Below are 57,671 nucleotides of genomic sequence, written 5' to 3'. Positions count from 1 at the left end.
TTTTTTGATGTTTTTCTTTTCCATCTCCTCGCGCTGTTCACGCATTGATTTCACGCCATCGCGCAGGTAATAAGTGAATGTCGCCCCAAACTCTGGGTTCTTGGCTTGGTATTCAAAATCACCCTGCGAATCGATGTGCATGCTGTCCGGTATGTACCACAAAGCATCACGCGATGGAAACAACAAGGCATCTTGTGCTAAGGCTTCTTCATTGATGCTTCGTAAGGGGCTGTAATCATCCAGAATATATATACCTCGACCGAAAGTACCACCCACCAAATCATTCTCGCGACGTTGAATCTTCACGTCTCTGAATGAAATGGTTGGCACATCACCGGTCAGTTCGACCCACGATTTACCGCCATTGACGGTGAAAAACAAACCGAACTCGGTACCTGCGAACAACAAGTCTTTGTTCACATGATCTTGAACCAGGCGCCACACCAAATGGTTGTTCGGTAAGTTGGATGTGATTGACTGCCACGTTTTACCACGATTGGTACTTTTTATCAGGTAAGGCTTATAATCACCGTACTTGTGGTTATCCAAAGCCGCATAAACGGTGTCTTTGTCATACAAGTCAGCTCGGATGTCGTTGATGTAAGCAGTGGCTGGTATGCCTCTGATGTCATCCAATTCATAGCGCTGCCACGTTTCACCGCCATCGGCAGTGACTTGAATCAGCCCATCGTCGGTACCGGCATAGATGATGTTTTCATCCAAAGGCGATTCGGCGATGTTAGCGATGGTATTGAAGTTTGACATGGCCAATAAATCAAAACCCGAATCAACTGACCAAGTGCGATCCATCACTGGCATGTGCATGCGGTTTTCATTCTTGGTCAAATCACCCGATATGGTGCGCCATGTGTTACCGCGGTCATCTGAACGCCAGATGCGTTGTGAAGCATGATACAGCCGTTTCGGGTCATGTGCAGATACCAAGATAGGTGCGTCCCAATTGTAACGTTCACCGGGTTCGCCGGGGCTGGCCTGTGGTTGGATTGAGACGTATTCATTGGTTTTGCGGTGGTAGCGGGCCAAGTTGCCCTCTTGTCTTTGGCCGTAAACGATATCAGGATTACCCGGCTCAGTGGCTGGTTGGTGCCCGTCCCAATCAAGAATTAAAAACCAGTCGTTGTTTTTGATACCGTGGCTGCGGTTGGTGCGTGAAGGGCCGCCTTGGGTTGAGTTATCTTGGGTGCCACCATAAACGTAATAGAACGGTTCTGAGTCATCCACTGCGATTTTATAATACTGGGTGATGGGCAGGTTGGCCATGTAGCGCCATTTTTTCATGTCATCCCTGGATTCATAAATACCGCCATCACTGCCGACCAACATGAAGTTAGGATCAGTTGGGTGGAAGGCCATGGCATGGTCATCAACGTGTTTGTTCTTGTTATTAAATAGTTTGAAGGTTTTACCCCCATCGTCGCTGTATTTGCTGTAATTACTCATCAAGTAAACGCGATCAAAGCGGTGTGGGTCGGCGAAAATTTCTTGGTAATAATGCGGTCCGGTTCCACTGCCCACTTCATCTGACATTTTCACCCAACTGGCGCCTTGGTTCGACGAACGATAAACTCCACCTTTGCGCTGGTTCAGCTCGATGGCTGCATAAACCACATCTGGCTGTTGCGGTGAAATGGCCAAGCCAATCTTGCCCAAGTCAGTTTTGGGCAAACCTTCGCTCAACTTACGCCAAGTCTCACCACCATCATCAGAAGTATGAATACCTGATCCAGGTCCGGTGCCTACATAGGTGGGTAAGGTTCGTTGTCTTTGCCAAGTGGCGGCATAGAGCTTATCTGGGTTGCGTGAATCAATGACCAATGAGGTCACGCCGGTCCATTCATCAATTTCCAGCACATTCGTCCAGTTTTTACCACCATCGGTGGTTTTGAATAAGCCGCGTTGACCGCCTTTTGACCACAACGGGCCTTGGGCTGAAACCCACACTGTGTTTGAATCTTCGGGATGAATGATGATGTCAGAAATGTGTTCGGTCTTTTTCAAACCCATGTTTTCCCAGGTCATACCACCATCTCTGGAGCGGTACACACCATCACCAAAACTCAAGTGACGTCCGCCGTTATTTTCACCAGTTCCGACCCAAATGATGTTTGAATTGCTGGGGTCAATGGTGACATCGCCGGTTGAGAACACGGCTTCATCATCAAAGATGGGCTGCCATGTGATGCCGCCGTTGTAAGTTTTCCATACGCCACCTGAGCCAACAGCCACATACCAGATGGATGGGTTGTTTGGATCAACTTCAATATCGGCGATGCGCCCTGACATGTAAGCCGGTCCGATGCTTCTGAGTTTCATGCCGGCAAATAATTCATCGGTCATGCGCTCGGATGAATCTTTTTTAGCTGCCTGCGACGGCGCAGTGATGAAGCCAATTAACATGGCAACCGTAGTGATGTACTTCATTTTTTTATCCCCTTTATTTGGTTAAATGATTGATCAACCAATTATTTTAAAGGGTCAGCGAAAAAAGACAAGCGAATTTAAATTCAGACAGCAGGAAGCCAATAAAGTGTTTCCTAACAATGATTTGTGTGGATATGATATTTTAAAACGTCGATAACCCTGTGGCTTCCATGATGCGGTATCGCCAATAGCGCAATCGGCCTTCATCGGCATAGTATTCATAGGGCCTACTGAAAAACTGATCGGGTCCATTTTTCCAGTACAGCTCAAAAAAAGCAGACGCATCTGCCATCGCTGGTATGCCTTTATCACCAAGCAACAGCACATTGGTTTCAAGATTCAAGTCATCTAAGTTGCGGCGGGTGAAATTGGCTGAGCCTAATAACAATTCAGCCCGTTCATTGGCTGATTGTTTCAACATCATTTTACTGTGGCATTGTTCGCCGTGGGTATCACACCAGCGCACTGGGATGCCTGCTTGGTTCAGTTCAGCAGCTACTTGACGATTGGGCATGCCATTTTTCTTTTTGCCAAAAGCATCTTCACTGGGATCGAGTAAAACACGCAAGTTGGCACCACGTTCATGCGCTTGGGTTAACGCTTTGATGATGCCACGATGGGATAAGTAAAACATCGCCAAATCAATGCGATCACCGTGCCCGCTTTGGTTCAATGTATTGATGACATAATCGCGAATTTTACTTTCGGTCAGCACTTGAATGGTGGTGTCAGATGGCATCATGACAGCGGTATCCTCAGCAGTTGCTAGTGGCTCGATACCTGTGGTTGAAAAATCCAAAACGGCCTGTTCAGTGGCCAGTAAGTCAGCCACGCTGGGGCCAGTAAACTCCAGCGCCACGTTACCATGGGCGCTGCTGGCATCATGTGGATTGCCTGAGGTCACCAAACCAATCAGCTTTTCATTGGAGTCCACCACCAACATCTTGCGGTGGTTGGCTTTGAAGTTGGCCAGTTTCAGCCAAGTTCGCAGTGTGACTTTATCAGTGCCCACTGGATTCGGTAACCAACCACCACGGCTCGAATTACCCAACCAATAACAACACAGGCGCCACAAGCCAGAATAGAGAAAATTTGAATCTCGCAGCCGATTCAAATCAGTCATTATCACTTCAACACCGGCATCAGCCAGCTGCTGTAAACGCGCTGATTCAATTCCACCGTAGATGTGATTGATGGGGTCAGTGATTAATACCACACGCAGATCAGGCAACTTCGCTTTGCGCTGCATCAATACGGTTGCGAGCTCGGCAGACAGCGGTCGCATGTTGGGGTCTGATTCAGAACCACCAGGGTCACCAGCGAAATCGTTGAATAAGAACATATCCAACACCACCATTCGCTCGGCTTGATTAATCAGACTCAGAATCCGATCAAAAATGCGCTGATCAGTCTGTCGCAAGCCATTTTGATCAACCCATGTGTAATCCGCCAGAAAACGTGCATCCACCACTGGCTGTGCAGGTGCTGCCGAGCTGATGCCTGCGGGCAATGGTTTGTGGCTGTGGTAGAGCATCAGGCTGATCCAAAGCAAAAGCAAGTACAGCAACAGCCAACGGACCAGATGTTTGAATGTGATTCTTTTCATTGCTTTGATTGTAGCCGAATTATGAACAGCTGATGAGTCCGTTTTTATCGTCTGATTAATGATGTTGAATAATTAAAGGTAAATCTCTAGCTCTTCCTGCCTAACTCATAGATGAGATACATCTGCCTCTGCCAAAGTCATGGTTTTATTGTAGAATAAAAAACAAACTACTAACGAGCCTAAATCATGTTAAAAATTCGCTTTGCCCTCATTTTATTGATCACCATTGGCTTGGTGCCGATACCTTCATTATTTGCCAAAACAGCGCACAAAGAAGCCATTTCAAAAGCAGTGTCCGGTCTTGAATTACGTGGTATCGGTCCGGCTTTTATGGGCGGACGCATTGCTGATATTGCGGTCAGTCCCACTGACCAAAGCACTTGGTATGTAGCGGTTGGTTCTGGTGGGTTGTGGAAAACCACCAACCGTGGCACCACATGGACACCTATTTTTGACAGCCAAAAGTCCTATTCGATTGGAACAGTGAGCATAGATCCAAACAATTCAGATGTGATTTGGGTCGGCACTGGCGAAAATGTCAGTGGCCGCCATGTGGCTTGGGGCGATGGTGTTTATAAATCCAAAGACGGTGGTCAGACTTGGCGACAAATGGGGCTGGAAAAGTCTGAACACATTGGCAGAATCTTAATTGATCCAAGAAACAGCGATGTGGTTTTTGTGGCTGCTGAAGGGCCACTGTGGTCTGCCGGTGGCGAGCGTGGCTTATACAAAACCGAAGACGGTGGCGAAACATGGAGCTTGGTTCTTGAAATAAATAAAAATACGGGTGTGACTGACATTGAGTTTGATCCTTCAAATCCCGATGTCATGTATGCTGCCGCTTACCAACGGCGCAGAATGACTTGGTCATTCTTGGCTGGTGGGCCTGATTCTGGCATTTACAAATCCACCGACAATGGTGTTACTTGGAGCCAAGTAACAACTGGATTACCGAAAGGCGATGTGGGCAAAATCGGCCTTGCGGTGACACCAGCTGACCCAGATTTAGTCTATGCCACCATAGAGGCAAACGACCAAGAAAAAGGCTTATACCGTTCATTGAATAAAGGTGAAAGTTGGGAAAAACGTAACAGCTACACATCTGGTGGCACCGGGCCTCATTACTACCAAGAGATTGAGGTATCACCCCAAGACCCTGATCTGATTTATCAATTAGATGTTTTCTACCATGTTTCACGCGACGGTGGCAAAACCTTTAATTACCTAGGCACAGGTCGTGAAAAACACAGCGACAACCATGCCTTATGGATCAACCCAAAGGATGGTCGTCATTTGATTTCTGGTACCGATGGCGGTTTGTATGAATCATTTGATGAGGGCAGTACTTGGCGGCATTTCCCTAATTTACCCATCGCCCAGTTCTATAAACTCGATGTGGACAATGCAGAACCCTTTTATAACATAGTTGGCGGTACCCAAGACTTGGGTTCATTACACGGTCCCTCAAGAACCATGAATACCGAAGGGGTGCGTAATCAAGATTGGTATGTACCTTTGGGAGCTGATGGTTCCGATGCCGTTTTTGATCCAAAAGACCCCAACATCGCCTACCTACAAATTCAACAAGGCACCTTGCACCGCGTTGACAGACGCACCAATGAGGTCATATTCATCCAGCCCCAGCCCGAAACCGGTGAAATACCAGAGCGCTGGAATTGGGACAGCCCGATTGAAGTCAGCCCGCATAACAACCAACGCATTTATTTTGGCTCACAACGCGTTTGGCAAAGCGATGACCAAGGCAATTCCTGGACACCAATAAGTGGTGACTTAACCACCAACACCAACCGTTACCAGTTAGAGACCATGGACAAAAGGGTCTGGAGTGTGGACTCGCTGTATGACAACGGCGCCATGTCGAAATATGCCACCCTAACCGCTATTGATGAATCCCCCCAAGAACAAGGCTTAATTTATACCGGTTCTGATGATGGTTTGATACACGTCAGTGAAGACGGTGGAAAAAGCTGGAAAGCCAGTGAGTTACCAAAAATACCAAAGCGCGCTTTCATCAATGACGTAGAAGCATCAAAACACGATACAGATGAGGTTTTTGCAGTCGCCGATGCACATAAATTCGGTGATTTCAAACCCTACCTTTTCATGAGTGACAACCGCGGACGCAGCTGGCGCTCAATTGCCGGTGATTTACCTGAAGACACCATCGTTTGGGTCATTAAGCAAGACCACATTGATGAAAACCTGTTATTCATAGGCACTGAATTCGGTATTTACTTTTCGCCCAACAAAGGCGATAACTGGATTAAATTAGCGGCTGGTGTACCCACCATCTCTTTCCGTGACATCGAAATACAAACACGCGACAGTGATTTGGTAGGGGCCACCTTTGGCCGTGGCTTTTATGTGCTTGATGACTATTCACCATTGCGGCATTTAAGCCAGGCCCTCAAAGACCAAGCCAATGTCCTGTTCCCGGTCAGAGACGCATGGTGGTATGTACCCAATGTACCGATGCAGGCCAAAGGCATGCCTGGACAAGGCACCACCAGTTTTGCAGCTGAAAATCCACCTTTTGGCGCTGTTTTCACTTACTACCTCAATGAAATACCACAAACAGCCAAATCCCAGCGTCAGGATACCGAAAAAGCCTTGAGAAAAGACAATGCCGATGTACCATTCCCAGGCTGGCAAGAGCTGGCAGAGGAAGCCAAAGAAAATAAACCACAGGTGTTGTTTTTGGTCAGTGATGCCGAAGGCCAAGCCGTGCGCTGGCTCAAAGGATCCAGTAAAAAAGGCCTACACCGAATTAACTGGGATTTGAAGCTTCCCGCACCCAACCCAATCAACTTTTCTCAACCTGCTTTCAAGCCACCTTGGGTTGGCGATCCAGAGGGCCCATTGGCGGCACCTGGTAATTACAACGTTCAGCTTTTTATCGCACACGATGGCAAACTGGAGTCGCAGGGTGAAGCACAAGCGTTCATGGTCAAACCTGTGGCCAACAATATAGCAACTGCTGACTACATGGCCGCGACAGCATTCCAAGCGAAAACCAGCGAGTTGTCGCGACAAGCCTCAAGCGCGGGCAGAAAACTGGGAGAAGCTGGCAACCGCATCAAGCACATGAAAGCCGCACTGCTAGAGACCCCCAAAGCCAGCAAGGAGTTGTTTGCTGATTTACAACAATTAGAACAAGGACTGGCTGAATTACGCCAGCAGTTAAATGGTGATCCAGTTCGACAGGGCCTGGATGAGAGCACCTCACCTGCCATCCGCTCTAGGATTGGTTATGTGGCTTATGGCCATTGGGGCACCACGCAAAAACCAACGCAAACCCAACAAAAAAACATCGCTATTGCTGAGTCAGGATTGCAACAATTCCGAATTGATTTATCAAGTTATTTGAAGAAACTTGAGGCCGTTGAAGCTGCCATGGAAGCAGCTGCCGCGCCCTATACGCCCGGCAGAAAATTAGAATAACACCTCCCATCAGTGAGCCACATGGATGTGGCCGTATTTCATTGGCTGGGGCATATTTTAATATTTCACCTGGGTGAAGTGATATAGGGATGGCAAGAGCAATGTAAATTTCGTCATATTGGTGAAATAAGCTTGCTCGATTGATGCTGAATGAACTTATACTGATTCATATGTTCTCACATATGATCAACGATTGTTTTTGTGCAACCTTCATGGCACAAAACAAATAATATATTATTGAAATTGGATTTACCATTATTGGTACCAATAAGTAAATCCTATGAAAAAGGAATACATATGAGAAAACCCATCATTTCAGCATACTTGCTGGCCCAACTTTTGTTAACTGCCCAAGCCCAAGATTACCAACAGTTTGAAGACCAAAAACTCAAAGCATCTGATGCTCGGTTTTTCAGTTACTTCGGTGTGAGCATGGACATTGAGCATGAAATTTCAGTCATCGGCGCCATGTACCACACCCACAGTGGTGAAACCGACGCCGGTGCTGCTTATGTTTTCGAGAAAAATGCTGAAAACGTGTGGCAAGAGACAGCATTCTTAACAGCCAGTGATGCGGCTGGCAGTGATACTTTTGGGCGCAGCACAGCTATATCTGGCAACACCATTTTAATCGGTTCATCATTTGGTCAAACCACCATCAACGAAAATCACGGCAAAGCTTATGTTTTCGAAAAAATTAATGACAACTGGATTGAAACTCAAATAATTGACTACACGGGTGATCAGCTTTTTCCTATGTTTGGTCAAGTGGTTGATATGAATGATCAGTTTTTGATCATCGCTGCGCCCAGTGAAAATAATGATTTCGGCATCAGTCGAGGCGTTGTTTACGTTTATACAAAGACCAATAATCTGTGGACCTTCAGCCAAAAACTGATGCCTGTAGAGCCCAGTGCTGGAGGTGATTTTGGTGATGTGATTTCATTGAACAATAACCTTTTGGTGATTTCATCGTACTTGGAACAAACCGAGGATGGCATACAAAGAGGTGCAGTGTATATTTACAGCTTGGATGAGAAGGATACATGGCAGTTAGATCAGCGCATCAAACCTGAGTCAGAATCAAACCAATACACCTACTCCGGCATAGCTACCAGCGGCGGACAAGTCATTTTGAGGCGCTCAATACGAGACAATCCCTCCGATTCAACTTTTTTCTTAGATGTTTACAGCAAAGTCAATGACATTTGGCAAACCACCTCAAGCATCAGCCCACCCAATAATGAGTACATTGACGGAAGCATACTTGGCTTGAATAGCTATGGTAATAACTTGTTGGTATCTGCTGTGATTGATCCAGATGAGAGTCCAGAATTTATTGTTGTTCACCATTATGGACAGACTGCTGGTCAGTGGCAGTATAAAAACTCCTTTTTGCCCAGTGACCCAAAAGCTGACTCAGGCTTTGGCTTTGGTTTTGCCTATACAGTAAGCGAAACCGATGTGCTCATAGGCAGTTATTCAGAGAACAGCATTGCTGATGAATCTGGTGCTGCATATGCATATGATATTGATTTTCTGTTCGCGAACGGATTTGAATGAGCCCAAATATTCAATTGGTAAGCCTAACATAATACCCAATCAAACTGACTTCTGAGGCTAGATTGATTTTTATCAACTATAAAAGTATGATTTTTTGACTATAATAAAACACCGTTCTAAATTTAATTGTTGCTTAACCCATGACATCCATTTCAAACAGCCTAAACCTCAGGTATCTTGAATATAAGATGCGCCGTGCCAACAGCTATGAAGAATGGAAGGACTCTGCTCTTAAACATGACATCCTTTCTGGTTTTGAAGCCTGGAAACACAAAGAAGAATCCAACAGCTACGATTATGTCAACATTCGTACCCGATTAGACACCTTAAGACAGCTCAGGCAGGAAAAAGATGATGTTGGGCTGTTATTCGCATTGAACGAGGGCATCCATGGCAACCAAGGCGGTATGGGCAAGTCAAGCCTTTACGAATTAGCAAAATTTGGCACCAAAAAACTCATCACTGAATACGTTGATGAAATCGTTGACGCACTCGAATACATTTCCACCGTGCCTGAGTCCAAAGACATCACTGGCCAGGATAAACTTGATTTTTTTGAGCGCGCCAGCCATTGTTTTGGTCGTTCCGCTTTGATGCTCAGTGGTGCCGGCTCACTGGGGCATTTTCATCGCGGTGTGATAAAGACATTGTTTGAACATGACCTGATTCCGAATGTCATTTCAGGATCCAGCGCTGGTTCTATTTCAGCGGCCTTACTGGGCACTAAAACTGATGAAGAATTAACCGCAGTGTTAAAAAATGACAGTGTGATTGATCCCCTTCAGGCTGAAATTGATAAATACCGCAAAAGACTGATACGTAAACAAACCGATTCAGAATCATTAAGACTGATGCTGGAATCCATCATTCCAGATGTTACTTTTCAAGAAGCCTATGAAAACACCGGCAGAATGATCAGTATCACCATCGCACCCTATGAAGAACACCAGAAATCCAGGTTGATGAATGCCATCACCTCGCCGAATGTTTTTGTGCGCTCGGCAGTGATGGCATCTTGTGCCGTACCGGGTATCTTTGAACCGGTCATGTTGATGGCGAAAAATGTCTACGGCGAGGCCCAGCCCTATTTACCGGATCGCTTATGGGTGGATGGTGCAGTGACCGATGATTTACCAGCCAAGAGGCTGGCTAGACTGTATGGAGTTAATCATTATATAGTCAGCCAAGCCAACCCTTTATCACTGGCCATCATGAAAGGTGAAGAATTTATACCCGTTCCTGAAGGCGTTAAAAACGTGGTGCGACTGTCTACTCATGAGGTATTAAAAGGCGGAGAAAACTTCAGCCGACGCTACCTGCGTAAATTACCTAAAGTGGGCCAAGCCATGAGTATTTTTCACTCGGCTGTGGCGCAAGAGTACAAAGGCGACATCAACATCATTCCCAGTTTCAGTTTTGTTAACCCGCAAAAACTATTGGGCCAACTGAATTCAGATGAAATCAAAGAATTGGTGATAGAAGGTGAAAGAGCCACCTGGCCAAAATTAGAACAGATAAGGAATTGTTCAAGGGTTGGCCAGAAACTCGACGAAATCCTCGACCACCACGGCGATCACAGCGTCAAACATTTATATAAAAATCGGCGTTAATTCACCATTTATCCAAGGCAGCTCATTTCACTCTCCCCCCTTGAGAGAGGAAAATGAGCGATGTATCCGAGTTATCGAATCGTTCGGTTTCTCAGGTCAGTAAGTGAATCAACGTCTCTGACTCCATTGATTTAACCCCATTGATTTGTTCTTAACCAATAATCAATAGTTCTGATTATATTTCGCAAAAAAACCCCCACTCAACTGCCCCTGGATTATCACTGTTTAATGGCTACTGGACATCATGTCAGGGTTATCAAAATCTAAGTTTTCTAACAAATGGCTGATATCACCTTCGGGTAGCTTAAATTTCACCAAAACAGAGCTTCCAATCAGCACAGGATTTGATTGATTACTGACATCTATTCGCCATTTAAAATCATCAATTGATGCCGATAAATCATCCAAATACCGAATCAGTTCAAGTTGTTGTGACAGCACTATTTTTAAGGCCTCCTCTGACAACTCGGTCATCCAATCAACAGGTAAACTAATTTCCACCGGTGACAAAGTCCAATGCTGGCTGCTTATGTATTTTGATTCCGGTGCATGAGCACGGATTTGCTTAATGAATTCGAGGTCATTTGATACCGCTTTTTCGTGACTCAAAAACCATGGATTTTCTAATCCATACAAAGCCAGTTGAGAGAATTCATTTCTCAAGAAAACATAGTCATTTGGCGCTTTTACCTGTGGCCGTTGTTGGTCATTGCCACCAAAATATTGAGACAGCGCATTTAACAAATTTTTCTGTCCACCTATTGCACAACCTATTAAACGTATTTCGCTGTGTCCATCAATTATTTGGTCTGATAATGGTGACTGTTTTGTTTCATTAAGTAAGTTATTGACGTTGAAATAATTAAGCGTACTACCCACTGATTCAGAATGGTCTTGTTGAATGCCACTCCAAGGAGAACTGTGAGCCACAACGTTGACCACACCCCATGGCATATCACCTTGGTGTGTTTCAAGATAAGACTTTATCTGAGCCAAGTCATCTAAATGAACCACTTGTGTCGTTTTATGGTCTGGATGATTATTAAATAAGTCTGTGGCCAACTGATAGAACAGATTGTCGCTTGACTTGTCTTGGCCCATTATGAATGTAATGTTTTGTCTTTGATCAAGCTGAACCAAAGAAGGTGTAATGGGCTTGGGAATCATTGGCAACTCAAAAAACTTCCGGTTTAATTCTATTCTAAAATCATTTTCAGCAAAACCATAGCCACTGACACTGGGTTGTTGAGTTACTTTTTCAACGCCACCCTCGTTCCGCACAATTTGATCAACTGCGACAAATGAAGTGAATGGAGTCATCAAGTGATATTCTAAACCCAGTGATGTGATTTCGTTTTCATTGGTATTTTGGTTCAATGACAAACGATTAATTTTTTCCCGAGCCCACAAATACCTAATGGATTGGTTGTCCTGATCTGCTATACCGTCTAAATCAAAAAACTCATCATACTTAAGGCCGTTTCCATCACCTGTGATTCTCAGACTACCTCTTTGTGTGCCATCAAATTTACCCGTAATAAAAACAGGACGTTGTGCGAACAAATCCACTACGTGGGTTGGCTGGATATCTAAACCCTCAAATCCAATGGCCTCAATATTAATGTTACTCAGTAAGGGATAACGAACATAGTCTAAAAACTGTTCTTGGATTTTGGCGATGTCTTCTTCATCATCACTGATAAAAAATGGTTGGCCTTGACCAGCCAAAGCAAGGGCTTTAATGGTAGCAACATCGTTACTGTATCCACCACTAACACCTATCACAAAAACATTTTGATCTGGGGTTTCAAGCAACAAATCAATGGTGTGATCAGGCACAGAAATAGCACCGTCTGTCATGATGACTAGGGTCCTTGAGACACCCTCAACCCGAGGAATATCATTGATAGATTTTAACGCGCTGAATAAATCTGTACCGCCACCAGCAGAACTCACAGATACCATTTTCATCGCTTTTTTGATATCGGCTTGATTGACTTGTTGTGGCGTTTGGCTGAAAACCTTAGAACCGCCCGCAAACAGTACCACATTGAAAAATTCTTCAGGGGCTAAATCTGACATCAAAGACTGGGTAATATATTTAGCGTTCTCAATGGGTGTACCAGTCATTGAACCTGATGAATCAACCACAAATACGTACTCTCTGGGAATGATTTCTGTAGTCTTAAACGCAGCAGGTGGTTGAACTGTGAGTAAAAAATAGCCACTCTCCTCATCTTGATGCAACAACAATCCGCTGTCTACTGCCTGTTCTCGCAGATCATACTCGAAAATAAAGTCTTGGTTAAATTCTAGTTGCTCTGACTCATCAAGAAGAATGTTGGCAGACTTATCGCTTTGGTACTCAATTTCAACAAGATGATTTTTACTGATGATACCAGCTATTTGATGGGGTGAATTAATAACAACAGACAAATCAAATCCACTGTTCTTTCCCGGTGCGTAAGACTGCGGTGCTGTGTTGCCTCTGGCCAGTACAGATGGTCTTCCAATGGCTGGGTATGTGAATGTGTATTTTCCTTGTGATGGTATGATTTTTTCGGTGTAACTCAAACTAACTTGTATGTCATCTCCAGGCAGTATATTGGCCAAGTTCATGGTAAATAGGCCTGGGTCAGATTGTTCCAATAAACTGGTGGTTTTACCCGCCTCTTTTGCTTTGAGGTAAGTTTCCTTGGCTTCTTTCTTTTTTTGAATATCGGCTATTATTCTCCTATCACCTACAACCATTTCAACCTGGTGAACAGCCGCATCAGTCGAACCTGGAAAAACATATTGTGCCTCCAATGGAACAGAACCATCGTTTTTATAATATTGTGTCACCTTCACCTCAGCCATAAAACCGTTGATTTCAGCATCAACTGTGGTTAATAACAGTGGAATCCTATCGATATCCGTGCCTTTTGTCAGCACTTTAAAATAGGGTTGCGTATCAGATGACTTGATAGGCTGATAATCATAATAAGAGTCTTGGCTGAAACTGTTGTTGGCTAGCATTAAGCTGAATAAAAAAACAATTTTTTTCATCATGAATATAAGTTTGAATTGTGTTCCATTCTACATCATGAAATTTCAAAACAACCAGAGAATTAAACTTCCTAAATGGTGCATGCTAATAACACAGTCCAAAATTCAGCTTGTTGTAGTACAATAAAAGTTAGACGGCTGTGTTTAAGCAGCGACATCAAATACAACTTATCCCAAAGGACATCACTCATATGGAAATAAAACATAAAATCATCACATTCGTGCTTTTAATCATAGTTACCTTCATGGCAAGCGCAACCAATAAGGAACCACTTTTTGAAAGTTCACTTTTGTGGAAAATCACTGGTCCAAATATCGAACAACCCTCCTACATTGCTGGAACCGTCCACATCATGTGTGAAAAAGACTACGTCGAAAATCCACGGTTTGTAGCTGCGCTTGAGCAGACTGAACAATTGTATTTTGAAATTCACCTCGAAGACCCTTCAGAAATGATGTCACTCATGATAAATGATGTACCACTAGAGGAACGATTATCCCCTGCACAATATAAACAACTCGAGGAAGTCATTGGTAAATATACAGACTATGACATAAACATGTTTAAAAACATGGAAATATTTGCTATCTCGGCTCTTTTATTAGTGACATCATTGGATTGTCCCATTATTGGTGTTGAAGATGCCTTAACCACATTAGCTGGTGAAAAAAACATACCCATAAAATCATTAGAATCACTCGATGAACAAATCACAGTAATGAAGGCCATGGAGCCACCTATCTCTGATAAACCATGGACTGATGATGAAATGAAAGCCTACTTAATGATTCCTGAAGTATTCGGTGAATTACTGCAAGCCTATTATTCGGAAGACATAAAAACCATATATAACATGACCATCAGAGAGCTGAACAGGGTTAAAAACAGCGCGGACTTAATTAATACCATTCTGGATGAGAGAAACATCAAATGGATTGAAAGAATCCCACCAATCATCCAAAAACAACCCACTTTATTTGCAGTCGGTGCAGCCCATCTCGGTGGCCCAAACGGCGTGATTAACTTGCTCAAAAAAGCTGGGTATGAGGTGACTCCGGTCTTGCAGTAAATTAAGCAGAAGGCTTTTGATTTTCATCAAATCACGCCAGCATCCTGCAACTCAGCTATTTCAGCTTCAGTCAAGCCGAGCTCTTTTGTCAGCACAGCCTCGGTTGAACCACCCAGAAGTGGTGGTGGCATTTCATAAGATAAATCTGATTGGGAAAATTTCAGCGGGTTGGCTATTTGCGGTATCTTTTGCTGGTTATCACCAGTCATCTCAAACACCATTTTGCGGTGCTTAACCTGTGGTTCGTTCAGTGCCTGCTCAATGTCATTCACTGGGCCACAAGGAACGCCCACTTGCTTTAACTGTTGTAACCAGTGTTGGGTGCTGTTGGACAAAAGGGCTTTGGCTAGGATTGGAATCAAATGCTTCCTGTTCATAACCCGATCTTGATTGGATTTAAATCGAGTATCTGCCGCAACAGCTGCCAGCCCAAGTACCGAACAAACTTTTAAAAACTGCTCATCATTGCCTACAGCCAGTAAAATTTCGCCGTCATCACAGCTGAAGCTTTGGTAAGGCACAATATTAGGGTGGCCATTGCCGTGACGTTGTGGCACTTTGCCACCGACCAGGTAGTTCATGCCTTGGTTAGCCAGCATGGTGATTTGGGTATCCAACAATGACAGATCAATGTGCTGGCCCTGCCCCGTTACATGGCGGTTGTTTAAAGCCGCCAAAATACCCGTGGTGGCATACATTCCGGTCATGAGATCTGCTACCGCCACGCCTACTTTCTGTGGCTTACCACCCGCAGTTTCAGGTTCGCCAGTAACACTCATCAAACCACCGCTGGCCTGAATCATGGCATCATAACCAGCCTCCTCTGCTTTCGGTCCGGTTTGACCAAAACCCGTGATTGAACAATATATCAAGCCAGGATTGATTTGAGCCAAACTTTCATAATCCAAGCCATACTGCTTAAGGCCGCCCACCTTGTAATTTTCTATCAAAACATCGGCCTTGCTGGCCAACTCTCGAATAATGTGCTGCCCTTGTGCTTGAGTGAAATCAATACAAACCGAATGCTTGCCGCGGTTGGTTGCGATGAAATAAGCCGAAAGCGGGTTTTCATCATACTCAGCATTTACATAAGGCGGTCCCCAATGCCGCGTATCATCACCCACCCTCGGCTTTTCAACTTTCCAAACCGTCGCCCCAAAATCGGCCAAATTCTGACTCGCCCAAGGGCCTGCTAAAATGCGGCTGAGGTCGAGGACTTTGATGCCCTGAAGGAGCTTTGGGTTTTGTTCTGTTGTGTTGTTAGTTGAACTTTGGGGCATAAGTATGGAAAAAGCACTGATTGGTCACAATTTTTACATGCTCACCACAGTTTTACTATCAAAAAGTCAATATCAGCCACAAACCATATAATCAGTTATAAAGCGGCTCTGCGGGCCAATGGTCGGTGACTTTTAATACCATATTCATTGCCGCCAAGCGCAGTAGCGCTGATCTTCATCAGGTCATCCTGCACCACATAAACGGCAGCTGAATTTATACTTGCCACTGCTGTATTGTGCTGTTCGTTGTATACTGTCTCTTGTTGATGACAGACTTCATCAGTCATTGAAATTCGGTCAGTTACACCCACTACCGGCGCGAAGGAACTTGAGAACAGTAACAGCATCAAACCCATATAAATTGAATGGTTCATCGACAACCCCGGTTACCTTTAGTGGGTTCCAAGTCACAAGCCAGCTCATCAAACCCATCTTTAAAAATCAAGTTACCTTCAGACTGCAATAACTCGACCGACCCAATATCACAAATGTTAAAGCCATCACCATCCCCATCTTGTGGGCGTGCTTGTCCACGCTGATCAAATTCAGTACACAGAAAGTCATCACCCGCATCAATCACAGGACTGTCATCTAAAGGTAAATGCGTCATGGTCAAGCCGCCGTTATCTCTCAAAACATCCAAAAGTGGGTCAACAACCGTGATGTGATTGCTGGCAAAGACATCACAGCTGCCATCGGTATCGAGGTTATTTTGGTTGGCTGAGTTACCATTGATCTGGCTGAAATCACAATCACCAGTAGAGTTACTCGCGATGATGCTGTTGGTGATATTAATTGTGCTTGAATCCCGGATGAATATCCCTTCCCCCGTGTTACTGAAAACCGTGGTATTTGCCAAGTTCAAACGCGTGTTGCCCTCTTTTAAAAAGACACCGCCACCACGATTATTCTCTGGCCTCCTGATATCATTTTGAGAAATGGTGCTGTTTACGATCTCGATAATACTGCCTCGCATGGCATAGATGCCACCTCCAGAAACGACAGCGGTGTTGTTACTGATGGTGGAGTTGCTGATGACTGTTACTGACTGCCTTGAGTAAACACCACCACCATCATTGCCTGCGAAGTTATCCGATACCGTGCTGTTATTGATGTTCAAGCTGCCAAAACGTGCCAAAATGGCACCGGCCCTACCATCGCTTCGACAGTTGCTTATTGTTGAGTTGTTTAAGGTCAAGTTTTCAAAAGAAAATATACAACCACCGGCTCGATCTTCATCAGCATTGGTCTGGCCATTGGTTAAAGTGATGTCATTAATCTCCGCATTGATAAGAGACTCGTCATCGTTGTCTATGCGAAAAATTTTGCTGTTTTGCGCGCCATCAATGGTCAGTAAATCCTTGCCTGGCCCATTAATAGTTACACTCTCGCTGATCAGCATGTTGCCATTACTGAGAGTGATGGTTTGTGGCACTGAAAACACTTCACTGTCAAACTCGATTGCAGCACCTGAGACATCGTTACTGATCGCAATCGCTTCACGCAGTGTTATCAAGCCTGCCTCGGGCTCATCACTGACTGATGTGACTGTTATTGTCTCTCCCCCAGCATGAGCAAGACAAAAAGTGCCTAAACTGAGGATGCCACTGATTGTTTTGGTTAATTTCTTTTGTTTCATGAATATGACCTTTTGGTGTTGTTGTTTTTACATCGTTATTAAGTTCAAAATTATCACGGTGTCAAAATCACTGATCCATCCTTGGACCAGCGAGGTGAACGGATAATTCTTTTCTTAAAGGCGGGTATCAATGTGCTTTAACCGACTCCATCAGCATCATTAGTACCTCACCTCTCAAGTGTGGGTGTATTTAATCATTTGAAATCGATGCTGTCTTGAGGCCCTAGCCCTATGACTGAACGGTTTTTTAGTTAAGAAAATATTAAATCATTCAGGGGCTTGGGACACTGGCCCCAAAGTATGATGAATTTCATCCAAAGTGCTGAAAAATGGTGGCTTTTGATGGGGCTGTGGCCTCAAGACGATGGCAATTAATCATGCTTTAATGAAGCTTGAATTCACTGATGACCCGAGCAGCGGGTAAATAGACACATGCCAATCAAATCATTTAACAAATACATACTTTTAATGACACTTATCCTTATGCAGGGGTGTTACTACAAATCGAACCAAAAACCGGCCGAAGCGCCAAGTGAACCGGTCATCAATGCAGTCCCTGAGGCTGTTGAAACTGAGCCTGTTAAACCTGAGCCTATTAAACCTGAGCCTATTAAACCTGAGCCTATTAAACCTGAGCCTATTAAACCAGAGCCTGTTAAACCTGAACCTGTTAAACCTGAACCTGTTAAACCTGAGCCTGTTAAACCTGAGCCTGTTAAACCTGAACATGTCGCACCGAAGCCGGCACCAGCCAATGCAACACTTACTATTAAAGGACAAATCGCTTTAGACCAATCGAAACTGAAAGAGCCTAATGCTGAATTGACGAATACCATTGTTTATTTTGAACCTGCTGATCCATTGAACACAAAATTACCCACAACAGATGCGGTGATCTCCACACTGAACAAACAGTTTGATCCCAGTGTATTGGCCATAACAGCCGGCAGCACCGTCAGCTTTCCGAATATGGATCGGATACTACACAATGTATTTTCAGTCTCACCCACGAGTGAATTTGATTTGGGTTTGTATTCAGCCGGTTTAGCCAAAGATGTTGTGTTTGAAAAACCTGGCGTGATCTATGTACACTGTAATGTGCACCATTCCATGCAAGCTGACATATTGGTTTTAGAAACACCCTTCTTCACGCAGGTAGACCAAAACGGCAGTTTTGAGCTGACAAACATCCCACAAGCAGCTGGAAAATTAAAAATCTGGCACCCAAGAGCGAACATCAAAACTCTGGATTTAACGCCTGAAAACGATCATAAAAACATCAAACAATCGATAATTATTACCAGACCAGAAGTACCCAAACACCGCAACAAGTTTGGTAAGTCTTACCGCCGAACGAGGTATTGAACCATGAAAAATCCAATCATTAACAGCACTTACATCTCTATTTTTATCTTGTACTCGTTTACCTTTGTTACCGATGAATCAATCGCAGCGGATAACTTGATGGACGCGCTTACCGGTGGTCATACCCAACTGACCATGCGCTATCGCTATGAAAGGGTCGAATCTGACTTGTTTGCACAAGATGCCAAGGCATCGACGCTCAGAACCCGCCTGAACTACAGCACTGTGGCCTATAAGGGCGTGACTTTTTTCGTTGAAGTGGATGATGTCACTGAAGTTTTCAGCGATGATTTCAATTCAGGAGCTGGTACCAGTCCTGACCGAACACAATTTCCGGTTGTGGCCGACCCCAATGGCACAGAATTCAACCAAGCTTGGGTTAATTACAACATCTCAGATAACAACTTTAAGCTGGGACGCCAGCGGATAACTTTAGACAACCAGCGTTTTATCGGTGGTGTGGCATGGCGACAAAACGAACAGACATACGATGCCGCTAGTTTCGACTTTGATCTGGCTGGTAGCAAACTGTTTATATCTTATGTCGATCAGGTCAACCGCATTTTTGGCAATGATGTGCCCGCCGGAAAACATGATAACAACACCTTGCTTATCAACTGGTCACAGTCATGGGGTGGCCAGCATGATTTGACCTTGTTTTATTACGACATAGACAATGAAGATGTCAGCGCTTTTTCCACCCAAACCTTTGGGGTTTCATTTGACTCATTCTTACAGCTTGAGAACAGCTTATTAAGTATTGGTTTGGACTTTGCCAGACAATCAGATGGTGCCAATAACCCAGTCAGCTACAGCGCCAATTATTGGCGAATAGAAGCTGCTTTGGAGATGCCAGTGGTCGATTTCATTGTTGGTCGTGAAGTATTAAGCGGTAGCGCCAACAGCGCTGGTTCAGCATTCCGAACCCCATTGGCCACTTTACATGCCTTCAATGGTTGGTCCGACCAGTTCTTATCCACGCCTGATGCTGGCTTGCAGGATACTTACATGGGAGTGATAGGAGGTTTCGAAGATTTCAGTTGGTACTTGAGGTACCACGATTTTGAAGCACAAAGCACCAACCAAGGCTTTGGCTATGAAGTCGATGCGTCCATTTCGTACAGATTAACAGATAAAATTTCAACCCGACTCAAGTATGCCCAATACCACGCCTCAGGTTTCGGCGCAGATACCCAGCATGTGTGGTTTTTATTCAACTATGAATTCTGAGCCCAAAACACTTGAGAAAATAAACAGGTACCATCGAGTTTAATGTTTACCCAATCCTGCTTCCCTCGCCATCACAATGGCCTGGGCGCGGGAACTCACCGCCAGCTTATCAAAGATGTGCGTGATGTGGTTCCTGACCGTTTTATCTTGTAGGCCTAATTGAGTCGCAATTTCAGAATTATCCAATCCAGCAGCAATTTTATCCAAAACTTGCAGCTCTCTTGGTGTGAGGTCTGAAATTTGAACAAGCTGGCTGTTCTGATCTGGGTACTCACTGAAAAAGCCATTAAGCTGTGACATGAAGGATGACCAGGCCAATTCATCTAAAAGGATGTGGTTGTCTGATTCTAATGGTACAAATTGTGCCCGCGGAATCAATGACGCTATCTGTCTGCCCGCATCAAATGGCACACGTAAATCACCTCGGGCATGCATCACTAGGGTCGGGCATTTCACTTGTGACGCCAAATCCAACACATCAATCTGGTTAAACTCATCCAAAAATCTCACTGCAGCCTCTGGTGAACAGGATATGCGCTGCAGTTCATTGAATGATTGTAATTGCTCTAAATCCCCGCCAGGCATAAACTGCGATGAAAACACCTGTCTGAAGGCATCGTGTTCACGACCCCAGCCAAGTTTAATCAAGTTGCTCATGGTAGCAGCTTCTTCCAGAGATGCAGCTGAGCTGTCTCTGACCAATCGGCCTTGTGCGTACGCGCCATATAAAATCAAATGACTGACACGCTCAGGATGTCGCACCGCATAAGCAATCGCTACTGCGCCACCTTGAGAGACCCCAAGCAGCGGAAACCGCTTCAAACCCATGGTGTCTACCACGGTCTCAAGATCATCCACCCAGGATTCAAACGATAAATCCTTAACATCCCTATCAGATAACCCACAACCGCGTTCGTCATAACGAACCAAGGTGTTATTCTTCGATAAATCATTCAACCAATGCTGCCAAACCGGACATTCCCAGTCATACTCCATGTGACTGAGCCAATTAGCCGCTTTGACCATCACGGGTCCTTCTCCATTGGCAGAATAAGCGATGTTGGTGCCATCTTTGGCCTGCGCAAATTGGATTTTTTGTTGGTTTATCATAGTGTGATTGAATGAATTTTAATGTTTGGATAAATTACCCCAAACATTCCACCACAGTATGACCACCTAGCCAAGTGTTTTTTAATCACCCAAATCTGTTATTTTGAATTTGTGAACCCAGTATCAAAATAACTGGTTGTGCATGGTTATAGATTTGAACCATTGCTTTCGTCCATTGAATGACTTTTGTAACCTAATAACCAATAGACTGCGATGCCAATTGATTGCACTTAACCTATGTTTACATCTCCAATCTCTGGACCAACGTCGCTGCCTTCACTGATTAGTGACCACTGGCTCATTCATTTACTGTTGTTTTTTTTATACTGGTATACCCATCGAAATTAATCACAGAGAAAAGTCACCGTGAAACATAAACATACTGATAAACAAACCAGCGAAATCAAAAAGCATGAGAAAGCAGTATCGAAAACTCTTTGGATAATAGGTGGATTATTATTTTTCTTACCCGGTTTGTTTGGTGAGCCCAATGCAGCTTTCATTGGTATTGGTATTATGTTCATGATTTTTGGCTTTACTGCCAACAGATTAAACGATTCATCGTCTGATGATCGATAAAAATGAATTATTGGCATGCACAATCAAATTGCTACTGCCGCCTTCAATCTAACATTTGCTGACTGTTTCACAAATACAGGTGAGTTAAGTGAATAGGATATCACAAGTAACACATATGCTTTTTCGGGTGAAAAAAAATGAATAATAAGACTTTGTCTTGGATTTATATTTGGGTATTGATTACGGGCTCATTAAGTTGGTCTGCGACTGGTATTGCAGGTCTAGACTATATTTTTGTGAATGATTTTCAACAACAACCAGGCGGGCCTCGCCCTTACCTACCGGTAATTAGCGGCAACACATACACGATAGAATTACAGCGGTGGGGCATTCGTAATGACGGACAGGGTCCAGCACCTGTTAACACTGACAATATTCAAGCAGCAATTGATTGGGCATTAGCAGCCGGATACAGCACGATTAGATTACCGGCAGGTAACTACCTGGTAGGAAAATACGGTAACGACATCTATCAAGCCGGTATTGTGCTGCGTGATGACATGGTTTTTGAACTCGATGCCGCTGCTGTGATACAGATGAACACCAACGATAAATGGAATTATTGTGTGATAGATGTTACCTCCCGTTCTAATGTCATCATTCGTGGCGGCGCTCTTCGCGGCGATCGTGAGACCCACATTTACACACCCAGACAAGACGGTGCAACCGCTCACGATGAAGGACATTTGATTTGTGTCAAAGCCAGCCAATATGTATTGATTGAAGACATGTATTTATCACATGCCACTGGCGATGGCGTCTTATTGGTAGCCAATTCAAACACCTCAACTTTAGATACCACCATCCGCAACAACGAATTCGATTACAACCGCCGCCAAGGTATTTCAGTAGTGGGCGCCATTCGGCTGTTGATAGAGAACAATGAAATTCACGACATCAACGGCACACCACCACAATTTGGTATTGATATTGAAAGTTTAAGTTATGAAAGTCGTGACATTCAAATTCGCAATAATTTGTTCTACGCCAACGGAACCATTGATACCAATATCAACTATGGTGGCGGTCATATTGTTAATACCGACGGGCGTAATGTACTGATTGAGTACAACACCATGGAACAACGCGGCATTGGGCGTGGCACAGATGGTTCTGTGGTGTATTGGAAAAATGCCGACCAAACCATCAGATATAACTACATCAAAGTCAGAGAATTAACTGTTAACTTAAAAGTTGGCATCATTGGTTACTCTAATTCATCGCCCAAAACCAACCCAGCGACCACTTTCATTCACGATAATGTGTGCGATGGCTGTGGGTTTTACATGTACCAAAGTGCTGACTTGGACATTCGCAGAAACGTGCTGATGGATGGCTACTTGGCCTTCAGAGATTTTACCAACTTAACCTTGATTGATAACGCCGTGGACAGCACCATCAACTCCTGTTGGGCGTTTCGATTTCGCAACGTGCTCGGACAGGCCTCCGGTAACACCTATTTCGGCAATCCTTTTGATTTAGATTTAAATCCCACCATACCTTTTGAATATTGTTGGCAATGAACCCATATTTTTCAACATCTTCATCCCGGACTTCTGAGACTCAGAACCAATTGATGAGTTTGTCAGCATTGATGAGCTATGAGACCTATGTATCAGTCGGAGCTATCAATTAATTAATTTTTGAGCGCGCAGCGCGTTCCGCGCCAATGATAATAACGCAACCAAACCGCATAAGCCAAGCCACCTGCCCAGGAAAATGGAGGGTAGGACAACAATCGAGCCCAGAACGCATATTTAGTGTGTTGCCAAGCCCTTAAATTGGCCTGATATCCAATCACCTCTTCACCCTTTGAGGTCTTCAGGTGCAAAACAGCCATCAGCTCTTGCTTCCTGCTATCAGACACCGGCAGTTGATGAATGTCCGCTAGCTGCAAACTGTCATCTTTGAGTGTCTCTAAATGAGCCATTTCTTTGCTACAAATCGGACAATTGCCATCAAAATACAAGGTATCAATGCTGTCAGGTTCAGTTTTTTTCATGCCTCAGGTCAAAACGATTGAGTGGTGGTCGATTGACCCATAAATGGATCAATCAATAGAAGTTTTTAAACAATTACGAAAGCGATAATAACTTGATTGGTGTGAAAAAATTGCAAGTTCATCAATCAATGGGGTCATAATTAATGTTTATTGATTTCATTGATTGTACCCCATTGATTAAAAGAGTTAGCTAATATAAAAGGCTACTCTCTAAAATGCTTAAATTAAATTTAAGGCCCACTATGACACCCTATACCTTGGTAAACCCAACCATATTGGTTTGAACCATCAAGATTAAATCCGACAAATTCACAGGTATACATGAACTGACAACTTCCACCGGCTATAGAAGGTGCTTGTTCAGTGTACCAAAATCCAATATTGCCTCCACCACATCCTATAGGCGGCCCCATAACTTGAGAATTTGAATTAGATACAAAGAATATTAAAATTAGAATTAGTGATAGTTTTTTCATAAGTACTCCTTAGTTATCATATAATTAACTTAGTACGTATCTTAACGTACATTTTATTTGTGTATATAACAACGAAAAAGTTCATAATTATTTACATATATATTATTTTTTAATATACAAATAAAAAAATCACTGATAACTTGGAGGCATTTTAATTAAATAATGATTACCAAAACATTGTGAATAATGGACTCAGAGACGCCGGTTTAATTATCCAATGAGTGCTTTTTCCAAAATCAATTGAATCAAGCGAAGTGTTCATATATGACCCCATTGATATAAATTGAGACCCGGGTTTCCAAGTAGACATAAATATCATTAGGCTTCATTCATGGCATCCAAACTCAAAAGATTTGGACCATTAGGTTTCTTAATCAACGCCTCTGCCCCATTGATCTTGATTCACGCAGACACTGGACACCAAGGATATGTGCAATCAAGGCTGCCAAATTAGCGGGAAGATTTTAGTCCAGGATTCGCTTCAAATAGTCATCTAACACCTCAATCAATGCTTCATCAGGTTGTGTTTGGATTTGGATTTGTTGCAAGCGGGATTGGTATTCAGCTTGTTGTTGAGACCATTTGACCTCGGTATTATCTGGATTGATATCTTGGTCGGTATGATGTTGCCAACCGTGCACAGCGTTCACCAAGTTCAGCCACAGGCCTTGTTCAAACAAGCCAGGTGGTTTGGGTTTGGAGGTCATGGTTTTGAAGCTGGCCAAGGTTTCTTCGGTTCGTTCCAGTTGCTGCGCTGACAGGGTCAGGGCGGTGAGCGCAAGGAAATGCGCCTGCTCATTAGTTGCATCATCAGACAACACGGCTTTGGCAGTAGAATAGGCGCCAATGTTATCGCCCCGGTGGTGACGATTCAAAGCAAACCAAGCCAAGGCTTCGTTTTTGGTGCTGGAATCCAGGTCATGAGCCAACAGTTCTTTGAGCACCTTGAGGGCGCCACTGTGATCTTGGCGCCAGGTTTTTGTTTTGATCAGGCTTAACTCAGCCATCAGCAGCCGGCCTTGGGGGTTGAACTGGGCTTGGATGTCGATGGCTTGTTGTAAATAGTTGTCGGCCAGTTCCAGGTGACCGGCTTCAGGTAGCATCAGGTAGAAATAACTGAAGCCTTGTTGGAAGACGTTGGTGTCTTTTTGTTCGAGGCAATATTTCAACGCCAATTCGGCAAATTTCATGGCTTTTTGGTACTGACCTTGTTGTAAGTAAACTTGTGACAAGGCACCGTATGAAAAGGCTGCATATCGAGCGTTTGGCAAGCCCAAGGCCAAATCTAATGTGGCTTCGTGGGCTTTGATGTAGTTCGCTGTTTGGCCGGATTGTTGGTAGGAATAAGCCAAGTTGCTGTGAGAGCGCATTTGGGTTTCGGTGTCTTGATTGGCTTCGGCGGTTTGCAGTATGGTTTGCAACAAATCAATAGATTGGGGGTATTCGCCCATCACTTGGTGGTATCTGGCGCGTTCGATTTGGGTCAAGGTCAATCCGACGGTATCCCCTGTGACCCCGTAATGGGTTTCAGCGGCATCCAGAAAGGCTTTCAGGGCAAGGCGATCTTCACGATAGATGAACATTTTAGCCAACAGTAAATTCATCTCCGCTTTGACACCATCCAGGCCAAGGCTTTTGCTCTGCTCTAGCCCACCGCGTAAGTGGCTGATGCTGCCTGCGTAATCACCTTGTTTATAAGCCGAAAGGCCTTCTATGTGTGCCAAGCGCAGCTGGTCATCTGGATGCGCATCGGCACGAATACCCAAATGGGCAAAGCCGTCTTGGTGCTGGGTGAAGTCAGATTCAATGGATTGAATCAATTGTTGGTATTCGGTATCGGTCAGTAACAATTCAACTTCGCGGTTCATCATCCACAGCCACACCAACAGGCACAACAACACTGGCAAAAGACAAACCATTGGCCTGCGGGGTTGCCCTTCATGCGCGGTGACCTTGGATTTGAGCTGGTAGCCTTTGCCATAGACATTGCGCAACTCTTCACTGTCCAGCCCAAGCCCTTTCAAAGCTTTGCGCACTTCCTGGATGACTTTAAACAATGAGTCATCGCTGACCACCAATTTCGGCCACAACACTTGCATCAGTTGGTCTTTACTCAGTACTTGATTATTGGCTTTCAAAAACAACAACAAACAGGCGTGACCGCGCGGTGAAAGGGGTAAGGCAGCGCCACCTGTCATCACGGTTGCGTCTTGTTCAGTGAGCTGAATGCGATTGATCGAATAGATCATGCGTTATTTTTGCTGTTCATGGGTTGTTGTTATCAATCGTGCTTTGGGTCACTGGTCCATTATACGTAACTGAATCGGGGCGGTTGTGGGTAATCAGTAGTCTTATAAATCCACAAGCCATACACTTTTTCTGCCAATCACATCACAAAATCATTGAATTCCACCTTGATTCAGACTCTTTTCAGGCTCTTTCAGATTTCAAATTATACAAAGAATGGCATGTTTAGTCATTTAAAAAAACGAGGATACACATGCAAGCAATCACAGTTAAAAAGTTAGTAGGTTTTGGTTTATTGGTCGGTCATTCCATGGCCATGGCCTTTGTTACAGTCGGTAACACGCCTGATTGTGACTACGACAACATTTTCCCTGCCTATCAAGACAGCGACATTGAAATGCGGGTCACTAATGAGCAAGTCCACAGCAACAATTTCACCATTGAAAAAATCAAAGTAATCAAAGGCGGTTATGACAGTTGCCAAGATGCAGAAAATAATGTCATGGGCTCACAGAAGACCCGATGGAGTGGGCTCAATGGCAATAACAACACGGTGATCGAAGTGGATGCTGATTTGACCATTGTCAGTACCGTCATTATTGAAAACTTTGACATTTATGCTGGCAACAACACCAGCTTTGCCTCAGCAGGCGGAATTAAGGTGACCGGTAATTCCAATTTGATTTTGCGTAACTCCGTGGTTCGTGACAACCAGGGCAATGAAGGTGGGGGTATCCATGTGTTTGGCGATGAAGCGCGATTGGCCTTGGAAAATACTGAAGTGCGTGACAACAGCGTCACCGGCTATGGTGGCGGCATTTATTGTTCCAATGATGCTTATGTAAGCATCGATGCCCAAAGCACCATTCACCACAACCAGGCCAACTTCAATGGCGGCGGAATCTTCGCTGGTATGGGTTGTGCCGTTCACAGTGACAGCGGCGCTGAAGTTGCTGGCCGTGACGATGAAGGCATCAGCAACAACCAAGCCCAGCGTGGCGGTGGGGTGTACTTGCAAACTGGAGCTCAATTGGTCGCACAAGGCAACACCGATAATCCGGCTCGAATTATCGGAAACTTTGCGACGACGTTCAATGAGTTGGCCGGTGGTGGCTTGTATCTGGCTGGCGCAAACACCACAGCCATGTTGAGCAACACCCATTTGCAATTCAATTCTGCTGACGGGGACGGTGGCGGATTCGTGGTGACTGATCAAGCCACTTTAACCATGGGCCGGTCTGGACAGGGTTGCCAATATTCAAATCAAGACTTGTGTTCTGAACTCTCAAGAAACGAAACCCTGTCTTTTACAGCCACTGGAGCTACTGGACACATTTCTGCAGGTGGCTCAGTCGATATTTCGCAAACACTGGTTGCAAACAACCTGTCTATCAATACGGCTGGGGTTGTGCTGGACAACGGCGCTTACTTGCGACTTGAAGGCAATTTAATCAGCAATAATGATGGTCTGGGTGCACAATCCGCGGCCCCTCATTTGTTCTACCTGGATGGCGATAACAACCAGGCCTCACAACTGGACTTCGGTTTCAATACAGTGGTTAACAACAACGTGGACAATTTTTTCACCACCAACAACAGCAACAGCAGCCAGTTAATTAATGTGTTCAACAGCATCATTTGGGACTTCGGCACCATATTTAATTTTAATGGCCCAGCCACCGCCCAAATCGATTGTGCCACTGTGCATGAGTCAGCCAGCCTCAGCGGCAACGTCGGTGCCGTGTTGACCAATGATCCACTTTTCATCAATCCAGCCATGGGTGACTACCGCCCTTCCTTGGCCTCTGATGCCATCGACTTTTGTGACAACGACCTTTTCACCGACCAACACCCAGGCCTCAATGGTAACCCCCGTGGCCATGACATGAGCAGCGTCAACAATGCCTTTGGCACTTACGATGCTGGCGCTTATGAATATTACCCTGAAATTATTTTTCGCTCGGGTTTTGATTGATAAAGCCTTGTTACTCATAGCCGCCTCACCGAGCGTGTTTAGGCGGTTGAAAGCAATCATGTCCCAACAGCATTCATCAAACAGCTAGTCTGCCAACTGTACCCGCATCAGGGGGCTCATAAGCATGTGCATGAGGTATTTGGTGTTGAGATGAATCGAACTGGCCATTTCGCTGGTGTATTGCTCCAGTGACATCAGGGCTTGGTGGTCGTAGTAGTGACCATTGAGTAAGACAGCTTTGATGGTTTGGGTGTTTTTGATGTCGTCCAGGGGGTTGGCACGGAGGATGATAAGATCTGCGCGCTTGCCTTCCTTTACACTGCCGGTGATGGCAGCGACGCCACTGAACTCTGCCGGCCACAAGGTGGCGGCTTTGAGGGCTTGGGTTGTGGGCATGCCGGCTTCGACCAGATGTTGGAGTTCATGATGGACGCTGAGGCCACTGTATACCAGGGTGTCTATGTTGTCGGTGCCGACCAAAATCTTCACACCCCGCTGATGGGCTTGTTTGATCTGGGTTTCGACCAATTCATAATAATCCTGATGCACAAATCGGCCTTCACGATCATGCCCCCTGGCGGCTCTGTTTACATCCGGTTGCCAGATCAAGGTTTTCACCACTGTGGGGATGTAGTCAAGAAGGGCCTCATCCTCAAAGTTAACAGCTTTGGATTGGGCACTCATTTTCAAGGTGGTTAAAGTGGGTACCCAGGCGGACTGGCTGTTGGCCATTTCGCGCATCAACTGTGCACATCGCTTTGGATTTTGCTGATTAATGATGTCTCTGATTTTATCGGCGTTGTAGGCTGAAATGGGGTCATCCAGGCCTCTGAATCCTGCGATGTCCTGATAACAATCAAAGGCAAACAAGCGGCCATGTTCGATGCTGGACATCTGATTGTTGAGCGCTTCTGTCAATGGAACTTTTAAGGGCTTGTGACCGGCCAGCGTCATGCCCTGCTCACCTGCGGCTTCAGCCAGCCAGTTGAATTGATCCCGGCTGAGTTCAGAATAGGTTTTGATGAAATCCGTGCCTTGGGTGGCGTAGAAGTCCACCAATTGTTCAGCATCATGTTGGCTGTTAACACGGAAATAATCAACAAACCCATCAGGTACTTCGTTGCCACCATTGGTTTGGTAACTGCTTTGTTGGTGGTAAATCGGAGACACAGCCTGCCCGGCATCTGCTTGCTGTGACCATGTCTTTCTGTCCTTCGGACACCCCCAGTAAGCATCGTTTTGATCCAGACAACCGGACATGTCCCGCACTGAAGTCACCCCAAAGCGAATGAACATGGGATGATGAATGTATGGGGAAATTTTCAAACTGTGCGTGTGCATGTCCCACAATCCTGGCATCAAGTAGTTTCCGCTGCCATCAATCAACTGGTGATGGCCGTAATCCGTGGGTTGTATCGATGCTGAAATGGCTTCAATACGTCCATCGGTAATGACCACATGTTGCTGCCTCGTGATGCGTTCGTTGACCACATCAACCACATGAATGTTGGTGATGAACCAATCTCCTTTCACTGGTCGCACATCTGGGCCTTTGAGTGGCAGCAGGTAAAGTAAAAATACAGCTGCTATGAGGAGCATGATCATTGCCAATAATAACCAGCTCATTTTTTTCAATGTTTTCACCATGATTTATGTGTCGGTTGTGTTTTTAATGCGGCATGTTGCAGGCAGTGGTTAAAGCCTGCAACATTCAAGTATTCATTGGGCTTCAGTCGCAGCACGCTATCACTGCAGCTGCGCCAGCAAATCTTGGGCTTCAGTGAGATCAGGATGACTGGTGCTGAGTTCAGTGAGCAATTTCTTGGCCTGACTGGTCTGGTCCAATTTCATATGGGCTTTGGCAATTTGCAGGTTCAGCTTGGGGTGATTCATGTCATCTTGAGCCAGTTGCATCAAGGTCATTGCCTTGCGGTAATCGTCCTCGGCTTCAGCTGCGGCAAAATACATGTAGCCATACATACCCATCAGCATGGGTTGATAGCTGGCGGTGTTGTTTTGGTATTCATGTATCGCCTGTTCATCTCCTTTGAGGATCTCAGCCACCAGTTTCAAGGTCAAGTCATCGCTGTACTGATTACCCGAATTGGGGGTGATTCCCATGGCCTTCAGGAGGGTTTGTGCAGTGTCGACTGTTGATGCTGGGTTTTGTCCGGTCACCAGGCGCTGGTCAATGGCCACATGACTGAGCATCATCGGACTGCTTTCAAAGTGTGCTTGTCGTTCTTTGAATTTATCTTCAATCAGAAAGTCAAAGTGCTGCACCCATTTTTTACCGAATACCTGTTCTTCGATATTGGTAAAACTGTTAACTTTTTTACCTGTCACCAGGTAGCTGCCGTTGTCTAACTTCACATCAACCAGCGCCGCAGGACCATGACACACAGCACCCACACTACCGCCTGCCTGATAGACATCTGCGATGATGTGTTGCAGTGTTTTATCATATGGCAAATCAAACATCGCACCTTTACCACCGACCACAAACACCGCTGCATAATCACTGCTGTTGATTGCATTGAGGGCCAGGGTGTCGGTGAGTTTACTGACAGCCTGTTGGTCTGCCAAAAATGTTTGGTTATAACTTTTATTGGCATCGTATTCATCAGCTTCTACCGCCCCACCCTGCGGACTGGCAATGTCGATTGCGACCCCATTGTCGCGAAAGGTCAAATAGGCTTTGGCCAGTTCATCGAATTCAAAACCGGGTTTCGTTTTGCCTTGGTCTTCACCATAACCACTGACCACCATCAGGATCGTTTGCTGGAGTTGTGTTTCAGTCTGTGATTCGGCCGATTCAGCCATGGCCTGGTCACTGGTGCTGAACATCACCACCCACAAGGAGGCAAGCCATATGGTATGGCTTTTGTTTTTTCTAAAAGTGCATTTCATTGGTGTTCTCCAAAGTAAAAACAATGACTTTATGTCGCCATCTGTGAAATGACTGTTAAGTGGATTTCACATTCATTTCACAATTTTGGGTGTGAACTTAATGGCAGTTTAAAGCGGCGAGATTGTTGCTATAATGTAGGGTGTTGAACCCACAGGTTATAATCAATCCCATTGAATACAAAAGAACCCAGCCCATTGATATGGCTTGGCATACAAACACCTGAAATCTGATGCAAGCTGAACACAATCTATCTGTACTGGTCATTGAAGACCAAAGAGAAATAGCCCATAACATCAGTCGCTATTTTGAACAGCTGGGATACATCACGGATTTTGCCTACACGGGCACACAGGGCCTGAGCCTGGCTTTAGAGAACTATTATGATGTCATTATCCTTGATGTCATGTTGCCAGGACTGGACGGTCTGATGGTGTGTTCAGTGATTCGCCAGAAATCTAAACGCCACATCCCCATCATCATGTTAACCGCCCGAGACACACTGGATGACAAAATTAAAGGATTTGAAAATGGCGCCGATGATTACCTGACCAAACCGTTTGAACTCAAGGAGTTGCACATGCGTTGTCTGGCCCTTGCCAAGCGCAACGGTTTCAACAAAAGCAGCATAATCACCATTGGCGATTTGTCAGTGGATTTGCAACAACAAACAGCGCATCGGGGTGGCAACTTGCTGGAACTGCATGCCATGAGCTTTAAGCTGTTGGCTTTGTTGGCTGAAGCCTATCCTCGGGAAGTGACCCGCTCTGAGATCAGTCAAAAGTTGTGGGGTGATGAACCCACAGAATCAGATGCCATCCGCAGCCACATTTATCAATTAAGGACGGTGGTGGATAAGCCCTTTGATTTTGCCATGATCAAAACGCACCATGGCATTGGTTTTTCACTTCAGGCAGAAAGCTGAACCATGACTAAAAACAAGCCAACAACCAGCCTACAAAGCATCATCATCCGAAATTTCATTGGCTTCGCGGTGGTCAGTGCAGTGCTGTTCAGTGCGGTTAATTTTCTGATCGCCTATACGATTGAAGATGAATATTTTGATTTACACCTTCAGGCTGAAGCAGAACATATGTCGGCAGCGGAGGCCACCCATGGTAGTTGGCCGGAACCACGATTTGCTTACATGAGATTTTATGCATCCAGTGATGATTTACCGGCCGAAATCAGCCAAGTTCTGGCAACGGAACCTGATCGGGTTGAACTGCAAGGCACCGGTGAGCGATACTTTCACATCCATCGGTTTAACCAAAACCAGGGACCTTTTTTGATTTCTGAAGTCAGTGACATGTTGATGGTGCGTTCGCACACCAGATTCATTGTCTTGTCACTGTCAGTCATCGCGACCTTAGTGACGATATTGGCGGTCTATTTTGCTTTCAAACTGGCCAAAAGAACCGCCAGGCCAATGACTCAACTGGCCGATTCTGTGGCATTATTAGAACCCAACAAACTGCCTGATGATTTCCCATCCAACCAAGCTGAACATGAAGTCAGACAATTGGCAGAGGCCATCAAACAACTGATCAACCGGGTGACCTACTTCGTCAGCAGAGAACAGCACTTTACCCGTGATGTCAGTCATGAGCTCAGAACCCCCATAGCAGTGATCAAAAGCTCAGTTGAACTCTTGCTACAACAAACAAAAACACTGGACAAACAACAGCTCAAAACCCTCCTACAAATAGACTTTGCCTGCGTTCAGATGGAACAAACCGTGGTGACTTTGTTGTCTTTGGCCAGGGAGAAAACACCACAACATGTGCCCGCCATTAAACTGTTGCCGGTGGTTGAAAAAGTGGTCTTACAACAATCAAAACACATTGCAGACAAAGCTGTTGAAGTGATCATTGATGTCGCTGCAGACACTCAGTTATTGATGCATGAAGCTGAATTGGTGATTTTATTATCAAACCTGATCGGTAACGCCTTTCAATACACCCACCAAGGCACCGTCACCATCCAATTCAAGAACAATGTACTGAGTGTAACAGACACCGGAAAAGGCATTGAAGACGCGCTCCAGCCGCATGTTAAAAAACCTTTGATGAAAGGCCCCGACAGCCAGGGCTTTGGCATTGGATTATCATTGGTGGACCGGCTTTGCGAACACCAGAACATTACTTTCGAAATGAGTACCCACAATAAGGGAACCACTGTCAGTTTACGGGATTTGCCGATCAAGTAAGTGATTGACCCATTGATTAATTTACTGACCCCAATAAGTACTGTTTCTAATTGAAATTAAACAAGTTTTTGAGCAGATTTTTAGTTATCTGGATTTCGTTGCGGATGCCTGGTATGTAGTGGGTGTTGACGAAGGTATTGAAGTCCAGACCACAGCCTTGCTCATATTCCAGACACATGTTGTTCATCAGCGCACTGTCAGCGCTACAATCAGCACCACGTTCACAAGCCACCAAGAAGCTTGACTGTTTGATGACGTATTCGACCATGGCTTGATCATGGGCCTGCAGTTGAGCTTTTACTTTCGGAGTGATTTCTTGCTGAAAAAAGCGCTTGTACATGTTGGCGGTGATCAGCAGTTCCATGCCGGTTTTCTTGTTGATTTCTGAGTAAATGTTAACCACTTGTTCTGGCGTGTATGTTTCAGCACCACTAAAAAATGCTTCAAATCTTTTACGGAATTCAGGTTCACTCATTTTGGCCAAAAGTTTTTGTTTCGAGTAATTTTTAATCTGCTCTTGTTGTGCTTCACATTGCTTGAAATGTGACATGAGGTGATCTTTTTGTTGTTCACTCAAGTCACTGACATTGATTCCATTGTTTTTATCTGGCGACATATATTCATTGCACAATGAATACTCAATCATGCCCATGAATGCATCAATCACTGGATCTTGATGAAAAGTCTGACCTTCAGGCCAGTATTCAGACCCAGCTTCAGGCATTTGGGTCTGATTGGTGGTGGGTGTTTCAACCGGCTCTTTCAGTGGTTCAATCGGTGCAGAATCATTTTTCCATAGGCTTGGGTCTACTTTTTCAGGAGTGGTCGCTTGCGTTTGATCATTGGTCTGTTCTGGCAATTGATCTTGAGTGAAATACCAGATGAGCGCAATAGCCAGAATCACTGTTAACAATATACCGTATTTCATTTTAGTACCCTCCCGTGATTATGTGTTCAACATCAAGCAACTGATTGGCTGAGAGGTGATGATTTAAATAATAATCAATCACACCTGTTTCACACGCCAAGGGTGCATTTTCTCTGGCGAAGTTCAAACAAAGGTTCTCAGCCAGCCTTGAGTTTAGATCACAGGGATGTGACAACTCACAGGCCCTGAAATGCACCACCACTGGTTCCAGAAAGCTGGCGTACTTGTCAGGAATGATAATTATGCCGCCAGTGAGTTGCGCGGCAATTTCCGGCGCTTCGATTTGGGTGTACTGCTCGGTCAACATGCCATAAATCGCCAAATAAGCATCGGATGAGGTGGTGTTGACCAGTTCATGTATGATTTGTGCGGTCAGTTGCTCTTTCACCGCTTCGAGTTCAGTTATCCACTCGGTATCGATGAACTTGTTGTCCTCCAAGCGCTGATCTATTTCAGCAATTTGTTGGTTCAGTTCATCCACCAACAGCTGATCGGCTTCAGAATAGCCACCAAATAGGCTGAGGGGTTGTGGCATTTGTTGTTCCAGTGTTTTTCTGATATCCCATAGTTCAAACCGCAGGTTCACATCGATGTCTTCTCCTGCTCGGGCATTTCTTAATCGATTGTGGTTTTCCCTAAAATCTCTGAGCAGATTCAAGGTGGCCTCAAGGCTGCGTTCTTTGGCTGTTTTGGGCTTGATGGCCTGATACCGCGCTTGTAATTGTTTTCTGGCCACTTCAGCATAGTAGACACCCGTGCTGAAATCAGAAAGCTGAACGCATCGATCTAAACGATTTACCAGGGTTTGTTGTTGTGCTGCTGGTATTTCTTCGAAAGTTCTTCCACCAAGGACATATTGGAAGGGGTCTTCATCGTATAACGCATTGCCTATCATCATCATACACCCTTCGTAATACACATAGTCCCGATAGGCCTCAATATAACTGGGATCATCTTTCATCGGCTGAACCTCGCGGCGACTCAAAAAAGACAGCCACAACTTAGCTTGCTCTGCCATCATTTTATCTTGTTCTGCTTGCCACTTTTGCTGATCAAACACCACTGGTGCCGGCTGTTCCTCAGCCTGACTGATTACATTGGGCTGCCCGACTGGTTCCGGTTGTATCTCTACCGATTGATCTTTTAGCTCGTTGTTTTGTTGTTTAATGATATTGACAGCGATGCTGATGACAACCACCAACAACAAAATGACTTTGATGTATTTATTCACAGTTTCCTTATCCTATTCCTTTTGTTACCAACCAGTGTTTCAGCCCAAGTATTATAAAAACAACGGATTCAGAGACGTTGATTTGTACATTTGATTGATTTATTTCATCACTCCTAAAACTTTCAATTGATGCTTTACACCATTCAAAATCAATTCAAACATGACATTTTTGTCTTCCGTGATATCCGAATAACCAATAGTCTCAACACCTCTATTATTGTGGTATTTGGTTGTGAAGTTTGACATTGTTTTCATTGTTCCGGCTATTTTTTTTCTTGTTGTGGCATCGTATAAAGAAACTGAACTGATCGCATAATATTTCGCACTTGGCCTGCCGAATGCGCTTCTTTTATACAACCCAAAACCACCCACATTCAAGCCAGTGAAATAAACAGGGTCCTCCGTCACCACAGAATGTATAAATAAAACCATGTCAAAATTTTCTTTTAAAGCATATGGAAAAATCTTTTCATCAAATCCTTTAAAAACAATATTACCTGACCAAAAACTATTTTCTAATTTTTCCATGTTGTTTTTTAATGAGGATATATCATGTGAAACCAGTTCGAACCTCTCATCAGTAATGAACTCACTCACTTTCTCTTCAACAACATCATCGATCTGCCAATCACTGACATCGATGGTATTAAATTTATTCGAAAAAACAGTGAACCCAATGTGCATCAATTCATAATCATCACCCATTGTTGAAACCACTAAAACCCTTTTGGTTTCGTCTATGGCTGCCAAAGTTTTTACACCTTGAGTTGCACATCCTTTAAGCAGGACAATCATTAATAACAAAATAATTTTTAATTTGAACTTCATATTTTCACTCTCATTGATATTTTTAAATTTGGATTTACCTTACTTCCAAGGAACTGACGCCTTGACTTTCGGATAATCAGCATCACTGGCCTCATTGTTTTCATTCCCAACGCGCCTCATTGTTTCTTGCCAGTCTGTTGATTTTTTTCTGGTGGATTACCATCACAGTAAAATAGATGACTATAAATGGTAAAAGCATAATGCCATTGAAACTACCCGGGCCTGCATTCCGTAACATCAACCAGGCCCCTAAATACACCAAGAACAGAAACACCATATTAGCGACCTGAATCAAAGCCAAGTCCCTATAGTCCTCTGGGTTTTCATAGAGCTGAGCTAATTTTTCTTCACTGCCAAACAGCGCAATTAGGTGCTTAATAGGCACCCCAAAGAACAGTAAAAAAACCAATATTAAATAAAAAATCACGCCTAATTCTTCCATGTATATTCTCCTTCTTCAGTAGCTTCTATAAATCTGGGTTTCTTTATCCTTATTAATTCATAGGAATTCTTAAAAACTAATCTTTTAATACTAAAAGAAAAATCAATTTGCATCTACCCTGTTGAGCTCAAATTAATCTCTAGGTTGCCTCATATCCTCAATCATTTGCTCTCTGAGCACACCATAGGCCTTGTACATTTCTGCAAAGGCAGATTCACTTCCAGCAAAATAGCCAATTTGCCCAAGTCTTAAGTGTTGATTCTCCTCAATAACATAAATGGTCACCCATGCAGGATGTGCTGAATGACAAGGCTGAGTAAAGTAAATATTGGCATTGATGTCTTTTGCGGCCACTTGGGTCGTACACTTGTCTTCATAACTGTAAACAGCACCACTGTATTTGATGGTGGCCAGCTGATAGTAATTTGCCCACTGCTCTGAACTGATGCCTGCTGTCTGATGTGGTCTCACTGAGAAATTTACTTCAGACATGGATGCTGCCGCTTCCTTATCCATCATATTGGTCTCTTCCCTGATGACTTTGAACTCGCCTGACTCGTCTTGATGAAAAATCAATACCCCTGAACAGAGTTCAAGGTTTGGATAAACACAACCATAATCAAATGCCACATAAATACCAGGACCTGCCGCATTTGGTGGGTCTTTATACCAAGTCAGTTTCAAATCAACAAACTCACCAGCCCCTCCAACACTTTTACGAAACGCCTGTTTATCTTTCTTCCAGCGCTTATAAGGTGAGATGTTCTGGTTCACAGCAGTTAACATCTCATAAGCTGTTTTGTATTTCTTTTTATTCAATAATCCTTTGTAAGTATCGAAGGCACTCATGGCTTGTTGCTTGAGCTGGTCATCAGCCACAAAAACAACATCTGAATTTTTCTCAGTTCTTGATTGTTCAATAGGTTCATCTTCACATGTCAGTTCTTGATCTAATTCAAAAGTAACGGCTTCTTGATTATCAGGAGCATTCAATGATTCTTTCTTTGAAAATTCATAACGACCTAAAACCACAAATTGATCACCACAAACCTCATTGGCACGTTCTGATATCAAAGCCTGCGCAGCTTTCACATCACTGACTTCATCACTGCTCAAAACGATTCGGTGAGAGCCATCTGTATTTGATTCCACTGTAAAAGTCGTACCTGCAAAGCTGGTAAAGGCTGTCAGGCATGAAGCCAAAGTTAAAATTGATTTAATGAAGTAATCCATTAGGTTTTGTCCATTGAGGTGAGATTTAATTCTAATTTAAACTGAGGTATTATCCAAGTGCTTGGGATGGATTAGGCTACCGTAGGACGCAAGGGAATTGTCTTGATTTTTCCCAATCGTTATTTCGCCACCATTGAATCACACCCCATTGTATAGAATCATTCAATCCTTGATAACTTTAACCCACCCAAGTAAGCAAAGCGCCCTGTTCCATCTGGGCTGACAGTTATTTCCAGAATGATGCTGTCACTGCCACTGATGTCATCAAAAATGACACTACCGGCGGTGTTATCTGAAACTTCCATATCCAAAGAAGTGGCTCCAATGGTATAACGAGTCAGTCTGAAGCGTCCACCATCATCACCGGTTCTGCTCGCATACAGTTCTAAATCGTATGTAGCCATTTGATCCAAACCAGAAATGGTGACCGCAGCAGATTCCAGCAAAGCGGCATCATGACCATCAAATGAACCCGCCCAAAAGTTATCGGCAGTGACCATTTCAGGCAGGCCCAAGCTGTTAGCGCCGATGCCATTTTGATTGGTCCCATCAAAGGAGTCAGTTATTGTAAAACTCACAGTGGTGCTGCTCAGTTGGTTATCTAAGGCATTAATGACAGCACCGGATAAGTTGGATACATTGTTCCATGGATCGGGGCTGGCGCCAGAGGCTATGCCAAAGTCCACCTTGATGTCATTACCGACCATCAGCGGCTCAGGAACCACCACTTGCATGTTTTTCTTGGTCAAGAACCAGCTGTAGATGTCATGACCAGCTGAGAGGTTATAGGTTCTGGTCCATGAATCATGCCCCACCCCAGGATAAATCACCATGCTGGTGTCGATGGGTGCAGGATCAGAACAAGCCAAAAGGTTATTAATTGGGTTGGTCGTACCACCCACATTGACGACGCTGTCATTATCACCATGAAAAGCCCAAATAGGCACCCGATTCATCTCACAACCACCATTGGTGAAGGCACTGTTACCATTTCCAGCAATGGGCACCACAGCTGCGATTTGGGTATTGGTATGATTGCCTAAATAGTTCCAACTACCAATAGCGCCACAACTCAATCCCGTTAAATAGACCCTGTTTGGATTGATGCGATATTGTTCTTTGGCATAATTGATGAAGTCAAAAATAGCAGCAGAACGGGTACAACTGCCTTGCGAGTTTTGAGGAGATAACACCACAAATGGACGCGTCTCATCCCATTGATTGTCATCAATCAGTTTAGGAATACCATTGTCCAACAAATCGTCCAATTGAGCATCACCATCACCATTCTCACCCAAACCATGAATGAAAACGATCAGTGGGTAATCCTGATCACCCTCATCATAGCCCGGCGGTAAGTATTCATAATACCCCTGGGCAGAAGCAGTAGAACCAATGGGTCGAGGCGTATGGCGATCGGAGGGAAACCCAGTAGGATCATCCAATATCGGTAAATCATCAGTTATTTCAAACCCAAATCGAGCAATGACATCACCAGCCAGCAGTGAATAAGGGCACATCAAAGTCAGAATCAATAGCAGTTTTTTCATGGTTATTTGGGTTGTGGTTTATGGGCAGGACCAATTATCAGTCCAATTCAACTATCTGATTATAGCAATTATACAATCACGAGCAAATTTTAAAGTGATGATGCTATTTGATTGACTCATAGGAATGGCTTGTAGATTGAGGTTATTAATTGATGAAGTGTGGTCTTGGCTTTGAAATTCTTTTTCCCCACCCTTGAAACAAAAGTCATCCCGACCCCCGATCCGGATTTAATTGCATGGAAAGCAATTAAACCATGCAATGCAGCCCGAAGGGTTGAGTGCAGGAGCTTGAAATCAATCTAGGTAGACTTTAGCATGATTATTTTTGGGGCCTAGTCGATTCATTTTACTATCAATACATCGATTCAATGTCTCTGAACGCGTTGATTCAAATTATTGTTTTACTATTTGTTATTGATTATTTCATTTTATGATAGAGTTTTGCATATGCTCAATAATCCACAGGTCATAAATTGTTTCAAAATAAATTACATATAATTTCTTTTCTTTCACTGATATTACTTCTTTCAAATAAATCATATTCAAGAAATATTGAAGATTTGTTACATACAAGAATTGATGATACATCAATAAAAGAGCTAATTAACTCACATAGAAACAAGCCGCATTTCAATGATAAACAATTGTTTGATGATTATAAATCAACTGTTCAGACATCTAAAATTCTTCCAACTCCTAATGGGATTGCAGGTGGTGGAGAGCGTTTTGCAAGAAGTGTTTCAGTTGATGGAAATAGGGCACTTATTGGCGCCCCGACTATGGATGGAACTGGATTGGTTTTTGTATATGATTTTGATGGAATAAACTGGATAGAGTCTGCACGATTAAAACCTGCAAATATATCTGCTGATGATGGATTTGGCCAAGCCGTGAGTTTGGATGGAAACCGTGCAGTAATAGGGGCATATGGTGACCAAGGTATTATAAATGATAACTTAGGAGCAGCATACGTTTATGAATTTGATGGGGTTAAATGGAATGAGGCTCAAAAATTAAAACCTGAAAACTTGGGTACATTTGGATATTTTGGGTGGTCAGTAAGTTTATCAGGTGACCGTGTTTTGATTGGTGCATTTATTGATTTTGATGATTTTAACTTCTCAGGTGACGCTTTTATATATGATTTTGATGGCTCACGTTGGAGAGAAAGCCATAATTTTTCAGCTGGAAATGGGATTGATTTTTTTGGGTATTCGGTAAGTTTAGATGGAGATAAAGCTTTAATTGGTGCTCCTCGAAGTGGCGATGCCTATATATATGATTTTAATGGTTCAGAGTGGGTTCAAAATCAACAGATTTTGCCAAATGATAGGGTTAATGATGATAACTTTGGCAGGTCAGTCGTTCTTAAAGATGATAAAGCCTACGTTGGTTCGCCTACAAGTAATTTTAATGAAACCATCGTTGAGTCGGGTGCGGTTTATGAGTTTTTCTTTGATGGAATTATCTGGGTTCAAAATCAAAAAATAATAGCTGAAAATGCTGATGCATATGATAATTTTGGGCGTTCTTTAAGTCTTTATGATGACAGGTTGGCCATTGGTGCACCTAATGGTTTATTTGAGCAGCGTGACATGCCTATTCCTGGAAAATCGTATATATTCAACTTTAACGGATTAACATGGGTTCAGAGTCATTTTTTTTCAGATGACAATAACGTATTTGATAGATACTATGGCATAGATATTAGTTTATCTGCAAATCATATGTTGGTTGGACAACTAGCTATCTCTGGATCTCAATCTGGTTCAGCCACCTCATATTTATTTGACGGTAATAACTGGAATCAATCACAACATATATCGTTAGGTGAAACTGGGGCAGCTAATAGTAACTTTGGCTATTCAGTGAGTTTATCAGGTAATCTAGCATTGATTGGAGCCTATGGTGATTCCACACTCGGTAGCAATGTAGGTGCTGCATATTTATTTCAAAACAATGGCAGTGGCTGGATTCTCAGGCAAAAGCTGTTTCCACAGGATGCTCTGATAGATGGCAACTTTGGCTCCACAGTAAGTCTAAAAAACAATCGAGCGTTAATCAGCTCAGGAAATATTGTTGATGGGAGTATGGGTTCTGTGTATGTGTTCGATTTCAACGGCTCTAAATTGTTTCAAAGCCAGAAAATAGAACCTGATCAACCCGTTTCAAACAACAAGTTTGGTTCATCTATAAGCCAATCTAATGATAACCTTCTTATTGGTTCATATGGACTGGCCACAGTTTTTATATATGAATATGATGGAAGTAGTTGGATTAATTCTGAAAGTCTTATTAGTAACGACCCAAGTGATAATTTTGGTTATGCTGTAGATTTATCAGGTAATAGGGCGATAATTGGAGCCAATATGGGTAATGGTAAAGTTAATAAAAGTACCGGAACCGCATACATATACGAATTTAATGGTGTTAATTGGACTCAAAGCCAGAAGTTAACTGCTTTAGATGATGGCAGCGGTGATCAATTTGGAGCATCAGTAAGTATATCGAACAATAGAATTTTGATAGGAACACCATTTGAGCAATATAATGGAGGAGCTGTTTATGCGTTTGATTACAATGGTTTTATCTGGCAGCAAAGTCAAAAGTTAACAGAACCTTTTAACTTAGAATCCAAAAGGTTTGGTAATTCAGTGAGTCTATCTGGAAATCGTGCATTAATAGGAGCTTATCTTGAAAGTGCTGTTGAGGGCGGTTCGGGAGCTGCTTATATTTACGAGTTTGATGGAGTCACATGGAGAAGAAGTAATAAACTCATTGCAAACGACGGAAATCGTAACGACTATTTTGGTCGTTCTGTAAGTTTATCAAATGGTAAATTTCTGATTGGTGCAAATCGGCATGATCAAAATGGAACCAACTCAGGATCTGCTTATATATTTGAAATTTATGATCCTGCCAATGATTTAATTTATGTAAATGGATTTGAGTAAAGCGAATTAATTAACGTCATTTAATTGGATTTTTTTTAAGACCAAACACACACTGACTAAAAATTATATTTTTTACCAAAGTTTCTGCTCAGTTATCAAAACTTTATTTTGAATATTTATAAAATTCAATAAGGAAGCTAACATTCATCATTTCAGACTCATATTTTTTCACATTTTTTAATTGAGACCTTGATACTCCATAAGGGTTTCTGTCATCGAAAACCCACTGTGTTAATTCAGTAAAAGTTATATCGCCATGGTTTTTAATGCTGTAGTTATTTATTTTGCACCAAATTATTAAATCAAAATAAGCCAGCACCCTATGCATAGCCCACCTTTTCTGTTGATTTTCATTGAGTGATTGTGTTTTTTCTAGAGGAGAAAATTCGTCAATTAACCTTTCAAATTCAACAGTCAATTCTCCGGATTCATCAAGAATTTCATCGTTATCTGCCGCTATAAATAATTCCTTTATTTCCTTATCCAATTTATCTAATTTTATTTCATGAATTTCTTTAGAAAGCTCATCAATAGTAAAATTAGTAACAAGCTTCTTTAATGAAACGACACCTTTATCGGTCTGAGGGTATATTTGATTCTGAATTTTTTCAAATAGCTCTTTGATTGGTTTATTTGCTACTTCTTTTTGAGATAATACATAAAATAAAAACCTCAATGATAGTTGTTCGAGCCATTGTTTTTTTGAAAATGACTTTGATTGGTCGTATTTTTCAACAATAAACCAGTCAGGTTTGATTAATTTTGATTTCATAATTAGAGGCATTAGCAACAAATCTAATAATAACAGAATAATTAAAATTTGGGATACCTAGATCACTATCCTTAAGAGCATAAAGCTTATTTATTCACATTTTCATATAGTTCTGAAAGATTTGTCGTGAATGGTTTTGCAGACTGACGACCGGTTAAGTAGTTTTTTAATTTTTTTATATTCCATGAAACATTACCAAAAAGATTCATATCTGCTTTTCGAATATTGATCACCAAATACAAGCCTTTAGTTTTAGCGTTATTTGGGTAGCCTTTATTAATTAAATCTTCTTTCGAAAAAACTTTAGGCCCTTTACTGGTAATCTCCCATAGGTCAGATGATGAATCGTCTCCAAAGGTATGAAGTAACAAATACTTAGCACCAACTGTTTCTTTATCTAATATTAGCGAGCCATTACCACTTCCCATTCTAAAGTTATATAGCCCTTTTTTAATCCAATCATAATGCGCCTCATCTTTATAAAACCCTACTAGAACATTAGTTTCACTTGGAATAAGTTTTTTACCACCCAAATATTCCGGTAAAGGCTCTCTTATTTCTTTTGAACTCTTATCTTTATGAATCTGATATGACTTAACAGCTATATTTTCTCTTTGCGTAGAGCGATTTAAAAAATGATTCAATACATCTTTTATAAACTCTTCTAAATAAGCTGTTTCGTCTATGTTCTCAGTTGGCTTTATTGGAAATGCGCCCAAACCGGGTAGTATTTCATGAAATCCTTTGAATATCTTATTTTTATCACCAGGGTAGACAACATAGGCACCACTGGTTCTTCTGATGGCATCTTTATATGCGTGCATTTTTAATAAATCTACATTTTTATATACACCATTTACAATTTCATTTTTTTCATTATCAATACTACCTAAATCGTCGTCGCCCATAATAGCCTTTATATTAGAGACTTTATATTTAGCATCGAAGTGGATATGTACAATTTCATTTTTTTCTTCGGCTCTTTTTTCAGTTAGTTTTGTTGGCCAAATTGATAGGGTGTAATCAGGCCTTAGAGTTGTAGACCAACTTCCTGCTTTTGCAATGTCGTCATTTTTCACAAAAGTTCTGTTGTAATTAAAGCGAATATTTAAATTCCTATTGCCTGTTGTGTATGTTCCACTTAAAGGTGTAAATCTACCTTGTTTGAGCATTAGACTGAAACCATCAGTTGATGGAACGATTAATTTCTGGATTGCTTTTTGTTCTACTTTAAAGATACCAGTTAGAACATCTAAAAATTTAAAAAACAACCAATACTCATATAAAGTAGCTATATCCTTCTTACCACCTTGATAAACATCTTCGCCCCCTGACCAAATTAACTTTGCTGCTAAATCATACTTAATCCATAAATTTAAAATTTCTCGATAACCCCCTTTTCTCTGTAATGTTGGACTATTAAGCTTTAATGTTGTGGGTTGTGAGACCTCTTTGAACAGATCATGTTGAAGATGGCTTTCTAAATTTTCGATGACTATTTTAGCTTCTCTTTTCAACCTTGTTCCAGCATTAGGGTGATTAGAAATATCAAATGAAAACTGCAAAAACGTTTCTAAGGCATGTTTGATAAATCTATTTTCTGGAGTGTCCACACTTTCAGATTTTCTTTTGGTCTCAATTTTAGTTGCAATTGAACTTAACCCATATTTTGTCAACGCGTGGTTTGGTGGAAGCTTTTGTTTCGAGTTTGAATTGATTAGCTTTCTGAGATCACTGTTTCTAAATTGTTTTATATTCCTAACATCATTCAATTCAACTTTGTCCGACCATTGAGTGGCAGGAGAAGAAATAATACGTTGTATAGACTCTTCGAATTCATCCGAATTAATCATTGAATTAACAAATGCAAACCGCTGATACAGAGTCTGACTATCTTCGTTAAAATCTGATTCAAAAGTGTGGCTAACAGGTGAGTTGGATTGAAGAATTAAATCAGTACATTTATCAGCTATTGAATTTAGCATATACCGATAATCCTCACGGTAGCTTGTTTTTGTTGACTGAACTTCTAAATCCAATGAGCCTTTTCTTTCATCATTTTCTAATATTTCTAATGACAAAGCCCCTACGAATATATTAGGCTCTATTCGCCCAATATGTTTATCTCTTTTTCTCTCTCGAACGATTGTTGACTGTTCAGGACAGTTTAATCGATAGCTCTTCTTTGAGAATTTATAATCGTAAAAGCATCCCTCTTTAATTTGATACCTTGACTCATACTCGAAGGTTTCATTTGTATCTTCTTCAATGTCGTCATACTCAGAATCAATAAACAAAACCAATTCTTTTTCAATATGGGATAAATCAATTTCTAGACTGCTCTTACTTTCCATCGCCTAAGCTTCAGCATAACTGGTAAAACCATTATCCACAGCACCTTTGTACATTCGTGTTATTTTTTCCAGTGATAATGGGTAAATAACCTTTGAGCTGCCACTAAAGTTCGGCCCCTCATTGTTAAGGAAGTCTTCTTTAACATTGTCACTAATTTCAGAAGATACACACAGTTTAGCCAATGATTCTAGGACTGAACATAATTTACGCCGTGATCCATGCAATTTAGGAAGAAGTTTTTGCATCATTGCAATATCAATTTTTTCTTCATCACTTAACTTTGCGTTTATTTCTGATAACTGCAGGAAGAGTCGATTAATTTCCATACCTGTTCGATAACCAAACTCAGCCCCTACTTTTTTCAACTCTTTAAAGAGCTCAACCAATGCTGACTTTAGTTTTTCAGACGAAGTATTATCAAACTCTTTGTTTTCAGCTAAATCCACAAAACCTATTCCCATTGAAGCACCTTGATTTTTCAGCATACTCATGTCAACTTCATTAGGAGAGTTTAAAAATTCCTCAATCTCAGTTTCATCCACCTTAAATTCAATTACATTGGCTCGATCTAATACTTTAGGGCTGAACATATAAGTCGTTTCATCAACATTCACAGTACCAATGATGAATAAATTTTTAGACCATCCTATTTCAGCTGGAACACCTGGTTTAAGATCAGAAGACTTGTCATGAAGTTTAAAGAGATCATTTGACTCCATTACACTCAAAAAATCAGCAAAATACCTTTCCACATGACTTAGGTTCATCTCATCCAAAATCAGAAAATAAGGCTTATCTTGATTGTTATATGCTTCTATCATAAGCTTTAAAGCACCATTTTCAGGCACAACATATACATCTCGGTCTAATGCATTCACATAGCCTAATAATGGCTCTCTATTGGTCCAGTCCGCACCAACTGGTACAATACAATATTGAGAGTCATCATGACTAATCCATTGAGCGAACGCTTGTGCTAATTTAGTTTTACCTGAACCCGATAGACCAGTTAACAAGACAAAGGGTTTCGTTAATAAAGATGAAACAAATCTATCTAATATGGATTTTGAATATATCAATCCAGAATCTGTACAATGACTTGAGAATAAAATAGATTTAAATTTTTGAGGCTTTTTCTTTAAATAGTAAACATTATCAATCTCATCAATTTCAAACTCAGGAAATTCATTTTCTATGAAAGTTTTTAAACCAGAATATGTCAGGTTGTAGTTACCCTTTCCGTTCCACTGTGTTGAAAAATAGTAATAATTATTATCATCTTGACTAATTGGGCTATCAAAAAATCTTTGGGTATTTGAGGTAGATAGAGAAGCTTTGTTTTGTGAAGATGAAAATGAACCAATTACCCCAATCAGAGAATCAATGCTATGCAACACATATGAAACAGAATTAATTGATGATTTTTTTGTTTTTGAATTGTCTATTAGTGACTTCCAATTATCAAAATAAAAATATTCGAATACCTTTTTTGCAAAGTCTCTAAGTTTTTTTTCTTCAATTAAACTTGTATTAACTACACTGGTTGATTGATAGTAATTATAGAGATCTCTGTAAACATCGGGTGATTTTGATAGGTAATAAACCAAATCTCCTAAAATACCAGATGTCGCATCAGGTAAATTAATTTTTTTTAAAATTACTGAACGAAAACAATCTTTGCTAGTTCTAGGGTTTCCGTTGCTATCTATAATGTTTTTAGCGTTTAGCCTATGTGAGCTATCTTCTGAACTCATAAATTTAGAGAACAATTCAATATCATTTTGAGAATCAAAAAAGTCTTTCAAACTAGCATCACTAGAAATTTCTGAGCTAATCTTTTGCGAAGAACCTAATAACTGAGTTGAAAATGTTCTAACTTCATCAAATTTATTAAAATACTTAATCAACTCTAAAGCAAGAGGGTAGACAATTGAAGCATATAAAAAATATTGGTTGGGAATTAAAGCGAAATTTGAACTACTCTGGTGATAAGAATAGGATGTATATTTTCCAATTACTATATTTTTATCAGTCAATGCATCGGAAAGTCTTTTCTTTAGATTATTAGGTAACTTGAAGTCTTTTAAATTTGTTTCACTTACAATATTTTCGGTGATTTCAATATCAGCTAATTTTTTAAATGTCATAATAACTGCCTCTTTATTTCTATGGCAATCGCATTTACAACAGGCACAGATACACTGTTACCAAATTGTTTGTATGCTTGATTGTCAGATACGGGAATTTCATACCAATCATCAATAGGAAAACCTTGTAACCTAGCAGCTTCAATTGGATGAATTTTCCTTGGCCTAGAGGGCCTGTTTGAAAGTTTAGATTGGTCAATCAAAATCTCACTGCCATCTTTGTAGTACCTAGCTGAAATCGTACTGGTATATTTTGACTCGCCATTAAACAAAGAATAACCGAAACCATTTCCTTTTTTCTTATGTTCCAGTTTCCTTCTTTTATGACCTGACCAAAGTTTTTCAGAAATGGTATATGTCTTATTAGCCTCTTTTTCTAATTGAGCCAGCTCATTATTACTTAACAAAATATGGTTGAGTTCTGTAGTTTTTGCTTGGTGAAGAGCATTTTTATTAAAAATTACTCCTTCATTCTCGGTTAAGCCCAGAGGAAACTTAAATTCTTCAGCATTTATTACTGTTCTGTTCCAAGCAACGATAAACAAACGCTCTCTATTTTGTGGAACGCCAAAGTGTTTACTGTTTAAAATACTCGACCTGACTTCATAGCCCAGTTTATTAAGGACCCTTACAATAGTAGCATATGTGTTTCCCTTATCATGATTTCTAAAGCCCTTTACATTTTCTAATAAAATTACTTTGGGAACTTTAACTGCTGAGTCAGCTTTATTTGCATCAACTTTTGTTTTTATAATTTCCTGAATATTGAAAAACAACGTTCCCCTCGTGTCATTGAAACCTTTTTTTAACCCAGCTTGTGAAAATGGTTGGCAAGGAAAACCAGCACAAAGCACATCAAAGTCTGGAATATCAGAATAATCAAGCTCAGTATCAGTTATATCAACATTGAAATTTCCGTTTTTAAAAACTTCAGGTGAAATATCTTTAAAGTTTTTCTCATAAGTGATTCTAGCGAACTTATCCATCTCTGAAGCGAATACACATTCACCACCATTTTGATGCATAGCTATGTGAAAACCACCAATTCCAGCAAACAAATCAATGAACTTAAATTTCTTTGTGTTCGTAATTGATTCACTCATAATTTCGTCAACTTTTACTTTTTCACTGACTTTTTTTTGTCTTGTTAAATTATTCAAAATTTTACCTAATAAAGTTAATTGAATTATATACTATTCCTTTGATTATCATTTTCTGATAATAGATACTAAAAATGCTGGAATACAAAAAACCGAAAACTGTTTAACTGTTTTTCAAAAACAGCATTCTGACAAACCCTTCTATGTAACACCCTTTTAATTGACCCCACCCATCCCATTAATAAATATATCCACGTAGTTGGTCACTTTTTGGATGAGGCGTTCGGCGGTGCTTGAGCGTTCTTTGAGTTTGGGGCGGGTTTGGAGCATTGGATTATTCACAGTTAAATCAGTACTCAATATAATTAAGGAAAACTGCATTTTCTAATATCAAATCAGAATCATTGCGCCAGTTTCGATTGTCTGACGAATAATTCAATTTGCCTTTTATAGTTTCTCTACCACAAGGAATAAAATCATTCTCATTCAATTTTCCATCTATAAGAATTGAGTTAACAGTGTCATAACTCGTACATGACTCCATATCTAAGTACAAATGATTAACATGTGTTCCTTTAATATAATACCCAGTGACAGTTATCACTTCACTATGAAATTTTTCTGGGTTAGCTATCACTCGAACCAAAGGCTGCTTGGTTGGGTCATTAGTTAATACAGCTTGTTCTTCTCCATTGTCTTCTTGTGCTGTAGATACTCCCATAAATGTAATTAAGGCCAATGCAGTAAAGCAGTTCAATATGTATTTATTTTTCATCAGATTGTCTCAGTAATTCATCCAAAGTTTTAGCATTTTTATCTTTCCAGTCAGCCCAGCCATTGGAGCTTCTGCCTAGCACCACCGAAGATGCTGATGAGGGAGATTTGAATAGTTGGTCTGAGGCAAATTCATAGGTTTCACCTTGCTTAACCAAAACCTGCTTCTCTATCAGTTCCTCTCTAAGGGCTTTTGGGCCTGTGCCTATGGTCTTTGTTTCCTCAATGTTCGCAGTCGAGCCTGCCAGCACCAAATAGCCTTCATCTGTGACTATGCATTTGGCTTCGGCTTGTTTGCCTTTGCAGTAGAATACTTTTCTTTGTTGGGCTTTGTCACCGCGTTTATCTTCGAAGATTGGATAGCCTAAAGTTGCTAGGAGAACTTTGATGGTTTCAAAGTTATCTAACATGTCGTATTTCTTGGCTTCTGAAATTGATGGCTCCAAAGATCCGGTACTGTTGTCTGTGCTGTATCGACCTGCCAACTCTGCTTGGGCCAAACAATAGTGCTCAAGGAACTTCACATCGGTCTTGGTGAATTCATTGGTCTTGGCCACCGCAATCACACAATGCGTCCAAAAGTCCTTATTGCGGTTGTGTTGTTGTAGTCGGGTCCAACAATTCTCGCCTTCCCCAATATAAACCTGAGGCTTGCCTCGGTCGTCATCACCAAAAAGAAAATATACGCCAGTGTATTGCGCTATCTCGCGTTTAAAAGCTTTGTCCATAGCAGTGCGTGGAAACCAAATGGTTTTTATCAGGCGATTGGTTAATTCAGCTTCTTTGACTGAGGTGGGAGAGCCTTCGGGGAGGAATATTTGGATGGTTTGGGGTTTCATTTTAATAATTTCTTGAGTTTACAATATCTATAAACTCACTTTCTAGAGCTTCAGAATTCTTACCGAAATGTGCCTCTTTGTGATGTCCTGGGCATAAAGCAATGACGTTGGATACTTTGTCTTTACCATCATTACTTAATGCAATGATGTGATGTGCTTCTAGATACCTACTACCATCAAGTTTCAAGAAACCATCTTGACTGCAGTATTCACATTTACCTTCTGCCATCTTAATCACTTTCCGTCTGACCTTAGGGTCTCTTTGATAATATGCTACAACAGACTTTGTTCTGTTTGGGGATTCATTGCCAAAATCATCTTGGTCTAAGTCATCAACTGCAAGGTTTTTAAAATCAGTTTTCTTTGTGAGTAGTGTCATTGGAAACCGATCTTGTAGGATTGCCCTAATAGTTTCACCATCAAATTCAAGCTCAATACTTAATAAATCGTTCTGCTCTACAGTTCTGATATTTCTCTTATTTTTAGAAGTGTCCGTTGCTTCACTCAAGAGTCCAAATACTGGTAAGTTATTTTTTCTAACAATTTCTAACAGTCTTTTTTGCTCTTTTAATCCATGTCCTTTGGTTACCCAATTTGGGTTGTATAACTCTAACTTGTTATTGGACGTAATCGCATCAACCCAAATCGTAAAAACCACAAATGAATTATCATGAGACACCCCACCCCAAGCCCATTGCTCATTTCTCAGTTTTACACCCAGTTGTTCATAAATTTTGCTTCGAGAAAGGCTTTTATGGTGCTTATTTAATATGGAGAAATATGTTGGAGAACTTTTGTTAATCTGAAAATCAACAACCGCTTTGAGCAGTGATACAAGATATGATTTGGTTCTAAATTCATTATAAGGCGTTGTTTTGAAAGAATTAGTGGTGTTGAATATTTCACAAACATCATCCAATCTTGTAAGGGGAAAAGTTCTTTCATTCCCAGTACTGATGTAAAAAGTTATTTTGCTTTGATCAATATCATAAAAAAACGGTACATTTTCAGAGAGTGTTTTCCAACACGATATTTTATTATTATATATAAATTCTAAAAATTCATTTGAGTTCACTTTTATCATGAGAAAACACTCCTTCCGTCACCCCGGTACTTATCAAAAACATGTACAAAAACCCGATCACAAGCGGACTTCCATGAATCATCATCATAGGATTCAGGTAAATCCTGCAAAATATCATCAATGATTCTTTGTACCCTTGCCTTAGCTCGTTGTTTCTTTCGCCAGCCAATGACCAAAGCTTCTTTGAGTGTGGTTAGTAAATCCTTGGCCAGCCTTTTGACCTCATCACGCTCTTTGCTGGAAAGTGTTATGTCCTGGCAGAGTAAATCAAAAACAGTGAGTTCCGGTTCTTCTAATCCCTCTCTCAATCCCCGCTTGTCCTCTTCGTTCAATTCATCAATAAATAGTTTCAACTGTTCAAAAAATTCTTCGGCAGAATGGGCACCGTTGTTGTACTGTTCAACGATTTCATTGAAACGTTGTTGAAAGTCGATTCGGGTCGGGTTTTTATTGATCATCGGTTCAATGCGCAATTCAACAATGCGTTTGAGTCGTTCGGCATCGGCTCTGGATGGTGTATTGGTGCGTTCCAGCATCTCTGCCAAAGCATCAAAATCAATCCCGGCGAGATTCACAGGTTCCGGTAAATTGGATTTGATTTCAATGGTGGTGATGGCATCATCCAGCAATTCGTCAACCTGAGTGCGCACCACATGCAGCACATCGTCATCATCGATGTCCTTGCCCATGCCATTCCAGATCACTTTCAGCAGATGATTCAATAAAGCCCGGTCTTTTAAGAATCGTTCGGCTTCCTTATCTGGCAATAAGGCTTTAAAAATTCGGTTGATGCGGCGCACATGAGCAGTGAATTTTTCCAAATTTTCCGGCACCATCAACACATCAACAGCTTGCTTGATTTGGTTCTGTTTAGAAAAGTCATCGGTATGGGCTGAATGAATATTGACCAAATCAATGTTCAGGCCATTCAGAAAGACTTTGATTTCAATCAGTGCTTGTTCTAGCTCTTCTAACAACACCGTTTTGTGTTCAGCCGGTGTGCCGACCTGATAATCAGTAGCATCTTCCTGAACCGCACCACCATAAACCCCAAGCGCCTCCTGAAGTGCTCCGAAGATATTGATGTAGTCCACAATCTGCCCAGAAGCCTTACCTGGATAGACACGATTGACCCTGGCTATGGTCTGCATCAGTGTGTGTTTCTTCAATGGTTTGTCCAAATACAAAGTCGATACACAAGGCGCATCGAAACCCGTCAGCCACATGGCGCACACAAAAACAATGCGCAGTTCATCATTCACATCTTTGAATTTATCATCCAGATTTTGTTTGATCATCCGTTCGCGATGTGTTTGATAATCCAGGCCCTTACGCTCCATCTTTTCATAATCGCCCTGACCACCTGAAACCACCACCGCCATGTCTGTGGATTGCATGTAAGCCAGTTCATCCATCAGGATCTGTTTTTCCCATGCTTTGGCTAGTTGAATGTCCTGTTCAATCGTTTGAATTTTTTCCTGCCAAGCCACCTGCACCTTGTCATACATCTTTATGGCCGTGGCTTTATCAATGGCAACCACCATTGCCTTGCCTCTGATGCCATCAGAAAAGGGCTCCCGACCCATAAAATGCTCGACCAGATCTTTGGCTATGGTTTCCAAACGATCATCTCGAGTAATGATGTGATAGGCGCGGGAAAATTCTTTTTCCAGCCTGGCTTCGGACTCTTCGGTTAAATCCGAATCGTTGATGATTTCATCAATTTCAGCACCAATATCATCTCGGTTGAGATTGACCTCTGGCACGCGGTTTTCATAATACAAAGGCAAAGTGGCGCCATCATCCACCGCATCAGCAAAGTTATAAACCGACACATAATCTCCAAACACCTCACGGGTTTTGGCATCATTCTCATCTTTGCCTAGTAATGGCGTACCGGTGAAAGCCAAAAATCCCGCTTCGGGCAATGCGGTGCGCATGTTTAAGGCCAAAGTGGAATACTGGCTGCGATGCGCTTCATCGGTGATGACAATCACATCATTACGGTCAGAAAGTTGAGGATAGCTTTCGCCCTGTTCGGTCTTGAACTTATGAATCAGGGTGAAGACAAAGCGGTGGTCTTCGGTGAGCAATTGTTTTAAGTCAGCAGCAGATTCCGCCTGACATTGCGTTTTCAGCAGACCACAAGCATTAAAAGTCCGATAAATCTGATCATCCAGATCGGTGCGGTCGGTGACAATCACAAAGGTCCAGTTGCCTGGCAATTTACGAAACGCCTTTTGACAATAGAACACCATCGAAAAGCTCTTGCCACTGCCTTGCGTGTGCCAATACACGCCCAGCTTGCCTTGAATTTCTTCAATTCGTTTCAGCCCCTGCAAGGATTGATTCACGCCCAAATACTGATGATAACGAGCAACAATTTTTACTGTGGCTTTTTTGCTCTCAAAAACAACAAAATTCTCAACAATATCCAACAGCCGGTGCCGTTGACAGGTGCCACGAATCACGGTTTCCAGACTGACCACTCGTGGTTCATCTTCGCTGTCCACCTTTTTCCACTCAGAGAAATGCTCCCACAAGCTGGTCATGCTGCCGACCTTGTTCTGAACACCATTGGACAGGATGATCAATTGATTGAACCAGAACAATTGTGGAATCACTCTTTTGTAATCCGCCAGATTGTCTTTATATGCCTTGATCAAAGGCGTGCTGGGTGATTTCAACTCGATAAACAACAAGGGCAAACCATTGACAAAACCGATCAGATCCGGCCGACGGGTTTCAATCTCACCAGACACCCACAACTGCGAACACAACAAGAAGCGATTGTTCTCAGGATTCTGCCAATCCATCACCTTAACCGTGACAAACTCCTCGTCCTCAGTATCCGCCTCAACCTTCACCCCTTGTTTGAGCAATTGATAACAAGCCTGATTGGCCGCGATGTCACTCATCACCGAATAATCCCGAGTGATTTCTTCAATCGCCAAATCGATTTCATTGGCTGTGCAATCAGGATTAATTTTAATTAAAGCTTGGCGAAGCTCGCGCACCAAAACCACTTCAGAACGGTTCTCACGACCGAGCAAACCCTCTTCACCAAAACTTTCCGAATAACAATTCACCGTACGCCAGCCTAAACTTTCAAAAAGCTTGATGGCCGGTTGTTCGGTGAGTTGGTCTTCGGTGTAGGTCATATTATGCTCTTTCTGTGTCTTTCCAGAACCACGCCTTGTTGTCCCAATGCTTTTCCACAGGGTTTTTATCTAACGCAATGTGCTGATAAACCGGCTCTAAAAACCCTTGAATTTTGTCAATGGTTACAGCGAAATCATCTTTCAGAGGCAAACCATTTTTTCTTTTAAAAGCATTCCATTGTTTGTTTTTATCTGCATCGTTCTTGAACAATTCAGTAAAAATCATCAAATCAGCATCGGATATAACCAACCCCCTTCGGTCAAATGTCGCCATAATGGCCTGTTGCAATTCACCCATTGACAGTGACATGGTTTGAGCAATGGTCAATAAATCATAAAAGTCTTTCATTCTGCTGTTACTTAAACCCAAAAATACCATCGCATGAAACTTTTCTGAAATCACCGTATAAACTGGATAAACCTTTAAATTTGGATTTGGGAAGTCCAATAACCCAGGTAACTCTGCATACTCAGCCGTTGGTGTTACCGCATCGCCAAAACCAATATCTATTTGCAGAGGAATGATGGCATTTCCTAATTTGGCCTTACCACTGATTCTGACTCCTTGATAATCGCCTTCCTTCTTTATTTCCATAGATTTGAATTGACTTGAATCAAAAGTCAATCCATCCGGTTTTTCTACATAAACTTTCGCAACCTGTACAAAAACATTTAATAGTTCACCCACATCATTGCTACCAAATCCCAATAAGTCAACATCTCTTGTTGGCCGATGCAAACTGTCATGCCAAATCACAAACAACCACGACCCTTTCAATAAAAACTGATCCGCAAACTCACTGACACTCAAGCGATAAAGAAATCGTTGCAAGGCATATTGAATCAGCACAGTGTTGTAATCTTCGCCGCTTTCTTTGGCTTTGTTTAATAACCTGGCCCGAACACTTTGTGCTACATCCTTAACCATCAGGCCACCAGCATCTCAAAATGTGGCTGAATCACCGTTGCAATGCGGCATTCTTTCGCCAACAACATCAATTCATCCACCGTAAATCGCCGATCTCTCCAACCTTCTTTTAATGCCTCCAAAGCCACATCCAAGCCCACTTTATTTCGCATACGAAAACAATCCACAACCGTTTTCGCCGGTGAATAAATTTTCACCTCAACACCATCAATACGATGCGTTTCTATGCCTTTTTCATAGGCAGCACCAGAATAATAATGGTATCGCACTTTGGGATAATCCAAATCCGGATCATAACCTCTGGCTTTAACAGCAGCCCATACTTCATGAGGATTTTGTGTACCAATCTGATGAAAAGCCAAAGCCGATAATAAAGTAATTACACCACCTGGAACCTGATTGGCGAACAGCGCCAAGGCATGATGGGAAGAAATTTCAGCATCTGGCAGCGCATAACGCCCTCTTGCAATCCGCTGCAAAAGTCCTTTGTGATACATACGTGACAAATATTCCCTGCCAATATCGTGCTCAAGCAAATCCGCAGCACGCACCGACCCCAACTTATCGGTCAAGGCAAGAACCTGTTGTTCTGTTGAGTTCATTACATCATTCATGTCTTAATTATACACAACTTCGTCACAAACTGTCGTTACTTAGCTCTAACTAACGAGAGCTTGTGATTTTTCAAACCATCCAAGTCAGTTTTGTAGCCTTTTAAGCAACATTTTTCATCTCATCCTGTCAGGCCTCCCCTCTTGCGAGGGGATTGAGGGGTGTGTTTTATTCTTGGACTGCAGCATTTAGCCTAAATAAATATCCTTGTGAGGTATCGAAGAACCTAAGCTCTTAAACAAGGACAATGAGGTTGCCACGGTTTAACGGACACCAAAACTAATGGGCAGATGCCCTCTCAAATTCAGCTGGACTGACATAGCCCAGATATGAATGTCTGCGTTGACGATTGTAGAACACTTCGATGTATTGAAACAAACTTTGTTTAGCTTCTGCTTTCGTTCGATAATCTTCATGTTCTACTAGTTCATTTTTCAGTGAACCAAAGAAGCTCTCAGCCACGGCATTATCATGACATTCACCCTTCCTGCTCATGCTAGGAAGCAACTTGTGTTCATTCAGCATTTTTTGATAATCTCCTGATGCATAGGTGCTGCCTTGATCAGAGTGCACAACAGCTCCTTTGATACCTGTTCTGCGCCATATGGCCATGTCTAATGTATCGAGAACCAGCTTGGTGTTATTGCGATCAGACATCGACCAGCCAATCACTTGTCTTGAATATAAATCAATCATAACGGCAAGATAAAGCCATCCTTGACGTGTTCTGATGAACGTTGTGTCAGATACCCATGCTTTATTTTTCTCAGCAGCCTTGAAGTTCCTTTTTAGGCGATCAGGGGAAGGTGCTTTGGTGTTTCTTGAATTGGTAGTGATAACGAACTTCTTAACTATTTTCGACTGAATATTCGCAGCTTTCATCAACCGAGCAACCCTTTGTCTGCTGACCTG

42 protein-coding genes (1 of these 42 running past the window's edge) are annotated in these 57,671 nt (G+C 42.3%); 12 read left to right on the top strand and 30 right to left on the bottom strand.

The window, feature by feature from the left end; all coding sequences use genetic code 11:
- Both QNI24_RS14935 and QNI24_RS14930 read right to left on the bottom strand, forming a co-directional pair.
- Positions 1 to 2,442: the 5' portion of a VPS10 domain-containing protein gene (locus QNI24_RS14935; protein WP_267177355.1), read on the bottom strand. The gene continues 828 nt to the left of window position 1, outside the view; the window shows 2,442 of its 3,270 coding nt (coding positions 1-2,442); it begins with the start codon at positions 2,440 to 2,442; its stop codon lies beyond the left edge, outside the window.
- Positions 2,443 to 2,584: 142 nt separating this feature from the next.
- Positions 2,585 to 4,048, bottom strand: coding sequence for a phospholipase D family protein (locus QNI24_RS14930; RefSeq protein ID WP_267177354.1), 1,464 nt, complete (start codon positions 4,046 to 4,048; stop codon positions 2,585 to 2,587).
- A 186-nt stretch (positions 4,049 to 4,234) separates the two neighbouring features.
- On the opposite strand from QNI24_RS14930, the gene QNI24_RS14925 reads away from it, so the two are divergent.
- The 3 genes from QNI24_RS14925 to QNI24_RS14915 all read left to right on the top strand — a co-directional run bounded on the left by QNI24_RS14925 (position 4,235) and on the right by QNI24_RS14915 (position 10,683).
- On the top strand, positions 4,235 to 7,510 hold the full coding sequence (locus QNI24_RS14925; protein ID WP_267177353.1) for a WD40/YVTN/BNR-like repeat-containing protein: 3,276 nt from the start codon (positions 4,235 to 4,237) through the stop codon (positions 7,508 to 7,510).
- Positions 7,511 to 7,807: 297 nt separating this feature from the next.
- Positions 7,808 to 9,073, top strand: a complete 1,266-nt coding sequence (locus tag QNI24_RS14920) for an FG-GAP repeat protein (protein WP_267177352.1) — start codon at positions 7,808 to 7,810, stop codon at positions 9,071 to 9,073.
- A gap of 140 nt (positions 9,074 to 9,213) precedes the next feature.
- Entirely contained in the window at positions 9,214 to 10,683 is a 1,470-nt protein-coding gene (locus tag QNI24_RS14915; protein ID WP_267177351.1) for a DUF3336 domain-containing protein, read from the top strand.
- Positions 10,684 to 10,908: 225 nt separating this feature from the next.
- On the opposite strand, the gene QNI24_RS14910 is transcribed toward QNI24_RS14915, so the two are convergent.
- Positions 10,909 to 13,734: a VIT and vWA domain-containing protein gene (locus QNI24_RS14910; RefSeq protein ID WP_267177350.1), complete on the bottom strand. Its 2,826-nt coding sequence runs from the start codon at positions 13,732 to 13,734 to the stop codon at positions 10,909 to 10,911.
- A 188-nt stretch (positions 13,735 to 13,922) separates the two neighbouring features.
- Here QNI24_RS14910 and QNI24_RS14905 point away from each other — a divergent pair, with 188 nt between their 5' ends.
- Positions 13,923 to 14,801: a TraB/GumN family protein gene (locus QNI24_RS14905; protein ID WP_267177349.1), complete on the top strand. Its 879-nt coding sequence runs from the start codon at positions 13,923 to 13,925 to the stop codon at positions 14,799 to 14,801.
- Positions 14,802 to 14,827: 26 nt separating this feature from the next.
- Here QNI24_RS14905 and QNI24_RS14900 read toward each other — a convergent pair whose 3' ends face one another.
- From QNI24_RS14900 to QNI24_RS14890, 3 genes are all read right to left on the bottom strand, one after another.
- Complete coding sequence (locus QNI24_RS14900; protein WP_267177348.1) at positions 14,828 to 16,081, bottom strand: CaiB/BaiF CoA transferase family protein; 1,254 nt, start codon at positions 16,079 to 16,081, stop codon at positions 14,828 to 14,830.
- 95 nt (positions 16,082 to 16,176) lie between these two features.
- Entirely contained in the window at positions 16,177 to 16,455 is a 279-nt protein-coding gene (locus QNI24_RS14895) for a hypothetical protein (protein WP_267177347.1), read from the bottom strand.
- Positions 16,452 to 17,720, bottom strand: coding sequence for a choice-of-anchor Q domain-containing protein (locus QNI24_RS14890; protein ID WP_267177346.1), 1,269 nt, complete (start codon positions 17,718 to 17,720; stop codon positions 16,452 to 16,454). The genes QNI24_RS14895 and QNI24_RS14890 overlap by 4 nt, the downstream gene beginning before the upstream one ends.
- 468 nt (positions 17,721 to 18,188) lie before the next feature.
- Here QNI24_RS14890 and QNI24_RS14885 point away from each other — a divergent pair, with 468 nt between their 5' ends.
- Together QNI24_RS14885 and QNI24_RS14880 are read left to right on the top strand one after the other, a co-directional pair.
- Complete coding sequence (locus QNI24_RS14885) at positions 18,189 to 19,085, top strand: cupredoxin domain-containing protein (RefSeq protein WP_267177345.1); 897 nt, start codon at positions 18,189 to 18,191, stop codon at positions 19,083 to 19,085.
- Positions 19,086 to 19,088: 3 nt separating this feature from the next.
- The gene (locus QNI24_RS14880; protein ID WP_267177344.1) at positions 19,089 to 20,315 is read left to right on the top strand and encodes an alginate export family protein; all 1,227 of its coding nucleotides are present in this window, start codon (positions 19,089 to 19,091) and stop codon (positions 20,313 to 20,315) included.
- 39 nt (positions 20,316 to 20,354) lie between these two features.
- Here QNI24_RS14880 and QNI24_RS14875 read toward each other — a convergent pair whose 3' ends face one another.
- Complete coding sequence (locus QNI24_RS14875; RefSeq protein WP_267177343.1) at positions 20,355 to 21,425, bottom strand: alpha/beta fold hydrolase; 1,071 nt, start codon at positions 21,423 to 21,425, stop codon at positions 20,355 to 20,357.
- Positions 21,426 to 21,791: 366 nt separating this feature from the next.
- Here QNI24_RS14875 and QNI24_RS14870 point away from each other — a divergent pair, with 366 nt between their 5' ends.
- Positions 21,792 to 22,004, top strand: coding sequence for a hypothetical protein (locus QNI24_RS14870; protein WP_267177342.1), 213 nt, complete (start codon positions 21,792 to 21,794; stop codon positions 22,002 to 22,004).
- Positions 22,005 to 22,141: 137 nt separating this feature from the next.
- On the top strand, positions 22,142 to 23,527 hold the full coding sequence (locus tag QNI24_RS14865; protein WP_267177341.1) for a right-handed parallel beta-helix repeat-containing protein: 1,386 nt from the start codon (positions 22,142 to 22,144) through the stop codon (positions 23,525 to 23,527).
- 113 nt (positions 23,528 to 23,640) lie between these two features.
- On the opposite strand, the gene QNI24_RS14860 is transcribed toward QNI24_RS14865, so the two are convergent.
- The 3 genes from QNI24_RS14860 to QNI24_RS14850 form a co-directional block, all read right to left on the bottom strand.
- Positions 23,641 to 24,006: a thiol-disulfide oxidoreductase DCC family protein gene (locus QNI24_RS14860; RefSeq protein WP_267177340.1), complete on the bottom strand. Its 366-nt coding sequence runs from the start codon at positions 24,004 to 24,006 to the stop codon at positions 23,641 to 23,643.
- Positions 24,007 to 24,236: 230 nt separating this feature from the next.
- Complete coding sequence (locus QNI24_RS14855; protein ID WP_267177339.1) at positions 24,237 to 24,482, bottom strand: hypothetical protein; 246 nt, start codon at positions 24,480 to 24,482, stop codon at positions 24,237 to 24,239.
- A 464-nt stretch (positions 24,483 to 24,946) separates the two neighbouring features.
- A complete protein-coding gene (locus QNI24_RS14850) occupies positions 24,947 to 26,731 on the bottom strand; it encodes a winged helix-turn-helix domain-containing protein (RefSeq protein ID WP_267177338.1) in 1,785 nt (594 codons plus the stop codon).
- Positions 26,732 to 26,982: 251 nt separating this feature from the next.
- Between QNI24_RS14850 and QNI24_RS14845 the strand changes: the two genes are divergently transcribed.
- Entirely contained in the window at positions 26,983 to 28,704 is a 1,722-nt protein-coding gene (locus tag QNI24_RS14845; protein WP_267177337.1) for a hypothetical protein, read from the top strand.
- A gap of 84 nt (positions 28,705 to 28,788) precedes the next feature.
- Here the strand turns inward: QNI24_RS14845 and QNI24_RS14840 are convergent, their stop codons facing one another.
- Together QNI24_RS14840 and QNI24_RS14835 are read right to left on the bottom strand one after the other, a co-directional pair.
- Entirely contained in the window at positions 28,789 to 30,330 is a 1,542-nt protein-coding gene (locus QNI24_RS14840) for an amidohydrolase family protein (protein ID WP_267177336.1), read from the bottom strand.
- A gap of 120 nt (positions 30,331 to 30,450) precedes the next feature.
- Positions 30,451 to 31,614: a DJ-1/PfpI family protein gene (locus tag QNI24_RS14835; protein WP_267177335.1), complete on the bottom strand. Its 1,164-nt coding sequence runs from the start codon at positions 31,612 to 31,614 to the stop codon at positions 30,451 to 30,453.
- Positions 31,615 to 31,844: 230 nt separating this feature from the next.
- Here QNI24_RS14835 and QNI24_RS14830 point away from each other — a divergent pair, with 230 nt between their 5' ends.
- Positions 31,845 to 32,537 carry a response regulator transcription factor gene (locus QNI24_RS14830; protein WP_267177334.1) on the top strand — a complete coding sequence of 231 codons (693 nt, stop codon included), beginning with the start codon at positions 31,845 to 31,847 and terminating at the stop codon, positions 32,535 to 32,537.
- 3 nt (positions 32,538 to 32,540) lie between these two features.
- Complete coding sequence (locus tag QNI24_RS14825) at positions 32,541 to 33,821, top strand: sensor histidine kinase (RefSeq protein ID WP_267177333.1); 1,281 nt, start codon at positions 32,541 to 32,543, stop codon at positions 33,819 to 33,821.
- Positions 33,822 to 33,867: 46 nt separating this feature from the next.
- Here QNI24_RS14825 and QNI24_RS14820 read toward each other — a convergent pair whose 3' ends face one another.
- The 6 genes from QNI24_RS14820 to QNI24_RS14795 all read right to left on the bottom strand — a co-directional run bounded on the left by QNI24_RS14820 (position 33,868) and on the right by QNI24_RS14795 (position 40,033).
- The gene (locus QNI24_RS14820) at positions 33,868 to 34,749 is read right to left on the bottom strand and encodes a hypothetical protein (RefSeq protein ID WP_267177332.1); all 882 of its coding nucleotides are present in this window, start codon (positions 34,747 to 34,749) and stop codon (positions 33,868 to 33,870) included.
- A 1-nt stretch (position 34,750) separates the two neighbouring features.
- The gene (locus QNI24_RS14815) at positions 34,751 to 35,980 is read right to left on the bottom strand and encodes a hypothetical protein (RefSeq protein WP_267177331.1); all 1,230 of its coding nucleotides are present in this window, start codon (positions 35,978 to 35,980) and stop codon (positions 34,751 to 34,753) included.
- A gap of 99 nt (positions 35,981 to 36,079) precedes the next feature.
- Positions 36,080 to 36,808, bottom strand: a complete 729-nt coding sequence (locus QNI24_RS14810) for a hypothetical protein (protein ID WP_267177330.1) — start codon at positions 36,806 to 36,808, stop codon at positions 36,080 to 36,082.
- Positions 36,809 to 36,908: 100 nt separating this feature from the next.
- On the bottom strand, positions 36,909 to 37,250 hold the full coding sequence (locus QNI24_RS14805; protein ID WP_267177329.1) for a hypothetical protein: 342 nt from the start codon (positions 37,248 to 37,250) through the stop codon (positions 36,909 to 36,911).
- Between the two features lie 132 nt (positions 37,251 to 37,382).
- Positions 37,383 to 38,483: a hypothetical protein gene (locus tag QNI24_RS14800; protein ID WP_267177328.1), complete on the bottom strand. Its 1,101-nt coding sequence runs from the start codon at positions 38,481 to 38,483 to the stop codon at positions 37,383 to 37,385.
- Between the two features lie 158 nt (positions 38,484 to 38,641).
- On the bottom strand, positions 38,642 to 40,033 hold the full coding sequence (locus QNI24_RS14795; protein ID WP_267177327.1) for a carboxylesterase family protein: 1,392 nt from the start codon (positions 40,031 to 40,033) through the stop codon (positions 38,642 to 38,644).
- 473 nt (positions 40,034 to 40,506) lie between these two features.
- Between QNI24_RS14795 and QNI24_RS14790 the strand changes: the two genes are divergently transcribed.
- A complete protein-coding gene (locus QNI24_RS14790; protein ID WP_267177326.1) occupies positions 40,507 to 42,987 on the top strand; it encodes a hypothetical protein in 2,481 nt (826 codons plus the stop codon).
- Between the two features lie 103 nt (positions 42,988 to 43,090).
- Here the strand turns inward: QNI24_RS14790 and QNI24_RS14785 are convergent, their stop codons facing one another.
- The 12 genes from QNI24_RS14785 to QNI24_RS14730 all read right to left on the bottom strand — a co-directional run.
- A complete protein-coding gene (locus QNI24_RS14785; protein WP_267177325.1) occupies positions 43,091 to 43,759 on the bottom strand; it encodes a DUF6387 family protein in 669 nt (222 codons plus the stop codon).
- Positions 43,760 to 43,845: 86 nt separating this feature from the next.
- Positions 43,846 to 46,113: a DUF2357 domain-containing protein gene (locus QNI24_RS14780; RefSeq protein WP_267177324.1), complete on the bottom strand. Its 2,268-nt coding sequence runs from the start codon at positions 46,111 to 46,113 to the stop codon at positions 43,846 to 43,848.
- Positions 46,114 to 46,116: 3 nt separating this feature from the next.
- Positions 46,117 to 48,261, bottom strand: a complete 2,145-nt coding sequence (locus tag QNI24_RS14775; protein ID WP_267177323.1) for an McrB family protein — start codon at positions 48,259 to 48,261, stop codon at positions 46,117 to 46,119.
- Positions 48,258 to 49,421, bottom strand: a complete 1,164-nt coding sequence (gene dcm, locus QNI24_RS14770) for a DNA (cytosine-5-)-methyltransferase (RefSeq protein ID WP_267177322.1) — start codon at positions 49,419 to 49,421, stop codon at positions 48,258 to 48,260. The genes QNI24_RS14775 and dcm overlap by 4 nt, the downstream gene beginning before the upstream one ends.
- A 156-nt stretch (positions 49,422 to 49,577) precedes the next feature.
- A complete protein-coding gene (locus QNI24_RS14765; RefSeq protein ID WP_283708761.1) occupies positions 49,578 to 49,703 on the bottom strand; it encodes a hypothetical protein in 126 nt (41 codons plus the stop codon).
- 7 nt (positions 49,704 to 49,710) lie between these two features.
- Positions 49,711 to 50,136 (bottom strand): hypothetical protein, encoded by a 426-nt coding sequence (locus tag QNI24_RS14760; protein ID WP_267177321.1) that lies wholly within the window; start codon positions 50,134 to 50,136, stop codon positions 49,711 to 49,713.
- Entirely contained in the window at positions 50,126 to 50,974 is an 849-nt protein-coding gene (locus QNI24_RS14755; protein WP_267177320.1) for a GIY-YIG nuclease family protein, read from the bottom strand. Before QNI24_RS14755 ends, QNI24_RS14760 begins: the two co-directional genes overlap by 11 nt.
- A gap of 1 nt (position 50,975) precedes the next feature.
- Complete coding sequence (locus QNI24_RS14750; protein ID WP_267177319.1) at positions 50,976 to 52,058, bottom strand: HNH endonuclease; 1,083 nt, start codon at positions 52,056 to 52,058, stop codon at positions 50,976 to 50,978.
- Positions 52,055 to 55,219, bottom strand: a complete 3,165-nt coding sequence (locus QNI24_RS14745; protein WP_267177318.1) for a type I restriction endonuclease subunit R — start codon at positions 55,217 to 55,219, stop codon at positions 52,055 to 52,057. The genes QNI24_RS14750 and QNI24_RS14745 overlap by 4 nt, the downstream gene beginning before the upstream one ends.
- Position 55,220: 1 nt before the next feature.
- Positions 55,221 to 56,147: a nucleotidyl transferase AbiEii/AbiGii toxin family protein gene (locus QNI24_RS14740; protein ID WP_267177317.1), complete on the bottom strand. Its 927-nt coding sequence runs from the start codon at positions 56,145 to 56,147 to the stop codon at positions 55,221 to 55,223.
- Positions 56,147 to 56,749, bottom strand: coding sequence for a type IV toxin-antitoxin system AbiEi family antitoxin domain-containing protein (locus tag QNI24_RS14735; RefSeq protein ID WP_283708760.1), 603 nt, complete (start codon positions 56,747 to 56,749; stop codon positions 56,147 to 56,149). Before QNI24_RS14735 ends, QNI24_RS14740 begins: the two co-directional genes overlap by 1 nt.
- A 289-nt stretch (positions 56,750 to 57,038) precedes the next feature.
- Positions 57,039 to 57,671, bottom strand: a 633-nt coding sequence (locus QNI24_RS14730) for an IS3 family transposase (protein ID WP_283708759.1), incomplete at its 5' end; no start/stop codon positions are given.

The organism is Marinicella marina, assembly GCF_030065545.1.
Classification (GTDB): domain Bacteria; phylum Pseudomonadota; class Gammaproteobacteria; order Xanthomonadales; family Marinicellaceae; genus Marinicella; species Marinicella marina.
The sequence above is the reverse complement of the archived record's forward strand: the minus strand, read 5'-3'. Positions and strand labels throughout refer to the sequence as shown.

Bases quoted from the DNA above. Each gene is read 5' to 3' on its own strand.
- QNI24_RS14930 (WP_267177354.1), bottom strand. From the start codon at position 4,048: ATGAAAAGAATCACATTCAAACATCTGGTCCGTTGGCTGTTGCTGTAC.
- QNI24_RS14925 (WP_267177353.1), top strand. From the start codon at position 4,235: ATGTTAAAAATTCGCTTTGCCCTCATTTTATTGATCACCATTGGCTTG.
- QNI24_RS14920 (WP_267177352.1), top strand. From the start codon at position 7,808: ATGAGAAAACCCATCATTTCAGCATACTTGCTGGCCCAACTTTTGTTA.
- QNI24_RS14915 (WP_267177351.1), top strand. From the start codon at position 9,214: ATGACATCCATTTCAAACAGCCTAAACCTCAGGTATCTTGAATATAAG.
- QNI24_RS14910 (WP_267177350.1), bottom strand. From the start codon at position 13,734: ATGATGAAAAAAATTGTTTTTTTATTCAGCTTAATGCTAGCCAACAAC.
- QNI24_RS14905 (WP_267177349.1), top strand. From the start codon at position 13,923: ATGGAAATAAAACATAAAATCATCACATTCGTGCTTTTAATCATAGTT.
- QNI24_RS14900 (WP_267177348.1), bottom strand. From the start codon at position 16,081: ATGCCCCAAAGTTCAACTAACAACACAACAGAACAAAACCCAAAGCTC.
- QNI24_RS14895 (WP_267177347.1), bottom strand. From the start codon at position 16,455: ATGAACCATTCAATTTATATGGGTTTGATGCTGTTACTGTTCTCAAGT.
- QNI24_RS14890 (WP_267177346.1), bottom strand. From the start codon at position 17,720: ATGAAACAAAAGAAATTAACCAAAACAATCAGTGGCATCCTCAGTTTA.
- QNI24_RS14885 (WP_267177345.1), top strand. From the start codon at position 18,189: ATGACACTTATCCTTATGCAGGGGTGTTACTACAAATCGAACCAAAAA.
- QNI24_RS14880 (WP_267177344.1), top strand. From the start codon at position 19,089: ATGAAAAATCCAATCATTAACAGCACTTACATCTCTATTTTTATCTTG.
- QNI24_RS14875 (WP_267177343.1), bottom strand. From the start codon at position 21,425: ATGATAAACCAACAAAAAATCCAATTTGCGCAGGCCAAAGATGGCACC.
- QNI24_RS14865 (WP_267177341.1), top strand. From the start codon at position 22,142: ATGAATAATAAGACTTTGTCTTGGATTTATATTTGGGTATTGATTACG.
- QNI24_RS14860 (WP_267177340.1), bottom strand. From the start codon at position 24,006: ATGAAAAAAACTGAACCTGACAGCATTGATACCTTGTATTTTGATGGC.
- QNI24_RS14855 (WP_267177339.1), bottom strand. From the start codon at position 24,482: ATGAAAAAACTATCACTAATTCTAATTTTAATATTCTTTGTATCTAAT.
- QNI24_RS14850 (WP_267177338.1), bottom strand. From the start codon at position 26,731: ATGATCTATTCGATCAATCGCATTCAGCTCACTGAACAAGACGCAACC.
- QNI24_RS14845 (WP_267177337.1), top strand. From the start codon at position 26,983: ATGCAAGCAATCACAGTTAAAAAGTTAGTAGGTTTTGGTTTATTGGTC.
- QNI24_RS14840 (WP_267177336.1), bottom strand. From the start codon at position 30,330: ATGAGCTGGTTATTATTGGCAATGATCATGCTCCTCATAGCAGCTGTA.
- QNI24_RS14835 (WP_267177335.1), bottom strand. From the start codon at position 31,614: ATGAAATGCACTTTTAGAAAAAACAAAAGCCATACCATATGGCTTGCC.
- QNI24_RS14830 (WP_267177334.1), top strand. From the start codon at position 31,845: ATGCAAGCTGAACACAATCTATCTGTACTGGTCATTGAAGACCAAAGA.
- QNI24_RS14825 (WP_267177333.1), top strand. From the start codon at position 32,541: ATGACTAAAAACAAGCCAACAACCAGCCTACAAAGCATCATCATCCGA.
- QNI24_RS14820 (WP_267177332.1), bottom strand. From the start codon at position 34,749: ATGAAATACGGTATATTGTTAACAGTGATTCTGGCTATTGCGCTCATC.
- QNI24_RS14810 (WP_267177330.1), bottom strand. From the start codon at position 36,808: ATGAAGTTCAAATTAAAAATTATTTTGTTATTAATGATTGTCCTGCTT.
- QNI24_RS14805 (WP_267177329.1), bottom strand. From the start codon at position 37,250: ATGGAAGAATTAGGCGTGATTTTTTATTTAATATTGGTTTTTTTACTG.
- QNI24_RS14800 (WP_267177328.1), bottom strand. From the start codon at position 38,483: ATGGATTACTTCATTAAATCAATTTTAACTTTGGCTTCATGCCTGACA.
- QNI24_RS14795 (WP_267177327.1), bottom strand. From the start codon at position 40,033: ATGAAAAAACTGCTATTGATTCTGACTTTGATGTGCCCTTATTCACTG.
- QNI24_RS14785 (WP_267177325.1), bottom strand. From the start codon at position 43,759: ATGAAATCAAAATTAATCAAACCTGACTGGTTTATTGTTGAAAAATAC.
- QNI24_RS14780 (WP_267177324.1), bottom strand. From the start codon at position 46,113: ATGGAAAGTAAGAGCAGTCTAGAAATTGATTTATCCCATATTGAAAAA.
- QNI24_RS14775 (WP_267177323.1), bottom strand. From the start codon at position 48,261: ATGACATTTAAAAAATTAGCTGATATTGAAATCACCGAAAATATTGTA.
- QNI24_RS14760 (WP_267177321.1), bottom strand. From the start codon at position 50,136: ATGAAAAATAAATACATATTGAACTGCTTTACTGCATTGGCCTTAATT.
- QNI24_RS14755 (WP_267177320.1), bottom strand. From the start codon at position 50,974: ATGAAACCCCAAACCATCCAAATATTCCTCCCCGAAGGCTCTCCCACC.
- QNI24_RS14750 (WP_267177319.1), bottom strand. From the start codon at position 52,058: ATGATAAAAGTGAACTCAAATGAATTTTTAGAATTTATATATAATAAT.
- QNI24_RS14745 (WP_267177318.1), bottom strand. From the start codon at position 55,219: ATGACCTACACCGAAGACCAACTCACCGAACAACCGGCCATCAAGCTT.
- QNI24_RS14740 (WP_267177317.1), bottom strand. From the start codon at position 56,147: ATGGTTAAGGATGTAGCACAAAGTGTTCGGGCCAGGTTATTAAACAAA.
- QNI24_RS14735 (WP_283708760.1), bottom strand. From the start codon at position 56,749: ATGAACTCAACAGAACAACAGGTTCTTGCCTTGACCGATAAGTTGGGG.